36 protein-coding genes are annotated in these 42,107 nt (G+C 60.2%); 13 read left to right on the forward strand and 23 right to left on the reverse strand.

Annotation, left to right across the window (positions count from 1 at the left end; translation table 11 throughout):
• Positions 1 to 274: 274 nt before the first annotated feature.
• A complete protein-coding gene (locus PMI34_RS13915; protein WP_008050110.1) occupies positions 275 to 1,243 on the reverse strand; it encodes a LysR family transcriptional regulator in 969 nt (322 codons plus the stop codon).
• Between the two features lie 331 nt (positions 1,244 to 1,574).
• On the opposite strand from PMI34_RS13915, the gene PMI34_RS13910 reads away from it, so the two are divergent.
• The 4 genes from PMI34_RS13910 (at position 1,575) to PMI34_RS13895 (ending at position 6,483) form a co-directional block, all read left to right on the forward strand.
• A complete protein-coding gene (locus tag PMI34_RS13910; RefSeq protein ID WP_008050111.1) occupies positions 1,575 to 3,074 on the forward strand; it encodes an efflux transporter outer membrane subunit in 1,500 nt (499 codons plus the stop codon).
• Positions 3,075 to 3,212: 138 nt separating this feature from the next.
• Positions 3,213 to 5,405, forward strand: a complete 2,193-nt coding sequence (locus tag PMI34_RS13905) for an FUSC family protein (RefSeq protein WP_008050112.1) — start codon at positions 3,213 to 3,215, stop codon at positions 5,403 to 5,405.
• Positions 5,395 to 5,595, forward strand: coding sequence for a DUF1656 domain-containing protein (locus tag PMI34_RS13900; protein WP_008050113.1), 201 nt, complete (start codon positions 5,395 to 5,397; stop codon positions 5,593 to 5,595). Before PMI34_RS13905 ends, PMI34_RS13900 begins: the two co-directional genes overlap by 11 nt.
• Before the next feature lie 24 nt (positions 5,596 to 5,619).
• Complete coding sequence (locus PMI34_RS13895) at positions 5,620 to 6,483, forward strand: efflux RND transporter periplasmic adaptor subunit (RefSeq protein WP_008050114.1); 864 nt, start codon at positions 5,620 to 5,622, stop codon at positions 6,481 to 6,483.
• Between the two features lie 148 nt (positions 6,484 to 6,631).
• On the opposite strand, the gene PMI34_RS13890 is transcribed toward PMI34_RS13895, so the two are convergent.
• From PMI34_RS13890 to yaaA, 16 genes are all read right to left on the reverse strand, one after another.
• Positions 6,632 to 7,030: a DUF4440 domain-containing protein gene (locus tag PMI34_RS13890; protein WP_008050115.1), complete on the reverse strand. Its 399-nt coding sequence runs from the start codon at positions 7,028 to 7,030 to the stop codon at positions 6,632 to 6,634.
• A 135-nt stretch (positions 7,031 to 7,165) separates the two neighbouring features.
• Entirely contained in the window at positions 7,166 to 7,990 is an 825-nt protein-coding gene (locus tag PMI34_RS13885) for an SDR family oxidoreductase (RefSeq protein ID WP_008050117.1), read from the reverse strand.
• Between the two features lie 34 nt (positions 7,991 to 8,024).
• Complete coding sequence (locus PMI34_RS13880; protein ID WP_008050125.1) at positions 8,025 to 8,489, reverse strand: hypothetical protein; 465 nt, start codon at positions 8,487 to 8,489, stop codon at positions 8,025 to 8,027.
• A 290-nt stretch (positions 8,490 to 8,779) separates the two neighbouring features.
• Positions 8,780 to 10,231, reverse strand: a complete 1,452-nt coding sequence (locus PMI34_RS13875) for a mannose-1-phosphate guanylyltransferase/mannose-6-phosphate isomerase (RefSeq protein WP_008050127.1) — start codon at positions 10,229 to 10,231, stop codon at positions 8,780 to 8,782.
• 253 nt (positions 10,232 to 10,484) lie between these two features.
• The gene (locus PMI34_RS13870; protein ID WP_008050128.1) at positions 10,485 to 11,141 is read right to left on the reverse strand and encodes an alginate O-acetyltransferase AlgF; all 657 of its coding nucleotides are present in this window, start codon (positions 11,139 to 11,141) and stop codon (positions 10,485 to 10,487) included.
• Positions 11,142 to 11,155: 14 nt separating this feature from the next.
• Positions 11,156 to 12,331 (reverse strand): alginate O-acetyltransferase, encoded by a 1,176-nt coding sequence (locus PMI34_RS13865; protein WP_008050130.1) that lies wholly within the window; start codon positions 12,329 to 12,331, stop codon positions 11,156 to 11,158.
• 11 nt (positions 12,332 to 12,342) lie between these two features.
• A complete protein-coding gene (locus PMI34_RS13860; RefSeq protein WP_008050131.1) occupies positions 12,343 to 13,908 on the reverse strand; it encodes an MBOAT family O-acyltransferase in 1,566 nt (521 codons plus the stop codon).
• Between the two features lie 214 nt (positions 13,909 to 14,122).
• Positions 14,123 to 15,244 carry a mannuronate-specific alginate lyase gene (locus PMI34_RS13855; RefSeq protein WP_008050132.1) on the reverse strand — a complete coding sequence of 374 codons (1,122 nt, stop codon included), beginning with the start codon at positions 15,242 to 15,244 and terminating at the stop codon, positions 14,123 to 14,125.
• Between the two features lie 8 nt (positions 15,245 to 15,252).
• Positions 15,253 to 16,716 carry an alginate O-acetyltransferase gene (locus PMI34_RS13850; RefSeq protein WP_008050133.1) on the reverse strand — a complete coding sequence of 488 codons (1,464 nt, stop codon included), beginning with the start codon at positions 16,714 to 16,716 and terminating at the stop codon, positions 15,253 to 15,255.
• A 10-nt stretch (positions 16,717 to 16,726) separates the two neighbouring features.
• A complete protein-coding gene (gene algG, locus PMI34_RS13845; RefSeq protein ID WP_008050134.1) occupies positions 16,727 to 18,301 on the reverse strand; it encodes a mannuronan 5-epimerase AlgG in 1,575 nt (524 codons plus the stop codon).
• 26 nt (positions 18,302 to 18,327) lie between these two features.
• On the reverse strand, positions 18,328 to 19,812 hold the full coding sequence (locus PMI34_RS13840) for an alginate export family protein (RefSeq protein ID WP_008050135.1): 1,485 nt from the start codon (positions 19,810 to 19,812) through the stop codon (positions 18,328 to 18,330).
• Positions 19,809 to 21,320, reverse strand: coding sequence for an alginate biosynthesis TPR repeat lipoprotein AlgK (gene algK / locus PMI34_RS13835; RefSeq protein ID WP_177318808.1), 1,512 nt, complete (start codon positions 21,318 to 21,320; stop codon positions 19,809 to 19,811). Before algK ends, PMI34_RS13840 begins: the two co-directional genes overlap by 4 nt.
• A gap of 9 nt (positions 21,321 to 21,329) precedes the next feature.
• On the reverse strand, positions 21,330 to 22,499 hold the full coding sequence (locus PMI34_RS13830; protein WP_008050137.1) for an alginate biosynthesis protein Alg44: 1,170 nt from the start codon (positions 22,497 to 22,499) through the stop codon (positions 21,330 to 21,332).
• Positions 22,500 to 22,535: 36 nt separating this feature from the next.
• Entirely contained in the window at positions 22,536 to 24,017 is a 1,482-nt protein-coding gene (alg8, locus tag PMI34_RS13825) for a mannuronan synthase (RefSeq protein ID WP_371918241.1), read from the reverse strand.
• 169 nt (positions 24,018 to 24,186) lie between these two features.
• Positions 24,187 to 25,503 (reverse strand): nucleotide sugar dehydrogenase, encoded by a 1,317-nt coding sequence (locus PMI34_RS13820; protein ID WP_008050141.1) that lies wholly within the window; start codon positions 25,501 to 25,503, stop codon positions 24,187 to 24,189.
• 826 nt (positions 25,504 to 26,329) lie between these two features.
• Positions 26,330 to 27,109 carry a peroxide stress protein YaaA gene (yaaA, locus tag PMI34_RS13815; protein ID WP_008050142.1) on the reverse strand — a complete coding sequence of 260 codons (780 nt, stop codon included), beginning with the start codon at positions 27,107 to 27,109 and terminating at the stop codon, positions 26,330 to 26,332.
• A 178-nt stretch (positions 27,110 to 27,287) separates the two neighbouring features.
• Here yaaA and PMI34_RS13810 point away from each other — a divergent pair, with 178 nt between their 5' ends.
• Both PMI34_RS13810 and PMI34_RS13805 read left to right on the forward strand, forming a co-directional pair.
• Positions 27,288 to 28,412, forward strand: a complete 1,125-nt coding sequence (locus tag PMI34_RS13810; protein WP_008050143.1) for a polysaccharide deacetylase family protein — start codon at positions 27,288 to 27,290, stop codon at positions 28,410 to 28,412.
• A gap of 336 nt (positions 28,413 to 28,748) precedes the next feature.
• Complete coding sequence (locus PMI34_RS13805; RefSeq protein ID WP_008050144.1) at positions 28,749 to 30,143, forward strand: PhoH family protein; 1,395 nt, start codon at positions 28,749 to 28,751, stop codon at positions 30,141 to 30,143.
• A gap of 152 nt (positions 30,144 to 30,295) precedes the next feature.
• Here the strand turns inward: PMI34_RS13805 and PMI34_RS29590 are convergent, their stop codons facing one another.
• Positions 30,296 to 30,739 carry an HIT family protein gene (locus PMI34_RS29590; protein WP_008050145.1) on the reverse strand — a complete coding sequence of 148 codons (444 nt, stop codon included), beginning with the start codon at positions 30,737 to 30,739 and terminating at the stop codon, positions 30,296 to 30,298.
• A 613-nt stretch (positions 30,740 to 31,352) separates the two neighbouring features.
• On the opposite strand from PMI34_RS29590, the gene moaC reads away from it, so the two are divergent.
• The 4 genes from moaC to PMI34_RS13785 all read left to right on the forward strand — a co-directional run bounded on the left by moaC (position 31,353) and on the right by PMI34_RS13785 (position 33,604).
• Complete coding sequence (gene moaC, locus PMI34_RS13800; RefSeq protein ID WP_007972660.1) at positions 31,353 to 31,826, forward strand: cyclic pyranopterin monophosphate synthase MoaC; 474 nt, start codon at positions 31,353 to 31,355, stop codon at positions 31,824 to 31,826.
• Positions 31,823 to 32,065, forward strand: a complete 243-nt coding sequence (gene moaD / locus PMI34_RS13795; RefSeq protein ID WP_008050148.1) for a molybdopterin converting factor subunit 1 — start codon at positions 31,823 to 31,825, stop codon at positions 32,063 to 32,065. Before moaC ends, moaD begins: the two co-directional genes overlap by 4 nt.
• Positions 32,066 to 32,068: 3 nt before the next feature.
• Positions 32,069 to 32,521 carry a molybdopterin synthase catalytic subunit MoaE gene (gene moaE / locus PMI34_RS13790; protein ID WP_008050151.1) on the forward strand — a complete coding sequence of 151 codons (453 nt, stop codon included), beginning with the start codon at positions 32,069 to 32,071 and terminating at the stop codon, positions 32,519 to 32,521.
• Between the two features lie 306 nt (positions 32,522 to 32,827).
• Positions 32,828 to 33,604, forward strand: coding sequence for an ABC transporter substrate-binding protein (locus PMI34_RS13785; RefSeq protein WP_008050153.1), 777 nt, complete (start codon positions 32,828 to 32,830; stop codon positions 33,602 to 33,604).
• Between the two features lie 130 nt (positions 33,605 to 33,734).
• On the opposite strand, the gene PMI34_RS13780 is transcribed toward PMI34_RS13785, so the two are convergent.
• From PMI34_RS13780 to PMI34_RS13760, 5 genes are all read right to left on the reverse strand, one after another.
• A complete protein-coding gene (locus tag PMI34_RS13780) occupies positions 33,735 to 34,376 on the reverse strand; it encodes a helix-turn-helix transcriptional regulator (protein WP_008050155.1) in 642 nt (213 codons plus the stop codon).
• A gap of 90 nt (positions 34,377 to 34,466) precedes the next feature.
• Positions 34,467 to 35,594: an NAD(P)/FAD-dependent oxidoreductase gene (locus PMI34_RS13775; protein WP_008050156.1), complete on the reverse strand. Its 1,128-nt coding sequence runs from the start codon at positions 35,592 to 35,594 to the stop codon at positions 34,467 to 34,469.
• A gap of 148 nt (positions 35,595 to 35,742) precedes the next feature.
• On the reverse strand, positions 35,743 to 36,687 hold the full coding sequence (locus PMI34_RS13770; RefSeq protein ID WP_008050157.1) for an ornithine cyclodeaminase family protein: 945 nt from the start codon (positions 36,685 to 36,687) through the stop codon (positions 35,743 to 35,745).
• Positions 36,688 to 36,810: 123 nt separating this feature from the next.
• Positions 36,811 to 38,301 carry an ATP-dependent RNA helicase RhlB gene (rhlB, locus tag PMI34_RS13765; protein ID WP_008050158.1) on the reverse strand — a complete coding sequence of 497 codons (1,491 nt, stop codon included), beginning with the start codon at positions 38,299 to 38,301 and terminating at the stop codon, positions 36,811 to 36,813.
• 97 nt (positions 38,302 to 38,398) lie between these two features.
• Positions 38,399 to 39,055 carry an alpha/beta hydrolase gene (locus PMI34_RS13760; RefSeq protein WP_008050159.1) on the reverse strand — a complete coding sequence of 219 codons (657 nt, stop codon included), beginning with the start codon at positions 39,053 to 39,055 and terminating at the stop codon, positions 38,399 to 38,401.
• A 468-nt stretch (positions 39,056 to 39,523) separates the two neighbouring features.
• On the opposite strand from PMI34_RS13760, the gene PMI34_RS13755 reads away from it, so the two are divergent.
• The 3 genes from PMI34_RS13755 to PMI34_RS13745 form a co-directional block, all read left to right on the forward strand.
• Positions 39,524 to 40,555 (forward strand): amino acid ABC transporter substrate-binding protein, encoded by a 1,032-nt coding sequence (locus PMI34_RS13755; RefSeq protein ID WP_007972676.1) that lies wholly within the window; start codon positions 39,524 to 39,526, stop codon positions 40,553 to 40,555.
• 65 nt (positions 40,556 to 40,620) lie between these two features.
• Positions 40,621 to 41,802, forward strand: coding sequence for an amino acid ABC transporter permease (locus PMI34_RS13750; protein WP_008050160.1), 1,182 nt, complete (start codon positions 40,621 to 40,623; stop codon positions 41,800 to 41,802).
• 10 nt (positions 41,803 to 41,812) lie between these two features.
• A partial coding sequence (locus PMI34_RS13745; protein WP_008050161.1) for a hypothetical protein occupies positions 41,813 to 42,107 on the forward strand: 295 nt, incomplete at its 3' end.

Raw genomic sequence — 42,107 nt, forward strand, 5'->3', positions numbered from 1 at the left:
CCGTGGGCCCGCCGCCATCGGCCATCCATGGCCGGGGGCGGCTAACCCGGCATCCATGCCGGGTTGCCCACTACGCAGAACCTCCGCTCGGCCTCTCGAGGGGGCGTGCACCGCAAAAGCGCCCGAGGCGGCCTACCGGCCGGCCTGATTGTCTGGTTCGGTGTACACAGTACCTGTGGGAGCGGGCTTGCCCGCGAAGGCGGCCTGCCAGCCAACCAACCTCTTGCAGATGTACTCGCTCCCACAAGGGATCAATCTGTGAGCTGAGAGATTTTCAGTTCGCCACCCGAACCCCACCCAGGCTCCCGCTCAGTTCATACGCCGCCAATTCCGCCTGGTGCGCCGCCAGCAATTCCGGCAACGATCCGCGCAAATACTCGACCCAGGTCTTGATCTTCGCATCCAGGTACTGGCGCGACGGGTAGATCGCATACAGGTTCAGTTCTTGCGAGCGGTAGTTGGGCATGACGCGCACCAGTGTGCCGTTGCGCAGGCCTTCTATCGCGGCGTACAGCGGCAGGACGCCAACGCCCATGCCGCTGATGATCGCGGATTTCATGGCATCGGCGGAGTTCACCAGGAAGGGTGAGCTGTTGATGGTGACCATTTCCTGGCCATCGGGACCGTCGAAGGCCCATTTCTCCAGCGGAATCACCGGGCTGACCAGGCGCAGGCAGGCGTGGTTGAGCAGGTCGCTGGGTTTTTGTGCGCAGCCGTTGGTTTTGACGTAGGCCGGCGAGGCGCAAACGATGCTGTAGGTGATGCCCAGGCGCTGGGAGACGAAACCCGAATCCGGCAGTTCGCTGGCGAGGACGATGGACACGTCGTAACCCTCGTCGAGCAGGTCCGGCACGCGGTTGGCCATGGTCAGGTCGAAGGTCACGTCCGGGTGGGTCTTGCGGTAGCGGGCGATGGCGTCGATCACGAAGTGCTGGCCGATGCCGGTCATGGTGTGCACTTTGAGTTGCCCGGCCGGGCGGGCGTGGGCGTCGCTGGCTTCGGCCTCGGCTTCTTCGACGTAGGCCAGGATCTGTTCGCAGCGCAACAGGTAACGCTTGCCGGCTTCGGTCAGGGCGATGCGGCGGGTCGTTCGGTTGAGCAGGCGGGTTTGCAGGTGGGCTTCCAGGTTGGAGACCGCGCGCGAGACGTTGGCCGTGGTGGTGTCCAGTTGCACGGCGGCGGCGGTGAAGCTGCCGGCTTCGGCCACGTAACTGAAGGCGCGCATGTTTTGCAAAGTGTCCATGGGGTGCTCTCGGGTGCGATGGCAAATTGTGACACGAAGTTTCGGGGGCGGTGACCCCTACCTACGGATTATCTCGTTAACGGTAACAAAGATTCACAGGAATCCCGGCTTATCGCCCTTCAGGCCGCCCCATAGAATTGCGCAACTTGGGCAACCGGGGCTCGACCCACCGCATAACCTGTGGGAGCGGGCTTGCTCGCGAAGAGGGCATCACATTCAACAGCGATGTTGACTGACAGACCGCTTTCGCGAGCAAGCCCGCTCCCACAAAAGCGGATCTCCGGTTTCCAGAAAATCTCATGCCTCCCCCTATTTTCAGGAAATCGCAGCAGTGCCGCGTCGCATCAGCAGAGCGCTTCAGCCGCTCAGTGTTTTGGCTTTAACCCTGTCAATCAGCGGCTGCATCGGAACCGGAGGTATTGCCCCACAGGGCAAGGCGCTGGAGGCCAATTCACTGGCCACTGACGAAGCGATCCAGAGCGCCGCGCAGGATGCGCACTGGCCCACCTCACAATGGTGGCAAGCCTATGGCGACCCGCAACTGAACCGCTGGGTCGACCTCGCTCTGCAAGGCAGCCCGACCCTGGCCATGGCCGCCGCCCGGGTGCGTCAGGCCCGGTCCATGGCCGGCGTGGCCGAAGCGGCCGGGTCGCTGCAGATCAATGGCGAATCCACCCTCAAGCGTCACAACTGGCCTACCGACCAGTTCTATGGCCCTGGTGAGCTGGCCAACAGCACCACTTGGGACAATAACGCGGCGCTGGGTTTCAGCTATGCCCTCGACCTCTGGAGCCGCGAAAGCAATGTCACCGAGCGCGCCGTGGACATGGCGCACATGAGCGTCGCCGAAGCGCGCCAGGCCCAGCTCGAATTGCAAGACAATATCGTACGGGTCTACATCGAGTTGTCGTTGCATTACGCCCAGCGGGACATCGTCGAAGCGACCTTGAAGCAGCAACAGCAGATTCTCGAGCTGGCGCAAAAGCGTCTGGATGGTGGCATCGGCACCCATTTCGAAGTCAGCCAGGCCGAGACGCCGCTGCCGGAAACCCATCGCCAGATCGACGCCCTCGACGAAGAAATCGCCTTGAGCCGCAACCAGCTCGCCGCCCTCGCCGGCAAGGGGCCGGGGGAGGGCGCGCAGTTGCAGCGGCCAACGCTGTCGCTGGGTGCACCGCTGAAACTGCCGTCGTCGCTGCCAGCGCAATTGCTCGGCCAACGCCCGGACGTGGTCGCCAGCCGCTGGCAAGTGGCGGCGCAGGCGCGGGGCATCGATGTTGCCCATGCCGGTTTCTACCCGAACGTCGATCTGGTCGGCAGCCTCGGCTACATGGCCACCGGCGGCGGGGCCCTGGAGTTCTTGACCGGCAAGAAGCTCAACTACAGCGTGGGGCCGGCGATTTCGTTGCCGATCTTCGATGGCGGGCGCCTGCGTGCAGAGTTGGGTGAAGCCTCGGCCGGGTATGACATCGCCGTGGCCAAGTACAACCAGACCCTGGTCAATGCCCTGAAAAACATCTCCGACCAGTTGATCCGCCGCGAGTCCATGGACAAGCAACAGGCTTTCGCCGCCGAGTCGGTGGCCACTGCGCAGAAGACCTACGACATCGCGATGATCGCCTACCAGCGTGGCCTGACCGATTACCTCAACGTGCTCAATGCCCAGACCCTGCTGTTCAAGCAGCAGCAAGTGCAACAGCAGGTTCAGGCGGCGCGTTTGAGCGCCCATGCGCAATTGGTGACGGCGTTGGGCGGTGGTCTCGGTGCCGGCAACGACGTGCCGAACGCCAAACAGACCCAGGCACCGAAAACCCCGAGCCTTTTGCGTTGAACACAAGACCTGTGGGAGCGGGCTTGCTCGCGAAGGCGGTGTGTCTGATGACACTTTTGTCGCCTGATACTCCCTCTTCGCGAGCAAGCCCGCTCCCACAGGTTCCGGTTTTCACTGGAATTTATTGAGCAGGATTTGATGACTCCCTTGCCCGCACCCTTGCGCTGCCTGTACTCCCTGGAATGGCGTCGGGGTTTCTTCGACTGGGCACGCAGCGACGGCGTGACCTGGGTCTACATCTTCAAGGTGCTGATCGCGGCGTTCCTCACGCTGTGGCTGGCCATGCGCCTGGAGCTGCCGCAACCGCGTACCGCGATGATCACCGTGTTCATCGTCATGCAGCCGCAAAGCGGCCAGGTGTTCGCCAAGAGTTTCTATCGTTTTCTCGGCACCCTGGCCGGGTCGGCGGTGATGGTCGCGCTGATCGCCCTGTTTGCGCAGAACACTGAACTGTTCCTCGGTTCGCTGGCGATCTGGGTCGGTATCTGCACGGCCGGCGCTGCCCGCTGCCGCAACTTTCGCGCCTACGGTTTCGTACTCGCCGGATACACCGCGGCGATGGTCGGCTTGCCCGCGCTGGCCCATCCGGAGGGTGCGTTCATGGCGGCGGTCTGGCGGGTGCTGGAAATCTCGTTGGGCATTCTCTGTTCGACACTGATCAGTGCCGCCATCCTGCCGCAATCGGCCAGCGCGGCGATGCGCAATGCGTTGTACCAGCGCTTTGGCGTGTTCGCCCTGTTCGTGACCGACGGCTTGCGCGGCCGCAGTCAGCGCGAGGCGTTCGAGGCCGGCAACGTGCGTTTTATCGCCGAAGCCGTGGGCCTGGAAGGCTTGCGCAGCGTTACTGTTTTCGAAGACCCGCACATGCGTCGGCGCAATGGCCGTCTCAGTCGCCTGAACAGCGAATTCATGGGCATCACCACGCGCTTCAACGCCTTGCACCAGTTGCTCGAACGCCTGCGCAGCAGCGCGGCGGACCAGGTGGTGGAGGCGATCAAACCCGGCTTGCAGGACCTCGCCGAGCTGCTCGACGGCTTCAGCGGGCGTGCCTTGACCAGCGCCGATGCAGCGCGTCTGGTCACGGTGCTGAGCGCCTACAAGGAAGGGTTGCCGGCGCGGGTGCGCAGCCTGCGGGCGATCTTTCAGGAGAGCGAACCGAGCGACGACGAACTGCTGGACTTCCATACGGCGTACGAACTGCTCTATCGCTTCGTCGACGACCTGCACAGTTATGCACAGACCCACGCTTCCCTGGCCGATCACAGTCACGAACGGGAGCGCTGGGACGAGCCGTTCACTCCGCAAACCAACTGGATGGCAGCGGCAGCATCGGGGATACGCGCGGCGTTCATTCTGGTGGTATTGGGCAGCTATTGGGTGGCAACCGCCTGGCCGAGCGGCGCGACCATGACCCTGATTGCGGCCGCGACCGTGGGCCTGTCCGCCGCCACCCCGAACCCGAAACGCATGGCCTTTCAGATGGCGTGCGGGACGTTGCTCGGAGCGCTGATCGGCTTCGTCGAGATGTTTTTCATTTTTCCGTGGATCGATGGATTTCCGTTGCTGTGCGTGATGCTCGCACCGGTGATCGTACTCGGCTCGTTCCTGACTTCGCGGCCGCAGTACGTCGGTGTCGGCCTGGGCTTGCTGATCTTCTTCAGCACCGGTTCAGTGCCGGACAACCTCACGGTCTACAACCCCTACACCTTCATCAACGACTACATCGCCATGGTGCTGGGCATGCTGGTGTGCGCGGCGGCCGGGGCGATCATTCTGCCGCCCAACAGCCGCTGGCTGTGGCGTCGGCTGGAGCAGGACCTGCGCGGTCAGGTGGTGTACGCCATCAGCGGCAAGCTCAAGGGGCTGGCGTCGAGTTTCGAAAGCCGCACCCGCGACCTGGTGCATCAGGCCTACGGCTTCGCGGCGGGCCAACCGCAGGTGCAGCGGGACTTGTTGCGCTGGATGTTCGTGGTGCTGGAAGTCGGCCACGGGATCATCGAGTTGCGCAAGGAACAGGCGATTCTGCCGGTGCATCCGGCCTATGCCGAATCCCGGCCGTGGCGCCAGGCGATCCGGGTGATGGGGCGGGCGCTGGTGCGGCTGTTCCTGCAACCGAACAGCAGCAACCTGGAACGCGCGCTGATTGCCGTCGATCACGCGATCAGCCGTGTGCAGTCCACCGACGAACCCTTCGCCCCGCACTTCGATACCTCGGCGTTGCGCCGGGTGAAGAGCTACCTGCACTTCATCCGCACCTCGCTGCTTGATCCGCAATCACCGCTCGCTGCCTTCGCAAGCAGCCAGCCCAAAGGACTTGAACATGCCTCGTGAAATCGCCTTCCACGGCGTGTACATGCCAACCATGACCCTGATGTTTTTCATCGCGGCTCTGCTTGCCTGGGCGCTGGACCGGTTCCTGTCCGGGTTCGACCTGTACCGTTTTTTCTGGCATCCGGCGTTGCTGCGCCTGAGCCTGTTTACCTGTCTGTTCGGCGCGTTGGCGCTGACTGTCTACCGTTGACTCTCTATCACTGAGAATGCCCCGATGAAAAAGTTTTTCAGCCTGCTCGCGACCTTGCTGGTGCTGGCCCTTGCGCTGTGGATCGGCCGCTCCTTGTGGGAGCACTACATGAACACGCCGTGGACCCGTGACGGCCGCGTGCGGGCCGACATCATCAACGTCGCCGCCGACGTCACCGGTGAAGTGGTGGACGTGCCGGTGCGCGACAACCAGCTGGTGAAGAAGGGTGAATTGCTGATGCAGATCGACCCCGAGCACTACCGTCTCGCGGTGAAACAGGCACAGAGTCTGGTGGCATCGCGCAAGGCAACCTGGGAGATGCGCAAGGTCAACGCCCATCGTCGCGCCGATATGGACAACCTGGTGATCTCCCGGGAAAACCGTGACGACGCCAGCAACCTCGCCGACTCGGCCCTGGCCGATTACCAACAGGCCCAGGCGCAACTGGAAGCCGCGCAACTCAACCTCAAACGCACTGAAGTCCGTGCGGCGGTGGATGGTTACGTCACCAACCTCAACGTGCATCGCGGCGACTACGCGCGCATCGGCGAGGCGAAAATGGCCGTGGTCGACATGAACTCGTTCTGGGTCTACGGCTTCTTCGAAGAAACCAAACTGCCCCATGTGCGCGTCGGCGATAAGGCCGACATGCAACTGATGAGCGGCGAAGTGCTCAAGGGCCATGTGGAAAGCATCTCGCGCGGCATCTATGACCGCGACAACCCGGAGAGCCGAGAGCTGATTGCGGATGTGAACCCGACGTTTAACTGGGTGCGTTTGGCGCAGCGGGTGCCGGTGCGGATTCACATCGATGAAGTGCCGGAGGGGGTGCTGTTGGCGGCGGGGATTACTTGTACGGTGGTGGTGAAGCAGGAGGGAGGGGCATGACTTGCAGACCGTGTGGCCCCATCGCGGGCAAGTCCGCTCCCACAAATATCTGCTGTGTTACCTAAATAGCATTCACACCAAAGATCCCTGTGGGAGCGGGCTTGCCCGCGATGGGAACGACTCGGTTCCGCGGGTATAAGGCAGCGCTTCACTCCTTGCAAAACGTCTCATGCAGATGCCTCCAGATCACCCGGCCATCGGCGTGCTTCTCGAAGACCACGGTGGAGCGACGATCCGAGTGCAACCCGGTCGCATCGGTCTGTTGTTCGCGGTAACTCACGGTGGCGCCACCCTCGTACAACGCGATCCCACGCAACTCGCTGAGCTCGATCCTGAACCCGAGTTTCTTGCCGCCCGCCAGCGTGAACAGTTCGTTCAGCGCGTCAAAGTCCAGCACCCGGCCGAGCGGCGAGACCATGGAGAACTGCGGTGAAAAACGTGTCAGCAGTTCTTCGAGTTCGGACGCGTCGCGTTCCTCGGCCAGCCATTGTTCGATGGCCACGTGGGCCTGGATCACTTCGTCGAAGTATTCGGTGTAGTCGGTCATGTTGTTTCCTGAAGTTCTGTGGTGTCTGTTCTGACGCCTTCGCGGGCAAGCCCGCTCCCACAGGATTAGCGCTATTTCAAAATCTGCGCATGACCTGTGGGAGCGGGCTTGCCCGCGAATAACGATGACGCGGTGTCAGAGCTGCCCACGCAGCCCGAACCGTTTCATCAGCCCGGATTCGAGCAAACCCTTGGGCAGCAAACTGGCCATCAGCGGCAACGCGCGGCTGCCATTGCCCAGGCGGACCAGCCGTGGCGGTTTGGCTTGCTGCACGGCCTTGAGCAATCCGGCGGCAAACTCACTGGCCGGGGTCGGTCTGTCCTGGGAAGCCCTGGCCCGGGCGCGAATGCCTTCGCGCAGCGGAAACCACGGCGATTGTTCGCTGATCAGTTGCTCGGCTTCGTGCCCGGCATTCCTGGCGAAGCTGGAAGCGATGGCCCCGGGCTGCACTTCCATGACCCGCACGCCGAACGGCGCCAGTTCCATGCGCAAGGCATCGCTCAAGGCATGCACGGCGGCTTTCGAGGCGCAGTAGGCACCGGCGAATGGCGTGACCAACACACCTGAAACGCTGCCGATATTCACGACCAATCCTTTGGTCCGGCGCAGCACGGGAAACATCGCGCGGGTGACGCCGACGATGGCGAACACATTGGTTTCGAACTGGCGCTGCATGGCCGGCACGCCGCCATCGAGCAACGGTCCCATGGCGCCATAACCCGCGTTGTTGATCAGTACGTCGAGACCACCGCGTTCCTGGTTGATGCGCTCGCTCAATTGCTCAAGGGCAACACCGTCGTTTACGTCAAGTTGCACGGCGGTATATCCGGCAGCGCTCAGCATGGCGACATCTTCGGCCTTGCGCGCACTGGCCCAGACTTCATAGCCGGCGACCTTGAACGCGTCGGCAAGGGCGCGGCCAATGCCGCTGGAGCAACCGGTAATCAACGCAATGGGCATGGCGCATTCCTTGTGCAAAAAAATGGGGGAGAGGTCAGTCGGAAAAGCTGCCCTGCAATCGCTCGGCGCGAAACTCCAGGGTTTCCGGACGGTAGCCAGGGCGCAATGGCGGCAGCGGCAAGCAATCTTCCCAGTTGCCTCCGGCCTGCAGTTCGCCGGGGCCACGATAGCGCGGGGCGCTGTATTGATTGTCGGCCAGGTTCACCGTATCGCCCGGTGCATAAGCCGCGACTCGCCAGCGCAGTTCGGTTAGCGGCACGTCATTGCCGTTGTTCAGGGTCAATTGCAATGGGCGGTCAGCGGGACATTGTTGTGGTGCGTAAGTGATGCGCAACTCCAGGCGTTGCAGTTGCTTGAGTTCGTGGTGGTCCATCCAGATGACCCAGGTGGCGACGATGCCCAGCCCCACGGCAGCCGCCAGGGAGACGGGCAAGGCCTTGGCCGGATAGCGCAGCAACAGGATCAGCCAGGTGATGACCAGCAGGACGCCGATGAACATGACACGAAATCTCGGGAGTAGAGAGGGTCATCCTACCTAAGCGCAGGTAGGGTTGGCGATGGGCGATTCGGAGGTGTGCTGAACGGCCCCTTCGCGGGCAAGCCCGCTCCCACAGGGTATTGGGTTGATCACAGATTTTGTGCTCGGCTTGGTCCACTGTGGCAGCGGGCTTGCTCGCGAAGAGCCCAGTCGAGGCACTACAAAAAAACAGTGCAAAAAAAGCCCCCGCCCAGCCTGCTGCGGATAGGGAACGCAGCAGGCTGGACGAGGGCTTCTTTTTTTATTGAGCGTTACTGCGCGATGGTTTTCACGGCCACGCCACGCTCAACCGGAGTGGAGCGCCCGTAGATATCTTCAAACCGCTCGATATCGTCTTCGCCCAGGTAGCTGCCGGATTGAACTTCGATGATCTCCAACGGGATCTTGCCCGGGTTGCGCAAACGGTGAACCGAAGCGATCGGAATGTAGGTCGACTGGTTCTCGGTCAGCAGGAACACGTTCTCATCACACGTCACCTCGGCGGTGCCGCTGACGACGATCCAGTGCTCGGCGCGGTGGTGGTGCATCTGCAGCGACAGGCACGCACCCGGCTTGACCGAGATGTGCTTGACCTGGAAGCGCCCGCCCATGTCCACCGAGTCGTAGGAGCCCCACGGACGGTAGACCTCGCAGTGGTTCTGGGTCTCAGTGCGGCCCTGTTCGTTGAGGGTGTTGACCATCTGCTTCACGCCTTGGACCTTGTCCTTGTGGGCGATCATCATGGCGTCCTTGGTTTCGACCACGACGATGTTTTCCAGGCCGATCACCGACACCAGCTTGCCGTTGCCGTGGATCATGCAGTTTTTGCTGTCCTGGATCACCACGTCGCCTTTGGTGACGTTGCCGTTGGCGTCTTTTTCATTGACTTCCCACAGCGACGACCAGCAGCCGACATCGCTCCAGCCGGCGGTCAGCGGCACGACGCAGGCGCGTTGGGTTTTTTCCATCACCGAGTAGTCGATGGAATTGTCCGGGCAGCAGGCGAAGGTGGCTTCGTCGAAGGTGATGGTGTCGGCATCCTGATGGCTGCGTTCCAGGGTCAGCAGGCAGGTGTCGTAGATGTCCGGATCGTGCTTCTTCAACTCTTCCAGGAACCGGCTGGCGCGGAACAGGAACATGCCGCTATTCCAGAAGTAACCGCCGGACTGGACGAACTCGGTGGCGCGCTTCACGTCGGGTTTTTCCACGAAGTGCGAGACGCGGCTGACGCCTTCAGGCAGCAGCGAGTCGTTGGTCGACTTGATGTAGCCATAACCGGTTTCCGGTTTGGTGGCCGGCACGCCGAACAACACCATTTCACCGTTTTCGGCGGCGACGGTAGCCAGGGCCAGGGCGCGTTGCAGGGCTTTCTGGTCTTCCAGCACGTGGTCGGCCGGCAGCACCAGCATTAGCTCGTCGCGACCTTCATTGACCAGCATCATCGCAGTCAGGGCCACGGCCGGCGCGGTGTTGCGACCGAACGGCTCCATCAGGATGCGCTGGGATTCCAGCTTGCGTGCCGCCAACTGCTCGTTGACGATGAAGCGGTGGTCCTTATTGCAGACCACGATTGGCGAGTCCATGCCTTCGAACACCAGGCGTTCCAGGGTTTGCTGGAACAGGGTGTGTTCGCCGGTCAGGGCCAGGAACTGCTTAGGGAATTGTTTGCGGGAAAGCGGCCAAAGACGTGAGCCACTACCACCTGACAAGATCACCGGAATCATGTTGTTACTCCTTGAATATCGATTGGTTAGAGCTACTGCGTTCTGTCGTTTCACTCTTGTTTTTGTTCCGTAGCCAGATCGGGTCACCCGTAGCAGCTGCCGAGCCTGCGAGGCTGCGTTCGGCGGCGCAGCCGTCGTCAATCCAGACAAGGCGGTCATGCAGAAAGACCGGTTGCCTGGATTGACGACTGCTGCGCAGCCGGACGCAGGCTTCGCCAGCTGCTACAGGGGCATCATCGACCTGACGAATTCATCAGCGCGTCGACACCGGGCGTTTCACCCAGACCGGCGACAGGCTGCTGCCGCTGCCGGTGACGTACAGCACCGCGGCTTCACCGCGTTCCAGGGCGACCGGTTTCACGTCGCCGACTTTGGTGGTGCCGTCGTACAAGGCCAGGCTGACCTTCACCGGGTTGATTTCACGCTCGCCGCGACCCTTGGGCGCAACGTTCGGGACCACGTCGGTCTTGCCATCGGCGGTTTTCAGGGTCAGCGCCTTGTCGCTAAGGTTTTGTACGCGTACCAGGGACTTCTGCTTGTTCTTGAACGGCGGCTCTTCGATCAATTGCGGTGCGCCGCTGGCGTTGTTGACCAAGGTGTAATAGTGGTCGCCGGCCAGTTTCACCGGCAGGCTCTGGCTACCGACCTTGGCGCTGTAGTCGCCGCCCGGCATGAAGCTGAAGTCACTGCTCGACAGTGGCGCTACATCGCTCAGGTTGGTGCTGCCGACGGTGGCGCTGACTTCGGCGTTGCTGGCGTTGTAGATACGCACGAAGGTCGAGCCTTTCGGCGCGGTCGGGCCGTACAGGGCGGCGTCGCCAGCGGCGAAAGCCTGTACCGACAGCACGCTGAGGCCGGCAACCAGGGCAAAGCTTTTAGCGAGACGACGAGGATTTGTAGTGAAAGTCATGGTGTACCTCTCTTTCAGTTTTGCGCCCGGTCGGGCGTCTCGGATTTAGTGTTTGCAGCTACGTTTTGTTGGCGGGCGCCGGCTTGTTTAAGCTCTGCGACCCACTGCGGGTCGGCGTCGCCGATTTCGTTGTTCACGGGCAGATATCGTTCGGGGAACTCCCAGATCAGCACCTGTGGCGGGCTGTTCTTGAAGGCATCGCTCTTGAGGTAGCTGAGCATCGGCAGAATCGGGCCATGGCCGTCTTCGGCGTAATTGACCACGTCGCTGTTCAGCGCTTGCTTGAGCGCACCCACAAAATTCCAGCTGGGGTTGGCGCTGTAGCTGGTGCCGATCAGGGCCACCGGCACTTCGGTGTTGGCGAACAGAGCGTCGTCGCCGGCGGGCTGATCTTCAGCCGCGACCGTATTGCGCTTTTGCAACTGCTCCTGTTCAGGCATCAGGTTTTCGAACAGCGGGTCCAGTGGCAGGAACAGACGCAGGTCACCCTTGTGGGTGATGGTCTCAGCCGGTTCGGTGACGAAACGCTGCGGCTCGCCGCTCAGCGGGTACTTGTCGGCAATGGTCCGGGCCAGGAGGTTGGCGGCGATCTCGGCGCCTTGCGGCGTCCAGTGGGTGTCGGTGCGCAGGAACACTTGCTGGCCATCCTGCTTGGCCTGTTGCAGCGGGCCAAGCAGGTCAGGGGCCGCAATCCGGTCGTCGGCCAGGCGCTGGTGGAAGTCCTTGTAGAGGTTGGCGTGGATGCTCGCCGGTTTCACTTCACCGAGGTGTTCCGGGTACAGGCGCACCTTGGCCGGTACTACCGCCATCACCAGTTGCACGCCTTTTTCCTTCAGGGTCTGGCGTACGCCTTCGACCAGCGCGTAGTTGCCTTGCAGGTTCAATTCTTCGTTGACCACCGGGTGGAATTCTTCATCGCTGTACAACCACTGGTCGCGACCGAGCACCACGCCCGGACGACCTTCGTTGAACAGTTTGAAATCCAGTGCGGCCCAGAGGTTGGTGCCCAGGCGCTTGATCGGGAACTCGTCGTCGTAGTGCGTTTCCACGGCCTTGGTCCAGCGACCGTTGAGCACCGTCGCATCGGCGTTGGTGCTGAAGCCGAAGAAACTGCGCACCGACCACAGGCCGAGTACCAGCAGGGTCACCAGGAACAGCGCGATGTAGAAGATGCGTAATGAGCGGGTCATGGTCAGATCCCTCAGAACTGGAAGTAAAGGAACGGCGAGAAGCTTTGCGCCGAGAGTTTGAGAATCGAGGCGATGAACAGCAGCAGCACCAGCGCACGCATCACGTAACGCGACCAGTCAGCGGTCCAGTAGGCCGGTTGCACCTGGGCTTCGACGCCGACGGTGTAGCCAGGCTGGTGGATGCTCGCCGGGTTATCCCCAGGCACGGCCTTGATCGTTCCCGGTGTCGCAGCGGCCGGGCCGTCGGCGTCGACGTTCACCGCAGGCTTGGTCTTGACCGGAGGCTGATTGGTGTAGAAATCCCGCAGGCCGAAGAACGCCAGGGTCACGTAGGCCACGATCAGGGTCGCCACTTGCAGACCGGTGAGGCTGGCCTGGTTGAGTTCCGACAGCGACCAGTCGCCGAAGCTGAACATCGCGCCGTACATGCGCCCGGCGACGTGCAGGTTTTCCGCGCGGAAGATTACCCAGCCCATCACCACCAGCAGGAAGGTCAGTACCCAGCGGATCGGGTTGAAGCTGCGTGGAGAGGTGTTCAGGCCGATGGCTTTCTCGATCGCCAGCCACATGCCGTGCCACGCACCCCAGACGATGTAGGTGATGTTCGCGCCGTGCCACAGACCACCAAGCAGCATGGTCAGGAACAGGTTGCGATAGGTCATCAGCGTGCCTTTGCGGTTGCCGCCCAGGGTGATGTACAGATAGTCACGCAGCCAGGTCGACAGGCTGATGTGCCAGCGCCGCCAGAACTCGGTGATCGACTGGCTGACATACGGCTGCTTGAAGTTTTCCATGAAACGGAAACCCATCATCAGGCCCAGGCCGATGGCCATGTCGCTGTAGCCGGAGAAGTCGAAATACAGCTGCGCGGTGTACGCCAGGGCGCCGAGCCAGGCATCGCCCGTGGTCGGGTTTTGCAGGGCGAAGCAGTGGTCGGCCACCACCGCGAGGGTGTCGGCGATGAAGACTTTCTTGATGAAACCCTGCATGAACCGCGTGCAGCCCTCGGAGAACTTGTCGAGGGTGTGGGTGCGGTTGTTGAACTGGTCGGCCAGGTCGCGGAAACGCAACACCGGGCCAGCGATCAGGTGCGGGAAGATCGCCACGAACGCCGCGAAGTCGATCAGGTTGCGGGTCGCCGGGGTGTCGCCACGGTAGACGTCGATGATGTAGCTGATGGACTCGAAGACGTAGAACGAGATCCCGATCGGCAGCAGCACGTGGGTCAGGATGAAAGGCGAAAGACCCACCGACGTCATCATCGCGTTGATGCTGTCGACGCCGAAGTTGGCGTACTTGAAGTAGCCGAGGATGCACAGGTCGACGGCCACGCCGAGCAGCAGCCAGCGCTGTGCCGGTTTGGTCTTGACCCCGGCGGCACCGACTTTCAGGCCGATCCAGTAGTTCCACAGCGTGACGCCGGCGAACAGCGCGAGGAAGTCCACACGCCACCAGGCGTAGAACACGTAACTGGCAATCAGCAGCAGCAGATTGCGATAGCGTTGCCCGCTCAGGTAGTACAAGCCGAGGAAGATCGGCAAGAACAAAAACAGGAACACGTTGGATGAAAAAACCATCCCGGTCTCTCCTTGTTTGAACCAACAGTCAAGGGCCAACGGCCCCCCCAAACCCCCCACAGAAATTCGGGGGGCATAACTCACATCTCACAGCTGACAACTAACCCTGTGGGAGCGAGCTTGCTCGCGATTGCGGTCTGACATTCAGCATCGATGTCGACTGACACTCAGTCATCGCGAGCAAGCTCGCTCCCACAGGGAATCTGTGTTTGGTCTAAGAACCCTTGCCCTTTTCATTGGCCGGGTCGTAGACCTTGGTCAGGTCACCGCCAAGACGGAAGGTCTTGAACGGTTGCATCTTGTGCTTCTTCGCCAGCACCTCGGGCGAGCAGGTGTAGAGCGAACAGAACGGTTCGAGCCAGGCGAATTTCATGTCCTCCTTCAGGTCGGTCATGTCCTGTTCCTTGCCGTTCTTTTCCTCGAACTCATCCGGGTCTTTCACCCCGGACAACACCCGGTCACCCAGGCGTTTGAGTGCGCCGTTGTTTTCCTGACGCAAATCAACGCCGTTGACCTGGGCGAAACTGGCGATCATCGCCAGAGGCGGCAGGGCGTAGTTGTGGTAGGCCAGGGCCCGTTGCTGGCGCTTGAGTTCGTTGGGCAGGTAGCCTTCGGCGTCGACCTGGTTGGCGCCCACCTTGTATTCCTTCACTGCCCAGTCGAACAGGTCGCGGCGGTTGGTGGCGACGGAAGTGGCCATTACCGACCAGGCGGCCCAGTACGAGTGGTTGTTGGTCTGGTCGAGCGGCAGGTTGTCCCAGTCGCTGACCACCTGGTCGGCCATCTTGCTGAACCAGGCTTCGATCAACTGGGCTTGCTGTTGATGGGTGGCCAGGGGGTGGGAGTCGGAAAACTTCAGGCGGATATACGCCGAAGCCATGCTGCCCAGCGCCCATTTGCGCATCGACTTGCCGGTGTGGTTGAAGTCCTTGGACATCAAGGCATCGGCCTGGGCCCAGGCCGTCAGCCAGCTCAGTGCGCATTCCAGCTGTTCCGGGCGACCGTCACGCATGAACTGCATCACGCGCTTGCTGGTGCCGCGCTCGATCTTGGTGATGTCGGCGGTGCTTTCGCGGAAGGCTTTTTCCGACTGCACGTTCAGGGTCGCGCGGGCCTTGTCCGAACCTTCGTACTTGCTGCGAAATTGCAACGAACCGGTGTACGGCGTAGGCATTGCATCGCAGCCTTCGCTCTTGTCGCCCGTCTTGAATTTATCCACAGGCGCAAAATAGCCCTGGGGTGGACGCAGTGGCGCCGCCGCTTGCGTGGCCCCGGCGAACATCGCCAGGCTCAAGAGCGTCGGTGCCAACAGTGTTGAAAATTTCGGATAGCGCATAGCAGACCTCATTGCCCGACCGAAGCAGTACGCTGTTCGGCGCCCGGGAATACGTTGCGTTTGCAGATTTTCGCTTCGACTTTCTGTGGCGCGGCACCCGCTTGTTCCGGGCCCTGGACTTCGACGGCCAGCAGGTTCTGCGAGGCCCAGTCTTCGTCCGTGCGCAATTCGAAAGCGAAACGCCCGTCAGTCTCGGAGGTTTCCGGTTTGTCGATCTTGATGTCCTCGTGGCGACCGTTCATGTACCAGAGGGTGGCTTGCAGGGTTTTCACCGAAGTGTCGGCGAAGCGGATGTCGACCTGGTGGCTGGCGTTGCGCAGGTCCATGTTCTTGCTGTTGACCATCAACTCGTTTTTGCCCGGCTTGAGCGTGGCGCTGCCGGACATCTGTGCATCCTTGCCTTCGCAACCGTTGTCCAGCAGCGCCATCATCTGGCGGTAGATGGTTTCCTGGTCGAGGCGGTACAGCGGCGAGAATTCCCAGATGAGAATCTTCGGCGGGTTCTTCTGGAACTCGTCGCTGCCCAGGTACTGCAGCATCGAGCCTTCCAGGCCGCCACCGGGGAACGCCACGTTGAGAATGTCGGCGCCGATGGCCTCTTCGAGGAAACCGGCGAAGTTGTAGTTCTTGCCGCTGTGGGAGGTACCCACGAGGGTGATTTGCGGGTTGCCGGAGTCGCCGAACAGATCGCCATCGCCGGCTTCGCCCTTCGGCTCGGTGGTGAACTGATCCATGTACTGGATCGCGTAGCTGGTGCCACAGAGTTGACCGGCCATGTTGTGCAAGGTTCCGGTCTTGCCCATGCGACCTGACTTTTTGGTCTCGAATTCGCGCTTGGGAATGTCGGCGAACTCAGGCAATTGCTTGACCTTCTCGGCGACGATTTTCGCCGTGCGCTGGGCACCGTACGGGGTCCAGTGCTGGTCGCCACGGAAGTAGAAATCGTGGGCGGGCAGGGTGTCGGGCAACGACTCGTTGGTCAGCGGCGACAGGTCCGGGACGACGTAGCCCATCTGCGCGAAACGGCCGAGCATGGACTTGTAGTTCCTCAGCGCCTTGTCGAAGTCGAAGCTGGCTTTCTCCGCCGGGTTGAGCTTGTTGCGATTCACCAGGCCACGGGTCGGCTGGTAGACGACAACCAGTTCCACGCCTTTGCTCTTGAACGCATCGTGCAGTTGCTTCATGCGTTTGTAGCCGGCGGGCGTGGTGTCGAATTCGGTGCGCAAGTCTTCTTGCGTACGGAACAGCCAGTCACCCTGGGCTTGCACCAGCGTGGTGAAGTTCTGCTGATAACGGGTGGTGTAGTTCTTCGGATCGTGGGCGGCCGGGCACAGGCTGCAGCACGGTTCGGCAGTGAATTTTGGTGGGCTTGCTGTACTGGCAGCTTCATCGGCACGCGCGCCGCCGCTCGCCGCGAGAATGCCGGCGGTCAGGGCCGACAGGCTGAGTAATTTGATCAAGTGTGGGTGCATAAGATTATCCTCAGTCCCGCATTTCGGTCTGGCGTTCGACGGGGTCGATCAGCACGGCTTTCTGCTGGCGCACCAACAGGTCGAGAATTTCATCCTGGCGCTCGCCGAGGATGCCGGTGAAGCTGATGCCGCTGGATTTGGTCGGTGCGAGCATGGACACGCGATACAACTCGACGCTCAGCGGCGAGTCGATGGACAGCGGGCCGCTGCCGTTGGCCGCCAGCTCACCGCCGACCACGATCAGCGACACCTGGGCATCGAACGGGTCGAGCTTGATGTCACGGTCGGTGTTGCTCAGGTCCTTGATGTGGCCGTAGACGCCGGTCAGGCCGTTGGCCATTGCGACGTTTTCGTACAGGCGAATGTTCACGCTGTTACGAATGCGGATGCCGTGGCGCTTGTTGCTCAACACGCGGTTGCCCCACAGCAGGTTGTCGGCACTCTCGTAGAGGGTGATGCCGTCGGTGTGGTTCTGGTAGATCTCGTTGTGGGCAATCAGGTTATTCACGCTGTTACGGTCGATCACCAGCCCCGAGAGGTGGTTGTCGTAGCTGCGGTTGTTGAAGATGAAGCTGTCGTTGACCTCACGGGAAATAATGATCCCGTGTTTCTTCTTCGTTCCATACACCGTGTTGTCGGCAATGATCAGACCATGGGAACGGTCGTGCGGGTCAATGCCATAGACGATGTTGTCTTTGTAGGTGTTGCCCTTGACCACAAAGTCGCGGGTTTCATAGCAGTAGAAGCCGTACCACATGTCCGAGAATTCGGAGCCGACGATCCAGCCGGTCGGTTCAGGGCGCTTGAGCACCTTGGCCATGTTCGGCGTGTACTGGGAAATACTCACGCCGTAGGACTTACTGTTGGCGTAGCCGAAACTGGCGATCTTGCTGTTGGCGATGTAGGTCTCGGTGCCGCCCCAGGACAGCAGGAACGGACGGAATTCCTTCGGCGAGTTGAACGTCGCCGGGCCGTTGTCCTTCTCCCGCCAGCCAGTGATTTTGGTATCGCGAACGAACAGCTGGCCGTCGTTGACCAGGAACGCACCGGCCTCCTGGGACAGGCGCAGTTCCTGGGTCTGCTTGTCGATTTCCAGGATGCCGTGACGACCGACCACGATCGGCAACTTCGCCAGGTACACACCCGGCGAGGTTTCGCTGAAGTATTGCTTGGGGACCTTTTTCGCCAGGTCCTTGAGGTTCATGTAGCCATCGTCGACGAAGATCGCCTGGGGAATGCCGTGCTGACGCACCACCCACTCGGCCATCTTGTTGTCGCCACCGATGAAGTCCTTGAGGGCGTCTTCCTGCATCATCCGGCGCAGGCTGATCTTGCCCGGTTTGCTGCGCACGATCTTCGCGGCGATGGCTTCGGCTGTGTAGCCGGAAACGTCCGGCAGTTTCGGCTTGGCCAGTTCCAGCGGAGCGGTCGGTGCACTGCTGACGGTGTAGGTCTTGGCCTGTTGCAGTTCCTTGGCCGTGGTTGCCGGCTTCGCCGGTTCCACATTGGCGAAGGCAGTCGCGCTGGCCAGCAGCATCGCGCCGGCCAACAGGCTGATCGAGCCTTTTCGGGCTGGATGATTCATCTGGGAGACTCCCTTCGCAATGTGCATCAGAAGCGCCAGATCACGTCGACGAACGCGCGGTGCATGTACGAATCGACTTCCTTGCCGTACGCATCGCCCGGCTTGAACACGCCGCCACGGAAGCGCACCAGGGCCGAAGGCTCATCGATCGCCTGACTCATCGACGCCGGCAACAGGCCTTGCTTGAAGTACTTGGTGACCACCAGGTCCATTTCCTGACCGAGGTCTTTTTCGCCATCGTTCAGCGGCAGCGAAGTGCTGGAGAGGATCGCGCCGGTCACATCGTCGGTGTTGTTCTCGACGGCGTTGATGCCATTGCTGCCGACCGGCTTGTTGCCGTCGACGCGCCAGAACTTGTGGTAGATCAGGCTGGCGTCGTACTCGTCGTTGAGCATCCACGAACCGAACAGGGTGGCGCTCTGCATGTTGTTCATTTCGCCACGGAAGGCTTCACCGAAACGGTGCACGCGCGAGCGGGTGCCGGTGTAGTTCGAGCGGTTGCTTTCCAGGCCGTTCTGTTCGTACTCGGCGCTGGCGCGGGCATAGGCGGCACCGACTTGCCATTGCGGATCGAGGCGCAAACGCACGCCGACATCGGTGGCCCAGCCGTTGAGGTTTTCACCGCGCTTGGCTTCAGTCGGCGACGTGCCATCGGCGTTCAGCGGGTTGACCTTGTCGATGTCGCCGCTCATGCCGGTGATGCTGCCCCAGTAATTGACGGTGTTGGTATTGCGCCAGTTGTAGGCGTCGCTGTCGGCGGTCAGGCCGAGCCAGCTGATGTCGCCGTTCTGTTTCTTGTCCAGCGAGTCCGTCGGCACACCCGGCTCCGGGTAGTCGAGCTTGCCGTTGTCATGGGTGTGGTGACCGCGAATGCCGACCCAGTTGCCAGGTGTCCACTGGTACGCGGCATCGGCGTAGGCGTGCAGGCGATCCTTGTCTTGCGGCGACAGCTCCTTGAGGTCGGTGCGGTACTCGCTGAAGCGTTCGGCGATACCGACGTTGGCGCGCAGCAGGGTGGTGTCGAAGGTCCAGTTCAGGGCTTCGATGTTGGTGTCGCGCCATTGGCCGTCGTCGTTGCGCAGGCGCTGGCGACCGAACTTCAGGATCTCGCCGGGGTAGGGCGTGAAGCCCCTGTAGCCGACCCAGAACTCACGCATGGCCAGGTAGTTTTTCTTGGTCTGGCGATCATTGTTGTCAGTGTTCTCGGCACCATCGGATTGTTGCAGGGTGTCGGTCTCGATGATGTCGGTGGACGTCACCGCCTGACCCATGGCGTAGGCGCTCCACGCGCCGCTTTCGCCGTAGACCCATGGACGCAGGTCGAGGCCGACGCCGTTGACGTCGCCGCCAGGTGCGGTGCCGAGGTCGCGGTCGTCTTCGGACTGGCCGGTGATTTTCACGTCCAGGCCGAAGTTCTTGGTTTCTTCAGTCATCGCAGCAAGCGTCGGGCAAGACCAGATCAGCGCGAATGTCAGGCCGATTCCGGCCTTCATGAATGGATTCAACTTCATTGGGATTCCTCGCCATCTTCTTCTTGCAGGGCATGCAGTTCCGGCGTGTTCGGGCTCAGTGCACCGCGCACGGCCTGTTCTTGTTTCAACAGGCGTTGGGCTTCGGCCAACCGGTCGGGCGGCAATTGCGTTTGGATTGTTTGCGCAAGCTCGGTGGCTTGCGGCGTGTTCTGGGCCAGGGCCAGTTGGCTGAAGACGTACGCGTTCAGCGGGTCAGGCTTGGTGCCCTTGCCTTGGGAAAACAGTTGGGCAATGGCGAAATCAGCGCTGTTCTGGCCGTTGCGCGCAGCGGTCAACAGGTGGTCGAGTGCCTTCTGCGGATAGACCTTGCCCAGGTAGCCACGGCGATAGATCTGGCCGAGGTAGTAATCGGCAGCGACTTCGCGGCCGACGGCTTTCTGGAAGTGCGCTTCGGCGACCTTGGCGTCGGCCGGCACCAGTTTGCCTTCGAAGTAGAGTTTGCCCAGCAACAGCTCGGCGCGGGGCTGGTCGGCGGCGCGGCCGTTGTCCAGGTACTTCATCATCTGGTCGACGTCGCCCAGTTCCGGGAAGTCGTAGAGCAATTGCGCGAGGGTGACCCACGACGCCGGGTAGCCCGGTGCGATCGGTTCGAGCAGCGACTGCGCGGTTTTCTCGTCGGTCTTGCCCAGGGACGCGTCGGCGAGCACGCGGGCGACGCTGTCGACGCGCTGCGCCGAAACGGTGCCTTGGGCGTGCGCCGCTTGCATCTGCTTGATCAGCTCGGCCTGTTGCTCTGGCTTGGCCTGTTTCTGGTAGACCGTGGCCAGTTCGACGTAGCAGATGTCGCTGGTGTTGAGCGCGGCTTTGCAGATTTTTTCCACGTCATCCAGATGCTGGTCGTAGGTGCCCTGGGTGCGATAGAGCAGCACCTGCGCCAAACCGGCTTCCGGTTTGTTTTCGGCACGCCATTGGCTGATCTGCTGCTGGGCATTCACGTTGGGGAAGCTGTGGGGGTATTGCAGGTACAGCATCGCCAACGGGATCAGCGTGTTGCCTTCGCCTGCCGCAGCGGCTTTTTTCAACAGGGTTTCGGCTTCGTGTTGTTCCGCTTCGGTGGAGCCGGGCTTGGCCACCAGCAGACGACCGAGGCGTGCCTGGGCGCGGGGCGAAACGCTGGCCGCGGCGCGGTAAGTCGCCTCAGCCTGTTTCATCTGCGCCGGGTCACGGCTGTCGACCTGGATATCGGCCAGGCCGACCTGTGCTTCGCTGTAGCCCAGGTCTGCCAGTTGCCGGTAATTCTGCGCGGCGGTGGCGGTATCGCCACGCTTGAGCGCTTCGTTGGCCAGGCGCTGGTCGGGCAGGCCGGCGCAACCGGCGAGACTGACTGCCAACGCCAGCGAGCACACCACATGTCCCCTGTGGGAGCGGGCTTGCCCGCGATTCGCTTGACGCGGTTCGTCAGAAACACCGCAGTGATCCGATCGCTGGCAAGCCAGCTCCCACAGGGATCGCGGCGTTTTCAACAGACTGATAATGGTCACAGGCATGTCCTCGACTTAAAGACCGACAGCCATGGCTTTGTCGATCAGCCAGTTCAGGTTCGGGCCACGGTCGCTGTTCACTTCCACCGGGCGGCCGGCGAGGGAGCTGTCCAGGGTTTCGTCCGGCTGGATCAGCACGCGGATGTCCGAAGACAGATCGGCGCTTTTCAGGCTGGTGCTGCTGACGATCTTGCCGGTGCGGCTCTTGTCCTCGCCGGCGATCTGGAAGCGCACCGAAGTACCCGGGCGCACGTCGCTGAACTGGCGATAGGAGAAGCGCGCTTCAACATTGGCTTCGCCGCCCCGCGGGACCAGTTGGAAGATCACGTCGCCCTTGCTGGCGTACTGACCGTTGGCGACCATTTGCTGGGCCACGGTGCAGTCGCAAGGCGAGGTCAGGGTGCCGGTCATCTGCTTGCCGAACAGTTCCGCAACCTTGGCCGGTTGCAGTTGGTCTTCGTCCAGATGGCCCTTGAGCACGTCGAGCATGCTGGTGCTGAAGGTCGCAAGCGGTGCGCCCTTGGCAGCCACGCCGTCGGCTTTCACCAGGCTCTGTACGGTGCCGTCGCGGGGCATGGTGATGTTCACGCCCGGCACGCTGACCAGACCGGCCTGGGCGTGGCTGACGAAGTACATGCCGTACACCGATTTGAAAACAAAACCGAAAGCAGCCAGACCGACAACGAAGATCCCCAGGCTGAAGGTCACGGCTTTCATGCGGCCGAACGCGGTCATGCCGTGGCCGCCGTCCTTCATCTTGCGCGCCTTGGTGAAGTTGTCGCGCTGCAGGGTCGCGAGCATTTCACCCACGCTGACGATGTCGCCGGCCAGGTGCGAAGTGATCAGGTGGCGCAGGGTCGAGATGTCCCGTGGTTCCAGGTTCTGGAACTGGCAGCCGGCGCGTCCGGTCTCGCGATCGAAGGAGCGGACCTGCAATTCGACGTCCATGGCCAGGCCGAGGTTGTCGATGAGAAATTGCAGGCGGGCCTTGTACACGTCACCGATTTTCAGCGGCAATTGACCGGCGTTGAATGCCAGGCCACCGGCGGACAGGTCGATCACCCGGGCTTCGACCGGTGTCCGGTCGGGGCCGAAGAAACGCAGCTTGGCCGGGATTTTCACGCGGGCGTGTTGGCGCTGGGCTTCGGATTCATGCACTACGTTGGCGTTGACGGCGGTATTCATAGGGGGCGTTTTCCTAGTTAATTCAGGCGAGTTCGGTCAGACCATCAACAGCAGCACGGCGACAAAAATGCTGCCGGCAGAGAAGGTCATGGTCCGAGACGACCAGGTGTTGAACCAACGTTGAAAGCTGGCGAGATCACGGGTCAGAGAAGTGGGCTGGCGGGTCCAGGACTGTTGGTCGAGGCGGAAGAACACGTAGATCTTCACCAGCGCGCCGACGATCTGGTTGTAATAGAGAATCGCCGGGTAGGCCGGGCCGATCCGGTGTCCGGAGCACGACAGCAACAAGGTCAGGATGAACCGGGTGATGCCGATCCATAGCAGGTACACCAGGATGAACGCGGTGCCGTACTTGAAGCTGGCAATCAACGCCACGGTCAGGCCCAGCAGCGAGGTCCACATCGATACGCGCTGGTCGAACAGCACCACCGAAGTGAACACACCGAGGCGTTTGATCCCCAGGCCCAGGGCACGGGAGTTCTGCCGCAGGTTGTTGCCGTACCAGCGGAACATCAGTTTGCGGCTGGCCTTGATGAAGCTCTTTTCCGGCGGGTGTTCAACAGTGTTGATCGCGGCGTCCGGCACGTAGAATGTGTCGTAGCCCAGGCGCATCAGGCTGAACCAGCTCGACTTGTCATCGCCGGTAAGGAACTTGAAGCGACCCAGACGCCAGTGTTGCAGCGAGTCGCTTTCCACGTCGGCGATGAAGTCCGGGTTGGTGACCACGGTGGCGCGGAACACCGACATGCGGCCGGTCATGGTCAGCACGCGCTTGGACAAGGCCATCGAGCACATGTTGATGTGGCGCTGGGCGAAACGCAGCTTGTGCCATTCGCTCATGATGTAGCCGCCGCGCACTTCACAGAACTCGTTGGTGGTCAGGCCACCGACGTTGCCGAACATCTGGAACCACGGCACGGTCTTGAGCACCACGCCTTCGGCCAGCACGGTGTCGCCATCGATCACCGCGACCACGGCGCGATCATCCGGCAGGTGCCGGGAGATGGCGCGGAAGCCGTAGGCCAGGCCATCGCGCTTGCCGGTACCGGGAATGCGCACGAAGTCGAGTTTCACCCGGGCCGGAGGGTTCATCCGGTTCCACAGGCTCTTCACCAACAGTTCGTCGGACATCTCCACGATGGAGCAGACCACGGTGGTCGGCAGGCCGCAGTCGATGGCTTCGCGGATCACCGAACTGTAGACCTGCGCGGTGGTCAGGGCGTCGATGCGGAAACTGGTGACCATCAGAAACACGTGGGACGGGTCAGCCGCTTTGCCCAGCTTGCGCACTTTGCGCCGCAGGTACGGGTAGACGATGTACAGAAAAATCATGCCGCGCACAAAGTGAGTGGCACCCATCGAATAGCGCCAGATACCCACGGCGCCAATCAGGAAAATGAAGTCCTTCGACTCGGAGTCGAACGTGGACACGGGCAACGCCATGGCGAGGCCCATCAGTAAACTCAGGTAGAACAGCCAACCGGCGGCCTGGAGTAGGCCGTGCTTTAGCCTGTGCATAATCTGCATCCGTCTCGATCTCGGGCGAGCCTTTGGGGTGGCCCGATGGGGTTTTGGCAGGCGTAGAAAGCAGCCCGTAGGAGCTGCCGCAGGCTGCGATCCAGGGACCTTTGGCGCCCGTAAAGGCGCCAAAGGATCGCAGGCTTCGCCAGCTCCTACGGAACCGTGGTTACCAGCAAATGCCTTCAGTACGGGCAGTTGTGCTGGTGGCCTTGGACATGAAGCCCACCAGGTCGATCACCTGCTTGCCGTGTGGAACTTCCTGCACCAGGGCGCGGAATTTCTCGTCACGGTTACCGAGGATGATCACGTCGGAGTTGTTGATCACCGCGTCGAAATCGGAGTTCAGCAAGGACGAGACGTGAGGGATCTTCGACTCGATGTAGTCCTTGTTGGCACCGTGAACGCGGGCGTACTCGACGTTGCTGTCGTAGATGCTCAGGTCGTAACCCTTGCCGATCAGCATTTCCGCCAGGTCGACCAGCGGGCTTTCGCGCAGATCGTCGGTGCCGGCCTTGAAGCTCAGGCCCAGCAGGGCGACTTTGCGTTTGTCGTGGCTGGAGACGATGTCGAATGCGTTCTGCACCTGGGATTCGTTGCTGCGCATCAGCGAGTTGAGCAACGGGGCCTCCACGTCCAGGGAACCGGCGCGGTAGGTCAGGGCACGTACGTCTTTTGGCAGGCACGAACCACCGAAGGCGAAGCCTGGGCGCATGTAGTACTGGGACAGATTGAGGGTCTTGTCCTGGCAGACCACGTCCATCACTTCGCGACCGTCGACGCCGACCGCCTTGGCGATGTTGCCGATTTCGTTGGCGAAGGTGACCTTGGTGGCGTGCCACACGTTGCAGGTGTACTTGATCATCTCGGCGACCGCGATGTCCTTGCGGATGATCGGTGCGTCGAGCTCTTCGTACAGCGATTGCAGAACGTCGCCGGACGCCTTGTCGAACTCGCCGATGACGGTCATTGGCGGCTGATCGTAGTCGGCGATGGCGGTGCTCTCGCGCAGGAACTCTGGGTTCACGGCCACGCCGAAATCAACGCCGGCCTTTTTGCCGGAGCAGTCTTCGAGAATCGGGATGACCACGTTGGCCACGGTGCCCGGCAGCACGGTGCTGCGTACGACGATGGTGTGGCGGGTGGTCTTGTCACGCAGGACAAAACCGATTTCGCGGCACACTGCCTCGATGTAGTTCAGCTCCAGGTCGCCGTTCTTCTTGCTCGGCGTGCCCACGCAGATCATCGACAGGTCGGTGTCGCGAATCGCCTCGGCGAAGTTGGTGGTGCCACGCAGACGACCTGTCTGGATGCCTTGGGCCAGAAGTTCGCCCAGGCCCGGTTCAACGATCGGCGATTTGCCGGCATTGATCATATCGATCTTGTCTTTGGCCACATCGACGCCAACGACGTCATGGCCCCGTGCAGACAGGCAACCGGCACATACTGCGCCGACGTAACCCAAACCAAAAATGCTGATGCGCATCGCAATTACCTCTCTGTTATCAAGCCTGTATACATCAAGCCATTAGATGGCCGGAGTTAATGGTGTTCAGCGTGTTTTAGTGCACTCGCAAGTGTGCCTTACAGGCACAACGATGCCCTGTGCTGGCATATAAGTTACGAGTGTCTAAATAAATGCACTCAAGGTGTGCGCAACTAGGCCTTGTTGTTATGATTTGCCCTGTTATGCAGCCGACCCTCCTGTCAGAAGGATGCGGGTGCAACGGCCTTGCACGCTCGATGTCAGGCTGAAAGCCCGTGGATCAAGCGGTTGGGTGCTCGGGTGAGCACGTTTATAGGGGCGCTGTCGTGGCCTTGTAGGGGATAGTCATACCGCGTTATCTCCTGTCCGATTGCTGTTGTCCAAATCAGTGATTAGTCAGCGCAAGTTTGTATTACAACTTCGCTACATGAATCGCTTATCTGCGTAAGTTATCTCGTACACGCTCGGCGAGAATCGTTACCGGTGGTATGAGCGGCGCGTTTGGACATAGTTCCAGTCCGCTCATCGCGAAATCTGAAATTTCTTGAAATATTGAGAAAGATGGCACTGCTCTCAAATTGATAGCACTTGCCGTTTCGCCCTTTATATATAGGCGGCTCATCGGATGGGATATTTTTTTGCCACTACTGTTAAAAAAAGTCAGTGCCACTACGCAAAAAAATGATTGAAGTCGAGTGAAACTAAAGTTAGAAAACCGGTCGGTATTTTTCTGGCGCCATAAAAATGGCGAAAAGGCGGGGAAGGCTGAAGTGAGTCAAGGGTCGGCGCACGAGGGTTTGTGGAGGTCGTGCGCCGACCGGATGCATCACTCTGGTGCGTGATCGCGCAGAAACACCAGATTGTCCGGCTTGGACTGTTCGGCGCTGTAGCGATAGCCCTGAACGTCGAACTGCTTGAGGGTGGCAGGGTCGTTGATGCGTTCTTCGATGACGAAGCGGCTCATCAAACCGCGGGCCTTTTTCGCGTAGAAACTGATGATCTTGTACTGGCCGTTCTTCAGGTCCTTGAATTCGGTATTGATGATGCGCGCGTTCAAGGCATTGCGTTTGACCGCCGAGAAGTACTCGTTGGACGCCAGGTTGAGCAGCACGTCATCGCCCTGGTCGACCAGGGCTTCGTTCAGCCATTCGCTGATGCGCGTGCCCCAGAAGGCATACAGGTCCTTGCCCCGGGCGTTGGCCAGCCTGGTGCCCATTTCCAGGCGATAGGGTTGCATCAGGTCCAGCGGACGCAGCAGGCCATAGAGGCCCGAGAGCATGCGCAGGTGTTTTTGGGCGAAATCGAAATCGGCTTCGTTGAGGGTTTGCGCATTCATGCCGGTGTACACATCGCCCTTGAAGGCCAGCAGCGCCTGCTTGGCGTTTTCCGGGGTGAACGCGGGCGTCCAGCTGCCGAAACGCGCGGCGTTGAGCCCGCCGATCTTGTCGGAGACGTGCATCAACTCGCTGATTTGCGCGGGCGTCAACTCGCGCAATTGCAGGATCAACTCCTGGGAGTGGTCGAGGTACTGCGGCTGGGTGAAGCGCTGGGTCGCCGGCGGTGTTTCATAGTCGAGGGTCTTGGCGGGTGAAATCACCATCAGCATGAAGTCGTCTCCTTTAATCGTGGCGGCGATTCTAGGGGGTTGTCCTCGTTGACTCCAGCTATCGCGTCCATAGGTGATGGTCGGTGGTCATGCGCTCCCACAGTGGTTCAGTGTTGCTGAAGGAGTTGAGTGTGGATCAGCTATAGTGCCGCGCGGGTTTTGTTATGGAGACATCCCATTGCGTATCGCTTTTCTCATCTCGATCTGGTTACTGAGCTTCGGCGCTATCGCGACACCGGGCGAGGTGGCGACGCTTGATCGCAGCACCTGGCCGGAAAAACTCGGCAACCCGACGCTGTTCGACGTGGCGTCCAGGGCCGAGATCCTCATGTTTTCCAGTGTCCTGTTGGCCAGCGAGACGCTGGATGAGCCCGCCCTGGCCCAGCGCCTGGGGCTGCGCACGATCAATCTGGAGTCGGTCAACCGGGTTCGCCAGCGCATGTGGCAACGGCTGCTGACCAACTACAACTTCGCCCAACAGAGCTGCGACCAGGATGCCTCCTTCTGTTTTCTGGTCGAAGACATGCCCACTTTGCGTGAGCAGGCCGCCAAGTTCCAGGTCGGCGCAGACAGCTACTACATCAAATGGGCCGAGCCGAGCCGTGTGTTCCACACCCGGTACCTGGACGAGCAGTTGCGCAAGGCCGCCTTGTTCCCGCAAACCAGCAGCGAAGTCGATCATTTTGGCGACTATGAGCGCAGTGGCGACGGGATGCATGACCGGCTGTTTCTGCTGACCTTCGACAGCGCCGCCAACGCTGCGCCGGATAACACCGCCTGGGTCACCGAGTACCTGCGCAAGTCGAACCTGAGCGGGACGTTCTTCGTTCTTGGCAAGGACATCCAGGCGCGCTTGGCCGAGCATTCGGTGAGTAGCCTGCAAGCGACCTACTCGAGTCAGTGCATCGGCGTACAAGGCTGGGAGTTCCGTTCCCACAGCCACTGGCAGGACTGGCAGGACTCGGTGCGCCGCAGCGCCGAACTGGTCAAGAGCAAACTGCCGGAGAACTACGTGCCGCTGTTCCGTCCGCCCGATGGCCAGCGCCGCTCCGATGCCGAAGGTTTCTTCAGGACTCAGGGGTTGCAGGTAGCGTTGTGGGACATCGATGCCCAGGACGGTGCCGGCAAACTCAAAGGCAACCCGAGTGCGCAACGGGTGCTGACCCTGATGCTGCTGTGGCGGCACGGGGTGATCAATTTCAATGTGAAACAGGATGCAGTGAAAACGGCGTTGCCGTGGCTGGTCACGCAAACGGCGCCTGTCGGGATCGGCTGGGAGGATTGCCAGGATGCATTTCGCTGAAAATGACAAAACCCCGTAAACATTGGGTTTTTGGCAATTCTGGAAGGGGATTCGTTGCAGGTGGACTTCCGACTTTAAACGGGTGATGGCAGTCCGCCAAGTGCTATTGGTCAATCTGCAAAATAAACTTCAAAAAAGCGTCAAAGTACTTTTTTCTGTCACACGTTTTGGAGTATTACGAAGACAGACCGCCGAAACCTGCAACACAGGTGGCGTCTTCCAAGACCCCGCATGTATGCAGAACACTTGAGTCCCCGCAGGTGTATTCGGCAGTCACTTCGAGGCGCAGCACCGTCAAGGTATTGCGTCGAATGGCTCCCACAAAGGTGACCGAGTATGGATGATCACGGACGTAGCTCTTCTTCCAACCAGCCAATCCTTTATGTACTCGATACCAACGTATTGATTCACGATCCAAACGCGCTGCTTAACTTCGAAGAACACCACGTCGCGATCCCGATGACCGTGCTTGAAGAGCTCGACAAGCTCAAGAGCGGGCATCACAGCGTAGCCGCCGAATGCCGCCAGGCCATCCGCCTGATCGACAAGACTCTGGGCGATGCCTCACCCGAGGATGTCGAGCAGGGTGTGCCGATCCAGCGTGGCAAAAGCGGACCCAAGGGTTTGCTGTCAATTCTGATGAGCAAGCATGCCGAGCCGAACCTGATTCTGCCCGAGCACCTGAACGACAACAAAATCATCAACCAACTGATCGACCTGCACGCGCGCGACCCGAAGAAGCCCGTGGTGCTGGTCACCAAAGACATCAACATGCGCCTCAAAGCGCGGGCCTGCGGGATCGCGGCCGAGGACTACAGCACCGACCAACTGGTCGATGACGTGTCCTTGCTGCCCAACGGCTACCACAACATGACCGGCTCTTTCTGGGACCGCGTGAGCAAGGTCGAAACCCGTCAGGACCACGGCCGCACCTGGCATCAGGTGCAATTGATCGACAACCTGCCGGCGGTGCACATCAACGAGTTCATCATTGATGAACAGGGCTTTGTCGGCTGGATCAAGGAGATTGAAGAAGACCGCTTGCTGATTCTCGACCTGCACCAGGAACCGCTGCTGCACCAGGAAGCCTGGGGCCTCAAGCCGCGTGATATCTATCAGAGCCTGGCGCTGTACGCCTTGCTCGATCCGGACATCCACCTGGTCAACCTGTCGGGTGCCGCGGGTTCGGGTAAAACCATCCTGGCGCTGGCCGCTGCGATCGAGCAGACCATGGTCAGCAAACGTTATCGCCGCATCATCGCCACCCGCAGCGTGCAGGGCCTGGACCAGGAGATCGGCTTTCTGCCCGGCACCGAAGCGGAAAAAATGGAGCCGTGGCTGGGCGCCATCACCGACAACCTCGAAGCCTTGCACATGGATGACGAAAGCACCCATGGCAGCGTCGACTACATCCTCAGCAAAGTGCCGTTGCAGTTCAAATCCCTCAACTACATCCGGGGCCGCAGCTTCCAGCAGAGCCTGATTTTGATCGACGAATGCCAGAACCTCACGCCGCACCAGATGAAAACCATCATCACCCGTGCCGGCGCCGGTTCCAAAGTGGTGTGCCTGGGCAACCTGGCACAGATCGACACCCCTTACCTGTCCGCGACCAGCTCCGGGCTGACCTACCTCACTGAACGCTTCAAGGACTTCCCGAACGGGGTGCACATCACCCTGCAAGGAGTACCACGCTCGATCCTGGCCGAATACGCCGAATCGCATTTGTAATTGCTTCATCGAAACCGGGCGGCCTTCGCGGGCCGCCCGTTTTTTTGTACGTGACGTAAAGGCCGCGCCTCAGGGCAACAATCAGGCGTAATGATTCAGACCCAATACCAATTAATGTATTTCTGCACAGCATGGGGAAAACGCAGTCTTGTTTACATAGGTTGCGAAAAATAGCTCTTGAGGGTTTCCGTAAGAATTGATTGAGCGTTCAATACCTCTTGGGTCGGCTCAGGCTGTGAGCTACTAAACTTTTTTCGCGTCCAGCTGAAAAAGAAGGGACCATCAATAATGTGTTCATTGTGTTCCGCCAAGTATAATTTGGTCACGGAGGCATACCTGGGGAAAACATGAAAATGCAGTTCATGATTTAGCTCGGAAATACGCATTATGTATATTTTTTCAGGAGAAAATAGAGTGTTTAAGGCTCGCTCCGTAAATGCTAAACTTTTTATCAGTTCAGCACTTTCCGCCGAACTTAGTTCTGCGAGTCTTGATATGTCCCGTTTAAGAGAAATAATCATGTAGCCAGGAATGTCACAGTCCCGGCAATGAGAGATTACGATGTGTTTTCCTGAGTAAATTGTCCGTGATGACATGACTAGCCTCCCGTGTGTGACACATGGTTGATGTGTAGGACCTGCACCGTTGAGCTGCTGCCGGAGGTCAGTAGAAAAAGCTAATGCGGTACCTCAGTACTGAAATTTTTAGAATCGTTAGCTTTGTTGGTCAGTTTTTCTCGAATTAACAAATCGGTCTAACATTCAGTTGTAGGAAATTTCATGGTGGGCCAGGAGTGCGTACTTACGGAAAATTCTCACGCCGAAATTTTTTATAAAATAATCACTTACTTATCTGCTGGTGCACTAATTAAAGCTGAACGGTGAAGGCAGAAAAAGCGAATGCTCAGTAGGTTTTTGTTACATTTCTTTCTGTTGTTTGGTATGACTTTAATTTGTGTTTTTAAAACTTAATAAGGAATCGCATCTAAAACTGTCCACCGAGTCCGGGCGTATGAGGAACCTGTGGGAGCGAGCTTGCTCGCGATGACGGTGTGACAGTCGACATTTCGGGTTAATGACAGGCCGCTTTCGTCGGAACGCCGCCCGGAGCAAGCCCGCTCCCACATCGGTTTGTGGTGGGCCGACAATCGTGCGTGCGAAAAATTGACCCACAGGTTTACAATCGATGCTCCTGATCAGGAGTAAATCCGTGCTGACTCATCTCGATTCCCAAGGCCGCGCCAACATGGTCGACGTCACCGAAAAAGCCGTGACGTTCCGTGAGGCGACGGCCCAAGCGCTGGTGCGCATGCTGCCCGAAACCCTGCAGATGATCGTCAGCGGCGGTCACCCCAAGGGTGATGTGTTTGCCGTGGCGCGCATTGCCGGCATTCAGGCGGCGAAAAAAACCAGCGATCTGATTCCTCTGTGCCATCCGCTGATGCTGACCGGTGTCAAGGTCGAACTGAGTGCCGAAGGCGACGATTCGGTGCGCATCGTGGCGCGCTGCAAGCTGTCCGGGCAGACCGGCGTCGAGATGGAGGCCCTGACCGCCGCCAGCGTCGCCGCGCTGACGATCTACGACATGTGCAAGGCCGTGGACCGTGGCATGACCATCGAAAGCGTGCGTCTGCTGGAGAAGGTCGGCGGCAAGAGCGGACATTTCCAGGCGGAGCAGCCATGAACGTGACCGTGAAGTTTTTTGCCCGTTATCGTGAAGCGTTGGGGCTGGACTCGGTGAAAGTGGAGGGCAACTTCGCCACCGTCGACGACGTCCGCGCACTGTTGGCCCAACGTGACGGTGCCGAGGTGCTGACCGAGCAAAACCTGATGTGCGCCCGCAACGAAGACCTGTGCCAGCTCGACGAGCCAGTCAGCGAGGGCGATGAAGTGGCGTTCTTTCCGACTGTGACCGGAGGCTGAACCATGGCGATTCGCGTGCAGTCCACGCCGTTCGATCCGGGCGCCGAGGTCAACGCCATGCACGACGCCAATGTCGGCGTGGGAGCGGTGGTGAGTTTTGTCGGTTACGTACGCGACTTCAATGACGGCCTCGATGTGGCCGGGATGTTCCTTGAACACTATCCCGGCATGACTGAAAAGGCCTTGGGCAAGATCGCCCTCGAGGCCGAGCAGCGCTGGCCGCTGCTCAAGCTGGAAGTGCTGCACCGAATCGGCGCCCTGGAGCCGGGCGAGCCGATTGTCTTCGTCGGCGCGGCCAGTGCCCATCGTCAGGCGGCCTTCGACGCCTGCGCCTTTGTCATGGATTACCTGAAAACCCGTGCGCCGTTCTGGAAGAAAGAAAACACCAGTGACGGGCCGCGTTGGGTGGAAGGGCGTGACAGTGACCATGCGGCGGCGGATCGCTGGAAGCAGTAACTCCTGCGGCGTTCTCTAGTCAGTCATCGCGAGCAAGCTCGCTCCCACAGTGGATCTGGTCGAACATAAATTTTGTGTACGACGCAGAACCTGTGGGAGCGAGCTTGCTCGCGATGAGGCCTTTCGATTCAACCAATCACTCCCGGATTCACCACCCGACCATCGGCCGGCACGGTCTGCATTTGCCCGATTGACGACCAATACATAAAAGTCCAGTATGGAATTATAAGTACAAAAAAAGGTTTCCACCCGTTTCAGCTTTTTCTTCTGTCTTGCCAAACCAACAACAACCGCGAGAAAACGAACATGAAGAAGTTCCCCCTCATCACCGGTCTGGCCCTGAGCCTGTTGGCGTGCAGCTCTGTGTTCGCCGCCGAGAAAACCCTGCGCATCGGTATCGAAGCGGCGTATCCACCGTTCGCCTCGAAAACCGACCAAGGCGAAATCGTCGGTTTCGACTATGACATCGGCAACGCCCTGTGCGCGCAGATGAAGGCCAAGTGTGTGTGGGTCGAAGGCGAGTTCGACGGTCTGATTCCTTCCCTGAAGGTGAAGAAAATCGACATGGCGCTGTCGTCCATGACTATCAATGAAGACCGCAAGAAGTCGGTGGACTTTACTCACAAGTACTATTTCACTTCGTCGCGTCTGGTGATGAAGGATGGCGCGGTGGTGGATGACCAGTACGCCAGCCTCAAGGGCAAGAACGTCGGGGTGCAGCGTGCCACCACCACGGACCGTTACGCCACCGAGGTGTTCGAACCCAAGGGCATCAACGTCAAGCGCTACAGCAACAACGAAGAAATCTACATGGACCTGGCAGCCGGCCGCCTTGACGCGATTTTTGCCGACACCATTCCACTCAATGACTTCCTGTCGATGCCCCGTGGCAAGGGCTACGCCTTTGTCGGGCCGGAACTGAAAGATCCGAAATATGTGGGCGAGGGTGCCGGGATCGCAGTGCGCAAGGGCAATACCGAGTTGGTCAGCGAGCTGAACACGGCCATTGATGGCATTCGTGCCAGTGGTGAGTACCAGAAGATTTCGGACAAGTACTTCAAGTCCGACATTTACGGCGACTGATAGTCCGCTTTCGCGAGCAAGCTCGCTCCCACAGGTTCAGTGGTGTACATATCTCTTGCGCACGACTCGGACACTGTGGGAGCGAGCTTGCTCGCGATGAGGCCCTGCCAGCCAATACATCTCTTGGGGCTCAGCCCTTCAATTCCTTCAAATGCTTGTACACCGTCGCCCGCCCCATGTTCAGCACATTCGCCACATAGTTCGACGCACTTTTGCCCTTGAACGCGCCTTCGGCGTGCAACGCCAGCACCAGTTCCCGCTTGTGGTCGCGAGTCAGCAGATTCAGGCTCAACTGACGCTCGCGCAGCCAGGCGTGGAGGAAGGTGTTGATCCGCTCCTGCCAGTCATCGCGGAACAGTGCATCCGGTTGCGGGATCAGCTTGGTCGGCGACAGGAACAGGTCCAGGGCGGCCTTGGCATTCTCGAACAGCGAAATATTCAGGTTGATGCACAGCACCGCTAGCGGACGACCTTCGCTGTCCCGTAGCACTGTGCTGAGGCTGCGAATCTTCTGACCATCCCAATTGAGCTTTTCGTACGGCCCGATGTTTCGTTCGCTGACATCGTCACTGAGCATGTCTTCCAGCGCCGAGTCGTCGCCGATTTCCCGCTTGGACAGGTTGTTGGCGATGTAGTCGACCTTTTGCGTGCGCAGGTCGTGCAGCACCACTTCGGCGTGGGGAAAGAACAGCGTGGCGATGGCATCGGCGATCGCCCGGTAGTTATCCAGCGACGCAGTGTTCGGGGCCGAGTCTTTTTCGGGGGCGTTCATACAGTGGAACTCCAGGCAGCGTCAGCGCCCCGTCAAAGGGGCGTTGAAAGTGTGCCGTAATCGTGTGGGCACGTCACCTGAGGATCAGGATCAGCCGAGGCGGACAGGGGAGAGCATTTCGGCATTCAGGCCGAAACGGCCGAGCGACTCCGGCAACGCGGCACCGCGTACCAGTGCCGCGCTGGCCTGGCCCATGGCCGGCGAAGTCTGGATGCCATAACCGCCCTGCGCCGCGACCCAGAACAGCCCCGGCACCTGTGGATCGAAGCCGGACAGCAAGTCGCCGTCGCTGACGAAGCTGCGCAGGCCGGCCCAGGTGCGGGTCGGGCGGCGAATGGTCAGGGTCGTGGCTTCTTCGATCTGGTAGATGCCCATGGCGATGTCCAGTTCTTCAGGCTGCACGTCGTGGGGGGCCACCGGGTCGGCGTTGGCCGGTGAGCCGAGGAACATCCCGGCGTCGGGTTTCATGTAGAAGGATTCGTCGAGGCTGACCAGCATCGGCCAATGGTGGATGTCCACGCCTTCGGGGCCGGCGAAGATGAACGCGGCACGGCGTTTGGGTTGCAGGCCCAACGGCTTGGCGCCAGCCAGTTCGCCGATCTTGTCGGCCCAGGCGCCGGCAGCGTTGATGATGATCGGCGCGCTGAAGGTCTGGCTGCCGGTCTGGACCTGCCATGTACCTTGGTCGTCGCGGTTCAGGCTGACGACTTCGCTGTCGGTATGCACCTCGCCCTGATTGCGGCGGATGCCGCGCAAGTAGCCCTGGTGCAGGGCGTCGGTGTCGATGTCGCTGGCGGTCGGGTCGTAGATGGCGCCGTGGACCTTTTCCCGGCGCAGGATCGGCACCAGCGCGCAGGCCTCGTCGACGCCGAGCAACTGCATCTGCGGCACCGTGGTTTTTGCGCTCTGGTATTGCCTGTTCAGTTCGTCCGGATCACCGGTCAGGTCCACGGTCATTTCGCCCCGCGGGGTCAGCAGCGGGTGTTCGCAGAAACCGCTGGGCGGGTTGTCGAAAAAGTCCCGGCTGGCCAGGGTCAACGCCCGCACTTGCGGGGTGCCGTAGGCCGCGGTGTATAGCGCCGCCGAACGGCCGGTGGAGTGATAGGCCGGATGGGATTCGCGTTCGAGCACAATAACGCGGCCGTGCTGCGACAGCCAGAAACCCGTGGAAGCACCGGCAATCCCGCCGCCGATGATGATGAAATCTGCCTGGCTCATGAACGTCTCCTTTAGAGCGCAAATGCCAATGAAGTCGGTGCCTTTGTGGGAGCGAGCTTGCTCGCGATGGCGGTGTATCAGTCAACATCATTTCTGAATGACAGATAGCTATCGCGAGCAAGCTCGCTCCCACAGGTGACTGTTGGTGTTAGTGCGTGAGGCGATAGATCGCATTGGCCAGCGCAATGTCTTCCAGGCCCAGGCCGATGGAGCGGAAAAACACATGGCGATCGTAATCGGGGCGCAGGACTTTTTCGCTGAGCAGGTCGGGCAGGTCGCCGACAATCGCGCCCTTGTCCCAGCCGTGCCGTTCGGCGGCGATCAGCATTTCACCGGCCGAGCCCGGGGTGGTCAGGCGATAGTCGCAGAACACCTGCATGTTGTTGAGGCTTTGCGGCGGCACTTCGTGGGCACGCGGCGCGTTGGTGCTGATGGAGGTGATCAGCGCCGGTTTGCGCAAGCTCGATGGATCGATCACCGGACCGGCGGACGAGGTGCAGAGCATGATCACGTCGGCGTCCTGAACGGCAGCTTCGCGGTTGTCGACGATGTTCAGGCGTGGCTCGATGTTTTTCAGCAGGCTCACGGTTTCGGCGTCTTCGCTCAAGCTCGGCGAGTACAGGCTGATGCTCTGCCAGTCGCGCAGGCCTTTCACGTAGTGCAGGTGCGCCTGAGCCACTTTGCCGCTGCCGATGATGGCCAGGCGATTGGCTGTGAGCGGCGCGAGGGCATCGACCGCTACGGCGGTGGTCGCAGCGGTGCGTGCCGTGGTCAGTTCGCCGGCATCGCACAGCAGCAGCGGTTGGCCGGTTTGCATCGACATCAACAGCGTCCACGCCGTCACCAATGGCCCCTGTTCGCGGACGATGTAGGGCGAAGTCTTGATCCCGTACACACCGTCTTCGGCCAGCACGCCCAGGTAGTTGATGAAATCGCCGGCGCCCTGTGGAAACTCCACCAATTGCTGTGCCGGTTGTACGGCCTGCCCGGCGGCCAGGTCGCGGAACAGTTTGCGCAGGATCTGCGGCACATCGACCTGCGTCAGTAGCTCGCGAGCCTGGGCTTGGGGGATCACTTGGGGCGTGCTGGACATGGTCGGCTCCGGAGCTGGAAGTAAACTAATTTGTCCATTATGGACTTTTAGATATCTGTCGCAATATCCAGGCGAAAAAAAAGCGCAGTCCGTTTCCGGCTGCGCTTGTCTTTTCAGCGTCGTTTAATGGGGACGCTTGCGTTCAACCGCCCGCAACAGATGCGTCGGTGGCGTTTCACAGCTGATCTTGCGCCCCAGTTTTTCTTCGATGGACGGTAGCTGGTAGGAGTCGTCTTCACCGGCAAAGCTGATGGACACACCGTCGGCACCGGCTCGACCTGTACGACCGATGCGGTGCACGTAGTCGTCCGGCACTTCCGGCAGGGTGAAGTTGATCACATGACTGATGCCGTCGATGTGGATGCCGCGACCGGCCACGTCGGTGGCGACCAGTACGCGGATCTTGCCTTCGCGGAAGCCTTCGAGGGTCTTGATGCGCTTGTGCTGCGGCACGTCGCCGGACAATTGCGCGGCGTTGATGCCGTCACGCACCAGGCGTTCTTCGATGCGCCGCACTTCATCCTTGCGGTTGGCGAACACGATGACCCGCTCCCAACCGTTGTCGTTGACCAGGTTGTAGAGCAGTTTGTATTTGTCGGCACCGGCCACCGCGTAGATGTGCTGCTCGACGTTTTCGTTGGCCACGTTCTGCGACTCGATCTCGACGATCGACGGGTCGGTGGTCCATTGCTTGGCCAGATTCATCACGTCTTCGGTGAAGGTCGCGGAGAACAGCAGCGTCTGGCGCTCGGACTTCGGCGGCGTCTGGCGAATGATCTGGCGCACTTGCGGGATGAAGCCCATGTCGAGCATGCGGTCGGCTTCGTCCAGCACCATTACTTCGACCATGTCCAGATGCACGTCGCCGCGCTGGTTGAAGTCCAGCAGGCGGCCCGGCGTGGCCACGAGGATGTCGCAGTGGCGGGCTTCGAGGTGCTTGAGCTGCTTGTCGAAGTCCATGCCACCGACGAACGTCATGACGTTGAGGCCGGTGTACTTGGTCAGGTCGGCGGCGTCCTTGGCGATCTGCACCACCAGTTCGCGGGTCGGCGCGATGATCAGTGCCCGTGGCTCACCCATGTAGCGCTCTTTCGGCGGCGGGGTTTGCAGCAACTGGGTGATGATCGAGATCAGGAACGCCGCGGTCTTGCCGGTACCGGTCTGGGCGCGGCCGATGGCGTCTTTGCCGGCGAGGGTGAAGCCCAGTACCTGGGCCTGGATCGGCGTGCAATACGGGAAGCCCAGGTCCTGGATGGCGTGCATCAGTTCAGGGGCCAGCTTGAAATCGTGGAAGCGGGTCTTGCCTTCCTGGGGCTCGACGACGAAGTCTTCGAGTTTCCATGGGATGACCGGTGCCTTTGGCTTGGGTTCGCGGCGTGGTCTGGCGGGTTTCGGCGTTTCGCTGAGCGGCTGCTCCGGGGCTGTTGTCGCCGCAGGCAGGTCAGCCATTGCGGTCTTCGGCTCATGCTTGGGTGCCGCCGTGGCGGTGGCTCGTTCAGACTGAATACCGTCGGTGCGGTGGCCGGGAGCGTGAGACGCAGGGCTGGGAACTGGCGCGAGTTGCTCAGTCTCGCTTTTACCGAACATTTTCTTGAGTGCTTTGAGCACGGTCATCTCATCAATTGATTAAGGAATGTACGCCGGCCAGTGTAATGCAAGAATCGGGCGCGGCGTAGTGGGATGGATCAAAGGGCGCTTTTAAACAGAATGCTTAACGCAGGCGCTCGGCGAGCCAGACGCCGATGTCGCGAATTTCTTCGGGTAACACTTCGTGACCCATTGGGTACTCCTGCCATGTCACGGTGACACCACGCAGCTTCAAATGCTCGTAGGCGCTGCGCCCCATCGAGTTTTGCACCACATCGTCATACTGGCCGTGCATCGACAGCACCGGGATCCGCTGCTGGCTGGCGGACAGTTGCAGTTCGTCGCTGAAGGTCGGTGCATAAGTAGAAAGGGCAACTACACCACCCAGTGGTCCCTGCCATTTCAGAAACGCGGTGTGGAAAACCACGGCGCCGCCCTGGGAAAAACCTGCCAGGAAGATCCGCGAGGCGTCTATTCCGCTGGCTCGCTGCACTTCGATCAGTTCAATGACGCGGTTCGCCGACGCTTCCAGTTGCTCGCGGTTGATCGCGCGCGCCGGGCTCATGGCCAGGATGTCGTACCAGCTCGGCATCTCGTAGCCGCCGTTGATAGTGACAGGGCGATGCGGTGCCTGCGGGAGAACGAAGCGGGTACTCAGCAAGGTTTCCTGCAGCGCTTCGGCCACCGGAAGGAAATCGTAGCGATCGGCGCCCAGGCCGTGCAGCCATATAACGCAGGCGTCTGCGGTCTTTACGGGCTGAAGAATCAAGGGCTCGGTCATGTCTGCTCCAATGTTGTGCGTGCGCGCACATATAAGTGCGTGATCAAAGTGCGCGTAAGGTTGATCCGTTAAGAAAGTGTCGCAAGCGTACAAGTTTTGCTATTGACCTGCAGCTGAACCGCTTCGGCGAGCGGTGTGGTACGGGCTTTGCTATGGGGAAACGGTGCAACCCATCTCGCGCCCGGCGGTAACACTATCAGTGTACTGCCGACTGTGGGATAGCAATGAATCCGGTGATGGATGTTCGCCAATGGCCGCTACGGGGCTTCGCGAACGTGAAAGGGCTACAGCCCGTTCGGCCGACTGGTGAGAGCGAGTTTTCCATGACGTGGATTTTCTCCTACTAGACTCAAAGCTAACGTCTTACGTCGGTTGACCCCAAAACAAGCCAACACGGGTCGACTACGCCTCAAAAGGGTGCGACAGGACTCACGCTCCGACACAACAAGAGCAAAACTGGAGGTTTGAATGAAGATGTTGAAATCCACCCTGGCTATCGTGACTGCAGCCGCAGTACTCGGTGTCAGCGGGTTTGCCCAGGCGGGCGCAACCCTGGATGCAGTGATGAAGAAAGGTTTCGTGCAGTGTGGCGTCAGCGATGGCTTGCCAGGCTTCTCGGTTCCGGATTCCACCGGCAAGATCGTGGGTATCGATGCTGACTACTGCCGTGCAGTAGCAGCGGCTGTCTTCGGCGACGCGACCAAGGTCAAGTTCAGCCAATTGAACGCCAAGGAGCGCTTCACCGCGCTGCAGTCCGGCGAAATCGACATTCTGTCGCGCAACACCACCATGACCAGTTCCCGTGACGCGGGCATGGGCCTGAAATTCCCGGGCTTCATTACCTACTACGACGGCATCGGCTTCCTGGTAAACAACAAGCTGGGCGTGAAAAGCGCTAAAGAGCTGGACGGCGCGACCATCTGCATCCAGGCCGGTACCACTACCGAGCTGAACGTTTCCGACTACTTCCGCGGCAACGGCCTGAAATACACCCCGATCACTTTCGACACCTCCGACGAAAGCGCCAAGTCGCTGGAATCCGGTCGTTGCGACGTACTGACCTCCGACAAATCCCAGCTGTTCGCCCAGCGCAGCAAGCTGGCTTCGCCGAAGGACTACGTGGTTCTGCCGGAAACCATTTCCAAGGAACCTCTTGGCCCGGTCGTGCGTAATGGCGACGACGAGTGGCTGGCCATCGTGCGCTGGACTGGCTACGCCATGCTCAACGCTGAAGAAGCCGGCATCACTTCGAAGAACGTAGAAGCCGAAGCCAAGGGCACCAAGAACCCAGACGTTGCCCGTCTGCTCGGTACCGACGGTGAATACGGCAAAGACCTGAAAGTGAAGAAAGACTGGGTCGTACAGATCGTCAAGCAAGTCGGCAACTACGGTGAAGTGTTCGAGAAAAACCTCGGCAAGAGCACTCCGCTGGAAATCGACCGCGGGCTGAACGCTCTGTGGAACGCTGGCGGCATTCAATACGCACCACCAGTGCGCTGATGGTTCTATCACCCGGTGGGCCAACCACCGGGTGATGTTCTGTTCCATTATTTCCGGGGCACTTCATGCAAAATTCAATCGGCGCACCAAAGCAGAGGCTCAGCCTCAGCGATCCACGCGTGCGTGCTTGGGTATTCCAGATCATCACGATTATCGCGGTGGTCTCGCTGGGCTGGTATCTGTTCGATAACACCCAGACCAACCTGCAACACCGGGGCATTACCTCCGGTTTCGACTTTCTGGAGCGCAGTGCCGGTTTCGGCATCGCTCAACACCTGATCGACTACACCGAAGCGGACACATACGCCCGGGTGTTTGTCATCGGCCTGCTCAACACCCTGTTGGTGACCTTCATCGGCGTGATTCTGGCGACGATCCTGGGTTTCATCGTCGGTGTGGCGCGACTGTCGAAGAACTGGATCATCGCCAAGCTGGCGACGGTGTATGTGGAAGTCTTCCGCAACATTCCGCCGCTGCTGCAGATCCTGTTCTGGTACTTCGCGGTGTTCCTGACCATGCCGGGGCCGCGCAACAGTCATAACTTTGGCGACACCTTCTATGTCAGCAGCCGTGGCCTGAACATGCCGGCGGCGTTGATGGCGGATGGTTTCTGGCCGTTTGTGACCAGCGTTGTAGTCGCCATCGTCGCCATCGTGCTGATGAGCCGCTGGGCGACCAAACGCTTCGAAGCCACCGGTGTGCCGTTCCACAAGTTCTGGGTTGGCCTGGCGATGTTCCTGGTCATCCCTGCGCTATGCGCGCTGGTTTTCGGTGCACCGGTGCACTGGGAAATGCCGAAGCTGCAAGGCTTCAACTTCGTCGGCGGCTGGGTGTTGATCCCGGAACTGCTGGCGCTGACCCTAGCCCTCACCGTGTACACCGCGGCGTTTATCGCCGAGATCGTGCGTTCGGGCATCAAGTCGGTCAGCCATGGCCAGACCGAAGCGGCGCATTCCCTCGGCCTGCGCAACGGTCCGACCCTGCGCAAGGTGATCATCCCGCAAGCCCTGCGCGTGATCATTCCGCCGCTGACCAGCCAATACCTGAACCTGGCGAAGAACTCCTCGCTGGCGGCCGGTATCGGTTATCCGGAGATGGTCTCGCTGTTTGCCGGGACCGTGCTCAACCAGACCGGCCAGGCAATCGAGGTGATTGCGATCACCATGAGCGTGTACCTGGCGATCAGTATCAGCATTTCCCTGCTGATGAACTGGTACAACAAGCGCATTGCGCTGATCGAGCGGTAAGGAAAAGCGCATGAGTACTCATACTTTCAAACCTGACATGCCGCCACCGAACCGCAGCATCGGTGCGGTGGCGTGGATGCGCGCGAACATGTTCTCCAGCTGGCTCAACACCCTGCTGACCCTGTTCGCGTTCTACCTCATCTACCTGGTGGTACCGCCGATCCTGCAGTGGGCGATCCTTGATGCCAACTGGGTCGGCACCAGTCAGGCCGACTGCACGAAGGAGGGCGCCTGCTGGGTGTTCATCCAGCAGCGTTTCGGCCAGTTCATGTATGGCTACTACCCGCCGGTACTGCGTTGGCGCG

The organism is Pseudomonas sp. GM74, from assembly GCF_000282455.1.
Taxonomy (GTDB): Bacteria; Pseudomonadota; Gammaproteobacteria; order Pseudomonadales; family Pseudomonadaceae; genus Aquipseudomonas.

Bases quoted from the DNA above. Each gene is read 5' to 3' on its own strand.
- PMI34_RS13915 (WP_008050110.1), bottom strand. From the start codon at position 1,243: ATGGACACTTTGCAAAACATGCGCGCCTTCAGTTACGTGGCCGAAGCC.
- PMI34_RS13905 (WP_008050112.1), top strand. From the start codon at position 3,213: ATGACTCCCTTGCCCGCACCCTTGCGCTGCCTGTACTCCCTGGAATGG.
- PMI34_RS13900 (WP_008050113.1), top strand. From the start codon at position 5,395: ATGCCTCGTGAAATCGCCTTCCACGGCGTGTACATGCCAACCATGACC.
- PMI34_RS13895 (WP_008050114.1), top strand. From the start codon at position 5,620: ATGAAAAAGTTTTTCAGCCTGCTCGCGACCTTGCTGGTGCTGGCCCTT.
- PMI34_RS13890 (WP_008050115.1), bottom strand. From the start codon at position 7,030: ATGACCGACTACACCGAATACTTCGACGAAGTGATCCAGGCCCACGTG.
- PMI34_RS13885 (WP_008050117.1), bottom strand. From the start codon at position 7,990: ATGCCCATTGCGTTGATTACCGGTTGCTCCAGCGGCATTGGCCGCGCC.
- PMI34_RS13880 (WP_008050125.1), bottom strand. From the start codon at position 8,489: ATGTTCATCGGCGTCCTGCTGGTCATCACCTGGCTGATCCTGTTGCTG.
- PMI34_RS13875 (WP_008050127.1), bottom strand. From the start codon at position 10,231: ATGATTCCGGTGATCTTGTCAGGTGGTAGTGGCTCACGTCTTTGGCCG.
- PMI34_RS13870 (WP_008050128.1), bottom strand. From the start codon at position 11,141: ATGACTTTCACTACAAATCCTCGTCGTCTCGCTAAAAGCTTTGCCCTG.
- PMI34_RS13865 (WP_008050130.1), bottom strand. From the start codon at position 12,331: ATGACCCGCTCATTACGCATCTTCTACATCGCGCTGTTCCTGGTGACC.
- PMI34_RS13860 (WP_008050131.1), bottom strand. From the start codon at position 13,908: ATGGTTTTTTCATCCAACGTGTTCCTGTTTTTGTTCTTGCCGATCTTC.
- PMI34_RS13855 (WP_008050132.1), bottom strand. From the start codon at position 15,244: ATGCGCTATCCGAAATTTTCAACACTGTTGGCACCGACGCTCTTGAGC.
- PMI34_RS13850 (WP_008050133.1), bottom strand. From the start codon at position 16,716: ATGCACCCACACTTGATCAAATTACTCAGCCTGTCGGCCCTGACCGCC.
- algG (WP_008050134.1), bottom strand. From the start codon at position 18,301: ATGAATCATCCAGCCCGAAAAGGCTCGATCAGCCTGTTGGCCGGCGCG.
- PMI34_RS13840 (WP_008050135.1), bottom strand. From the start codon at position 19,812: ATGAAGTTGAATCCATTCATGAAGGCCGGAATCGGCCTGACATTCGCG.
- algK (WP_177318808.1), bottom strand. From the start codon at position 21,320: ATGCCTGTGACCATTATCAGTCTGTTGAAAACGCCGCGATCCCTGTGG.
- PMI34_RS13830 (WP_008050137.1), bottom strand. From the start codon at position 22,499: ATGAATACCGCCGTCAACGCCAACGTAGTGCATGAATCCGAAGCCCAG.
- alg8 (WP_371918241.1), bottom strand. From the start codon at position 24,017: ATGCACAGGCTAAAGCACGGCCTACTCCAGGCCGCCGGTTGGCTGTTC.
- PMI34_RS13820 (WP_008050141.1), bottom strand. From the start codon at position 25,503: ATGCGCATCAGCATTTTTGGTTTGGGTTACGTCGGCGCAGTATGTGCC.
- yaaA (WP_008050142.1), bottom strand. From the start codon at position 27,109: ATGCTGATGGTGATTTCACCCGCCAAGACCCTCGACTATGAAACACCG.
- PMI34_RS13805 (WP_008050144.1), top strand. From the start codon at position 28,749: ATGGATGATCACGGACGTAGCTCTTCTTCCAACCAGCCAATCCTTTAT.
- PMI34_RS29590 (WP_008050145.1), bottom strand. From the start codon at position 30,739: ATGTCATCACGGACAATTTACTCAGGAAAACACATCGTAATCTCTCAT.
- moaD (WP_008050148.1), top strand. From the start codon at position 31,823: ATGAACGTGACCGTGAAGTTTTTTGCCCGTTATCGTGAAGCGTTGGGG.
- moaE (WP_008050151.1), top strand. From the start codon at position 32,069: ATGGCGATTCGCGTGCAGTCCACGCCGTTCGATCCGGGCGCCGAGGTC.
- PMI34_RS13785 (WP_008050153.1), top strand. From the start codon at position 32,828: ATGAAGAAGTTCCCCCTCATCACCGGTCTGGCCCTGAGCCTGTTGGCG.
- PMI34_RS13780 (WP_008050155.1), bottom strand. From the start codon at position 34,376: ATGAACGCCCCCGAAAAAGACTCGGCCCCGAACACTGCGTCGCTGGAT.
- PMI34_RS13775 (WP_008050156.1), bottom strand. From the start codon at position 35,594: ATGAGCCAGGCAGATTTCATCATCATCGGCGGCGGGATTGCCGGTGCT.
- PMI34_RS13770 (WP_008050157.1), bottom strand. From the start codon at position 36,687: ATGTCCAGCACGCCCCAAGTGATCCCCCAAGCCCAGGCTCGCGAGCTA.
- rhlB (WP_008050158.1), bottom strand. From the start codon at position 38,301: ATGACCGTGCTCAAAGCACTCAAGAAAATGTTCGGTAAAAGCGAGACT.
- PMI34_RS13760 (WP_008050159.1), bottom strand. From the start codon at position 39,055: ATGACCGAGCCCTTGATTCTTCAGCCCGTAAAGACCGCAGACGCCTGC.
- PMI34_RS13755 (WP_007972676.1), top strand. From the start codon at position 39,524: ATGAAGATGTTGAAATCCACCCTGGCTATCGTGACTGCAGCCGCAGTA.
- PMI34_RS13750 (WP_008050160.1), top strand. From the start codon at position 40,621: ATGCAAAATTCAATCGGCGCACCAAAGCAGAGGCTCAGCCTCAGCGAT.